Genomic DNA, 57,033 nt, shown 5'->3' on the forward strand with positions numbered 1-57,033 from the left:
GCGCGGGTGGCGCTGGTGATGGGCAATGGCGCCTATGACAGCAGCATCGGCCGGCTGAAGAACCCGGTCAACGATGCCGAGCTGATGGCCGACACCCTGCGTGCGCTCGGCTTCAAGGTGCGCCTGGTGACCGATGCCGACCAGAAGGAGATGAAGAAGGCGGTGCGCGATTTCGGTGCCGATCTGATGGCCGCCGGCAGCGACGCCATCGGCCTGTTCTATTACGCCGGCCATGGCGTGCAGGTCGACGGCGTCAACTATCTGCTGCCGGTCGGCGCCCAGATCGAGAAGGAGGGCGATGTCGAGATCGAGGCCGTCTCGGCACAGAGCATCCTGGCGCAGATGGAGCACGCCCCCAACAACATCGACCTCGTCTTCCTCGACGCCTGCCGCAACAACCCGATGACGCGCAGCTTCCGCTCGGGTTCGCGCGGCCTTGCCCGCGTCGACGCGCCGCGCGGCTCCTTCGTCGGCTATTCGACCGCACCCGGCGATGTCTCGGTCGACGGCAATGGCGACAACTCGCCCTATACCCTGGCGCTCGCCGCCGAGATGCGCCGCCCCGGCGCCTCGATCGAGGAGGTGCACCGCTCGGTCCGCATCCGCGTGCTCGCCGAAACCAACAACGCCCAGACCCCCTGGGATTCCTCCTCCCTCACCGCCAATGTCGTGCTGATGCCAGCCGCTTCCGCGCCAAGCGCCACAGCCGCGCCGGCGCCAACCGCCGCCCCGCAACCCGCACAGCAGCCGGTCCAGCTCGCCGCCCTGACGGAGCCGGCGGCGCCGTCGCAGCGCGGCACCGCCCTTCCGGTCGCGGCCGAGCTCAAGGGGTCGATCGAGCGCTATCTGGCCAATTCCAGCGGCAACAACAGCAATTACCGCTTCCTCGCCATCAATCCCGCCGGCGACCGCATCGGCGTCTCGACCGCCTGCAAGATGCGCAAGAGTGCCTATGGCGGCTGGGGCGTCAACATCTGCAGCACGGAAGCCGAGGCGCGCTGGATCGCCCTTGAGAATTGCGGAAAGGATTGCCGCCTGATTTATCGCGGCGAGGAGAAGATCGGCGAGTTCGAGATCGAATGGCGCTAGCGCAGCTTGAGTGTGAGGGCCAACCCCGCCGCTGCGGCGCAGATGCCGGCGATGACGAGGGCGGCACCCGACCAGCCGAGCGCGCCCTGGAACAACAGGGCCATCACGATCGGCCCCAGGAACACGCCGCAATTGCGCCCGGTCATCAGCACGCCATAGGCCCTTGCCCCGACCGGCACGCCGCCGCGCGCCAGATGGTGGGGCAGATGGAAGAAACAGGCCGGCGCCACGCCGGCGCCGATGCCATAGGCGATCAGCAGAGCGACACCGAACAGGCCGTCTGCATGGGGTGCCGCGAGCCAGACAAAACCCTGCAGCAGCAGGGCTGCGACGAGCGCCTTCATCAGGCCGAGGCCGCGCGCCAGCGCCCAGCCGGTCAGCACGTTGAACAGCATCACCACGACGACCGGCAGCAGATAGGCAAGGATCGCCGCCCGTGCTGCAAGACCCAGTTCGCCGGTGAGATATTTGGTGAGCCAGGTCATGAAGGCGAAGAATTGCAGCGACCAGAGCAGGAAGATGCCACCGCCGATGACGAGGGCACGATCGGGCCTTGCCTGCCGCGCAAGGGCCGACGACGAGGCGGTTGCAGCCGGCAGAGGCAACGCTGTGATGGCGCGCGGCCCCAGGTTATCGCGCAACAGAAAGCCGGCAAGGCCGAGCACGGGAATGAGCGCGAGGTTGGTCAGCCAGAGTGCCTGCCAATCGGCGCCGGCAAGCGCCAGCAGGCCGGCCACCAGCTGGCCGATCGGGATCCAGGCGGCGATGAGCCCGGTGACGAGGCCAAGATCGCGCCGGGCTGCACCGCGATTGGCAATGACCGGGCCGATGAGGGCGAAGATGGCGAAGGTCAGCCCCTCGGCGCCGCGGGCCGTCAGCATCGCCGTCGCCGAATAGGGGGCGATGAGGCCGAGCAGGATGCCAAGGGCGGCGAAGACGAGGCCGGCGCCAAGCGCCTGGATGAGGGCGCGGCGGTCGAGCAACCGCCCGAGCGGTGCCGAGGCCAGCAATCCGACCAGGGCAAAGACCGACATGAAGCCCGCTGCCACTTCGGCATCGTGGGGAAATTCGGCGAGGAAGGCCGGCAGGACCGGCGGCAGCTTGAACTGGAGGAAGGCGCCGAAGGCGCTGATGGCGACGCCCAGGATGACCACCCGCCAGCGCGTCACTTCCTCCTCAGACGTCATCGCCACTGCCCCTCCTGCGGGACCCGCCAGTTCTCGGGTCGGGTTCTCGGGCCGGGTTCTCGGGCGAGGTCAAGGAACCCGGCCGGCGGGTACACCGCGGCCCATCCCGGCTTCTACATATATGAGACACACGATCGGCACCACACTGGGCGTGCCAAGGAATGACAAAGGCTTAATCGCCTTCTTTGCATTCGCCCCAAAGAATGCCATCATCCGGCCCGGACCTCGGATGGGGGGCCGGTAGACCAGGGATGGCGGTAGTTTTGGCGGGGACGCCGCAAAGGGAACGAGTGTTTTGTCGCAATCTGGTGTTTCTTCGACCGCGTCCAGCAAGAGTCAATCTTCTTCGGGTCCGCTCTCCGTCCGCTTCTGGGGCGTGCGCGGCTCGATCGCCTGTTCGGGCCCCGAATATGTCCGCTATGGCGGCAACACCTCCTGCCTCGAAGTGCGCGCCGGTCCCCATGTCCTGGTATTCGATGCCGGCACCGGCATTCGCGGCCTCGGCCGCAAGCTGGCCGAGAATGGCGGGGCGGAGATCGACCTTTTCTTCACCCATACCCATATCGACCATGTGGTCGGCCTGCCCTTCTTCCAGCCGCTCTACCAGCCGCAAAGCCGCATCCGCGTCTGGGCGGGGCATCTGAAGCCGCATCGCACGCTGAAGGAATCGCTGGCCGGGCTGATGAGCGAACCCTTCTTCCCGGTCCCGCTCGAGATCTTCAGCGCCAAGCCCGACTACCACGATTTCATCGCCGGCGAGACATTGGAGCCGCGCCCCGGCCTCAAGGTGCGCACCTGCCCGCTCAACCATCCCAACGAGGCGACCGGCTATCGCATCGACTGGGGCGGCAAGTCGATCTGCTATGTGACCGATTGCGAACACACGCCGGGGAAGCTGGACGGCGCCATCCTGGATCTCATCCGCGGCGCCGATCTGTTCATCTATGACTGCACCTATACGGAAGAGGAATTCCCGCGCTTCGCCGGCTGGGGTCACTCCACCTGGCAGGAGGGCGCGCGCCTTGCCGATGCCGCTGGTGCCCGGCAGCTGGTGATCTTCCACCATGATCCCGCGCATGACGACGAAATCATGGACGGCATCGCCGCCGCAGCCCAGGCGCAGCGTCCGGGCACCGTGGTGGCGCGCGAAGGCCTGGTGCTGACACCGTAACGCCGATGCGCGACCTGGTTGTCAGGGCCGATGCGCCCGGGGCCACCACCGGCTGGGCCGAACTGGATGGCCGGCGCTTTCGCTGTGCGCTGGGGCACAGCGGCATCCGCGCCGACAAAACCGAGGGCGATGGTGCCACGCCGGTCGGCCGCTTTCCCTTGCGTTGCGTCTTCTATCGCGGCGAATTGCCGGCCACGCGCCTGCCGGCGACAGCAATCCGGCGCGATGACGGCTGGTGCGACGCCCCCGGCGACATCGCCTATAACCGGCTGGTGCGCCTGCCCTATCCGGCAAGTTCGGAGGAGATGTGGCGCGCCGACCATCTCTATGACCGGGTGCTGGTGATCGGCCACAATGACGATCCGGTGGTGCCGGGCCAGGGCAGCGCGGTCTTCGTGCATCTTGCCCATGACGATTGGCGCCCGACGCAAGGCTGCGTCGCCTTTGCCCGCGCCGATCTGGAGGAGATCCTCGACCGGTTGTCGCCGGAAGACCACGTCACCATCCTGGTGCCCGAGGACCGCGGGTAGAGGCCGACGGGCCTCAGCCCCAGGGACCGCGCGTGCCGCGGTCGACGGTCGGGCGGCGGCCGCTCTGCGGGATCGAGGAGGCGCGGCTCGGCCGGCCCGAAGGCGGCGCCGGGCGCCGCTGCAGCGAGCCGCCTTCGGCTGCTGCAAATCCGCCGCCGGCTTCCATCGCCAGCAGGCGGTCGATGCGGTTCTGCACGTTGGGATGCGTGGTAAAGAGGCCGTCGCTGGCCCGCGCATGCAGCGGATTGATGATGAAGAGATGGGCCGAGGCGGGATTGGCTTCCGCCACCTGGTTGTCGATGACGGCGGCACCCCGGCTGATCTTGGCAAGGGCGGAAGCGAGCGCCCGCGGCTGGCCGCAGATCGCGGCGCCGATGCGATCGGCCTCGTATTCGCGGCTGCGGCTGATCGCCATCTGCACCAGCATGGCGGCAAGCGGGGCCAGCAGCATGACGGCCAGGCTGGCAATGGGGCCCAACGGATTGCTGCGGTCGTCGCGGCCGCCGGCGAGACCCGTGAACATCAGCATATTCGCGAGCATGCCGATGGCGCCGGCAAGGACCGCGGTCATGGTCATGATGAGGGAATCGCGGTTCCTGACATGGGCGAGTTCATGGGCCATCACGCCGGCCACCTCGTCGCGATTGAGGATGCGCAGCAGGCCGGTGGTGGCGGCGACGGCGGCGTTCTCCGGATTGCGGCCGGTGGCAAAGGCGTTGGGCTGCTCCTGGTCGATGATATAGACCTTCGGCATGGGCATGCCGGCGCGCTCTGCAAGGGCGGCGACGATCCGCTCCAGCTCATGCCCGTCTGCCGGGCGCGCGCCATACATCCGCAGGACGATCTTGTCGGCGTTCCAATAGGCGAAGAGGTTCATCGCCAGCGCGATGCCAAAGGCGATGACAATGCCGCCCTGGCCGCCGACGACATAGCCGACAGCCAGAAAGAGGCCGGTCAATGCGGCCAGCAGCAAGGCGGTACGGGCGTAACCCATGGATCGGCAAACCTCCGCAAGGCAACAAAAGTCTGTGACGCAGCCATAGATTGCCCCTGGACCGGCCCGAATCAAGATGCGCCGGGCCTTGACCGGGTGGCGAGGGGGCCTATCCTGGCCGCATGACGGATGAACCTGGAAATCCCGCACAGACGCCGCCCGAATCGACGCCGCCCGAATCGACGCTGGCCGAATCGACGCCGGCCGAGTTGCCAGCCAAACTCCCCGCCGACCCGGGTGCTGCTGCTGCCGCGGCGGCAAGGAAGCAGAATCCGCGCGAACCTGAATTCGGCGGACCGAGCGGCCCGGAACCGACGCGCTACGGCGATTGGGAGCGCAACGGCCGCGTCAGCGATTTCTGAGGCGGCCCCCCCCTGCGGCTTTGGTGCCACAGGCCGGCGCCGGCAGGGGCGAGCCACGCGATTGTGAGTGGCAGCGGGTTGGCGGGGGACCTAGGTTGGGGCCATGTCGAAAGCGTTCTTCCGTGCGGCGGCCCTGATCGCCTTCCTGGCCGGTTTTGGCGCCATGGCCCAACCGGACGCCGCCCAGGCCCAGAGCCCGGACAGCCTGGTCCAGCCCTTTTCCGGGCCGCAATTGTCGCCGGGCCAATCGCTACCCAACCAGCCGGGCCAGCCCCCGGCCCTGCCCGACGGGATTGCGCCCGATCCGGCCCATCTGGTGCCGCCGGCCCCGGCTGCGATCCTGCGGCCGCTCACGCTCGCCCGGCCGGTCGTCGTGGAGTTGTTCACCGCCGAGGGCTGCGCCACCTGCCCGACGGCGGACCAGAACCTGGCGGCTCTGGCCCAGCGGCGCGATCTCCTCGCCCTCTCCTATCACGTCGATTACTGGGACTATACCGGTTGGCGCGACCGGTTCGCCCGTCCCGACCATGCCGTGCGGCACCGGGCCTATACCCAGGCCATGGGCGACAACATGGTCTATACGCCGCAGATCCTGGTGGCCGGCGCACTGCCGGTGCTGGGTTCGGATCGGGTGGCGATCGAAACCGCGCTGCGCGAGGCGCGCAATCGCAAGGTGATGGCCGAGCCCGTCCTGACGAAGGACGGCGCCGGCGATATCGCGCTGCATTTGCCGGCGATGCCGCTGAAGGTGCCGGCCACCTTGTGGCTGGTCACCTTCTCGCATCGGGTCGAAAGCGACGTCACCGCCGGCGAGAACGAGGGACGGCGCCTGGTCAGCATCAATACCGTGCGCAGCATCCGCAAGCTGGGGCAATGGCACGGGCAGCGCCTGGTGCAATCGATCCGCCTGACCGACCAGGAACGCGCGGCCGCCCCGGATGGCTGCGCCATCATCGCCAACGAGGTCGAGTTCGGCCCGGTCGTCGCGGCCGGTGCCTGGCACGTCGCCGATCTGCAGTGATGGCGGGCCGGCCAACGCGATAGAATGAAAACTGCGGCCTAGCCGTCGGATCGCCCGGCCAGTGCCGCCGAGACTCCGCCCGACACCTTGTCGTAGCAATGCTGCGCCAGCGCCTTGCGCGAGCCGAAATCGGCGATCGTCACCACCGGATGGAACTCGACCACCACGCGCACGCGCGGCAGGCGCACGAAGTTCCACAGATGTCCGCCCAGGGTCATGTCGCCATACCAGGCGAGATAGGGCCGGTGGCGATGACCCATCGGCAGTGCGCCAAGCCCCACATAGGCGACCGAAACCGGCTGCACGGTCAGCGGCTGGCCAGCCACCTCGCGCTCGGCCACGCTGAAAAGGGCCGAGCGGAACGGCAGCACGCGATTGCCGTCATTCGAGGTTCCTTCAGGAAACAGGATCAGGTCGTCGCCGAGTTCGAGCTGCCGCTGCAGGCTGTCGCGCTGGCGGTGCGTGGTGTGGCGGCGGCGGTCGACAAAGACGGTGCGCTGCATCTTCGATAGCCAGCCGAACATCGGCCAGCCCGCCACCTCGCTTTTCGCCACGAAGGCGCCGGTGATGAGCGAGCCCAGGATCGGGATGTCGAGATAGGAGCCGTGATTGGCAACGAACAGGGTCGGATGTCGCGGCGACGGCATGCCGCGCATCTCGACGTCGATGCCGAGAATGCGGCAGGTGAGGCGATGATAGAGGCGCGGCAGCAGGAAGGAAGCGCGGCGGTGAAGCGGCAGCAGGCCAAGCTGCAGTGGCGAGAGGCTGAGGGTCATGCCGCCATAGGCGAGCAGCCTTGTCGCACCCCGGAGGCTCGACCCGGGATCGAGCTCGAAGCGGCGCGAGAGATGACGATTCCTCGCCATGGCGACCGCGATCAGCCGTCGCCGCCGTAATCGGCGCGGGTATAGTGCTTCATGTACTTGTCGGTGACCTTTTCGGTCACCACGACGATGGAGACATCGACCGTGCCGAATTCATGATCGATCACGGCCCCGTCGCCGACATAACCCGACAGGCGCAGATAGCCCTTGATGAGCGGCGGCAACGAGGCCAGCGCGCGCCTCTCGTCGATCTCGCCCAGGGGCATCATGTCCATATCGACATAGCGGTCGGGCACGGCGCGCGGACGGAACTCGGCCGGCGCCAGATGCCGGTGATGCAGATAGGAAAGGGCCATGCGGTGTGCCCGCGGATCGGTGCCGGGAAAGCTGGCGCAGCCGAACATGACCTCGACCTTGTGGAAGAGGATGTAGTCGGTGATGCCCTTCCACAGCAACTGCATCGCCATCTTGTTGCGATAGGCGGGATCGACGCAGGAGCGGCCCAGTTCCAGGATCTCGCCCGGCCGGCTCACCAGCGGCGCGATATCGTATTCGGCGATGGAGTAGAAGCGTCCGGCGCGCCTGGCCGCCTCGCGCCGCAGTAGCCGGTAGGTGGCGACGATGCCCCTGACACCGGGACCGCGCGCGCGGTCCACCACGATCAGATGGTCGCAATAGGAATCGAACTGGTCGAAATCGCGGTGCAGGCGCCGCATTTCGGCGCTGGGGCGGGCACCGACCTCGTCGTAGAAGACGCGATAGCGCAATTCCTGCGCCGCCACGATCTCTGCCTCGGTCTCGGCGAGGCGCGCTTCCAGATCACCGACGACGACATCGACCGGGCGCTCGCGACGGGCCGCCGCCACGATCATTATCTGCCGCCCCTCATCACGCGCCTCCCATTACGCGCCACCGCCGACGATGCGCGGCTTGCCCTTCGGAATCTCGCTCTCGCCACTGCCGTTCTTGTCGATCGGCACGGCATAGAGTTCGAGCCGGTGACCGACCAGCTTGTAGCCGAGCTCGGCCGCGACGCGATGCTGCAGCTGCTCGATTTCGTTATTAGTGAATTCGATGACACGGCCGGACTGGATGTCGATCAAATGATCATGGTGGTCGTCGCGCGCCTCCTCGTAGCGGGCGCGGCCATCGCCGAAATCATGTCGCTCCAGGATGCTCGCTTCCTCGAACAGGCGCACGGTGCGATAGACCGTGGCCAGCGAGATGCCGGGGTCGATCTCGGCGGCGCGCTTGTGCAGCAATTCGACATCGGGATGGTCCTGGGCTTCGGACAGGACCCGGGCGATGATCCGACGCTGGTCGGTCATTTTCAGCCCTTTCTCGACGCAAAGAGTTTCAAGACGCGATGGCACGCTTTTCTCGCTGGTCATTGGTGCTTTCGACAATCCAGTAGATTTCGTCAGGTTATTAGACCGTCTGGTTAACAGTCCCCGTGACGGCAACCGGCCGGGCTCGCCCGGCAGGGGCCGCGATTCCGGTTTATCAGGCGCGACGCCGGATCACCAGAAAAACAGGTACCCAGAAAATCAGGATTGCCGGCATGACGCCAGATGGAATCGGCGCAGCGCCCGGGAGCCACCAATTCCCCGCCAGTCCAAATGGCGGGGCGCCCAATTCGTTAACGTTGACGGCGGTACAGCGCGCGAAACCGGGTGGTTACCCGGGTAAGGGATCGGGCGCCGCGGAATTGGCGATGCCGACGGGCGGTCAGGCCCGCCGTGCGGTGCGGCGCTTGCCGGCCCCAGCTTTGCCGGACCCTGTCTTTGCCTTGCCGCTCGCCCGGCCGCCGGCCTTGCCGAGGCCGAATTCGCGCGCCAGCGAGGAACGCTTCTTGGCGTAGTTCGGCGCCACCATCGGGTAGTCCGCCGGCAGGCCCCATTTCTGCCGGTACTGCTCCGGCGACATGTCATAGGCGGTCCTCAGATGCCGTTTCAGCATCTTCAGCTTCATGCCGTCCTCGAGGCAGATGATGTAATCCGGCGTGACCGATTTCTTGATGGCGACGGCGGGTTCACCGGCGGACTGGCCGGCATTGCCGTTGACCTGCGTGCTGCCGGGCCGCCCGAGCTGGGCCAGCGCCTGGCGGGTCTCGGCAATCAGACGCGGGATGTCGGCCATCGCCACGGTGTTGTGTGACAGATAGGCGACAACGATCTCGGTCACCATCGGCAACAGCGGATCGTTCTGCGGCGCATCGGTCATCGGCTCGGCTTCCTTCGGCTGGAGAGATCGCGTCCGGCCGGCAGGCGCGGGGTAAGCCACCTGCCGAACCGGCCATGGCCGCCCGGGACTGAGCGGTGCCGGCACCGGTAAAACGCGGACTGGGCGGAAATTAGCCACAGCCCTCGGGAATGGCAATGAACGCCGCGTTATTTTTCAATATCTCACACCTATAACCCAAGTAATTCCGCGCAATTGAGGAGAATTACCGGTAATTGTGCAGATGGCGCTCGAATAGCAGGGCGTCCTGGCCCGGTGCATAATAATCCCGGCGCAGCCCGCAGGGCGAAAAGCCGGCCTGGCGGTAGCAGGCGATCGCCGCCGGATTGGCGGCAGCAACCTCCAGCAGGACCCGTGCGGCGCCGGCCGCCGCCGCCATGGCGAGGAGGTCGTCGAGCAGCCGCCGGGCAATGCCGCGGCGCCGGCTGCCGGGCAATACGCCGAGCAGCAGCAACTCGACCTCGTCGCCGGTGGACAGCATCAGCCCGAATCCGGCCGGTTCCGGCAGTTCGCCCGCCCCGCCGCCGGGCAGCGCGGCGATCAGCCCGAATGCCCCGGGAAGGGCCAGGATTTCGCCAAAGGATTGCGCCGACCATGGCCGGTCCCAGGGCGCGGTGAATGCGGCGCGATGAAGGGCGGCCAGCAGGGGGGCGTCGGCCGGCGCAATCAGCCGCTGCACCGGATGCGGCGCCATCGCGGGGCGAGTCATGGTCGCGCCGCCCCGGACGGCGGCGCATCGCCCGCTGCAGGCGGCAGGGTGGCATCCGGTGCCCGCAGATAGACCGGCAGTGCGGGCTGGCAATAGCGCCCGGCGGAATCGGCAGCGAGGGCGAGAATGGCGGCGGCGTCCGCCATCGCCGGCACCGCCTGAGCAGCACCGGGCAAGTCGCCCCCCAGCAGGGCACGGGCGGACGCGATGCCGTCGCCCAGCAGGACCGGCGGCGTCGCGCGTGCCAGCAGCGCGGACAGGGCGGTGGCATCCGCCAGGAGCGGCGGCTCGCGGAAGGTGAGATCAGGCGCCAGCCAGGCGGCAAAGGGCTCGGCCCGGCGGCTGTCGAGCAGGACCACGCAGTCGGTACCACCCGGTTCACTGGCAAGTGCGGCGGCGCGGGCCGTCGCCTGGAAGCTGGATATGCCGATGACCGGCCGGTCGAGGGCGAGGCCGAGGCCGCGCGCCGTGGCGAGTGCGATGCGCAGGCCGGTGAAGCCGCCAGGGCCGATGCCCACGGCAATGGCGTCGAGATCGGCCATGGCGCAACCGGCCGCCTGCATGGCTGCGGCGATCATCGGCACCAGGGCGACGGCATGGCCGTGCTGCATGGCTCGGCTTTCCTGCGCCAGGAAATGCGGCGCGGCCGCAGTCAAACGGGCCAATGCCACGGAACAGGCGCCGCCCGCCGCATCCAGCGCCAGAACGAGGCTGCCCGGCGCCGGAACCGGCGGCTGGGCGGCCGCGCCACCCGTCATCTTCGCCGTCACCGGCATGTCACTGCCACCTCGCCGCCACCTTGCCAATTGCCATTCCGGGCCGTGCTTTGCTACCAGAGGGACTGCTCTCTGGAGGTTCAGCCGCCGGTGTTCCTTCCCTGGGGGTTTAGTGAGGCGCGCCGCGAAAGACAAGCCGGCCGGCCCGAACATGCCGATCCCGGGCTGGCACCCGGTGAGGCGCGCAATAACCGCAAGCAGGTTGGATCATGAGCCTGGTCGAAATCACCGCGCCGGAATTCGATGTCGAGATCGCGCTCGCCTATGCGACAGCGGACAATCTGACCGGGGCCCCCATTTATACCCGCCCCGTCTGCTACCTGCAGGAACAGGCGGCGGAACTGCTGCGCAAGGCCGTGCATCTTGCCGCTCCGCTTGGCCTGCGCTTCAAGATCTTCGACGCCTATCGCCCCGGCGAGGCGCAATGGCGCCTGTGGAATGCGCTGCCCGACCCGGAATTCATCGCCGATCCGCGCCGCGGCTCGCCGCACAGCCGCGGTGTCGCCATCGACCTCACCCTGATCGACGGGGCGGGACGCGAGCTTGAGATGGGGACCGGTTTCGATGCGGCGGTGCCGGCCTCGCATCACGCCTCGACCGAGATCAGCGTCGAGGCCCAGCGCAATCGCTTCATCCTGCTTGGCATCATGATGGCGGCCGGCTGGGACAACTACAAGAACGAGTGGTGGCACTACCAGATGTTCAACGCGCGGGACTTCCCGCTGATCGACAATGCCGCGCTGCCAAAACCGATGATGTAGCGTTGCCGGCGCCGGCGCGCGGCTACGGGCGGGAGCGGGAACCGTGCCGCCGCGCCCGGCCGAGCCATTGCCGCAGGGCGACCAGCAGCATCAGTGCCACACCCACCAGCGTCGACGGGAGATGCGGCGCGATCAGCAGCAGGGCGGCAATCACCAGAAGCAGGCGCTCAAAACCGTAGAGCGGGCCGAACAGCCATTTCGAGACCGCCGCCGACAGCGACCAGATGCCAAGGATGGCCCCAGTCACGGCCAGGGCGAATGCCTGCCAGGTGAAGCCGTCTGTCACCAGCAGCAGGGAGGGCGAGAAGGCGAAGACGAAGGGCACCAGCACCTTGCCCATGCCGAGGCGGAAGGCCGTATTGCCGGCCTTGAAGGCATTGGCGCCGGCGATGCCCGCGGCGGCATAGGCGGCAAGCGCCACGGGCGGCGTGATGTCGGCCAGCACGCCGTAATAGAAGACGAAGAAATGCGCCACCAACGGCTCGACGCCGAGCAGCCCCAGGATCGGCGCCGCCACCGCGACCATGATGATGTAATTGGCGGTGGTGGGAATGCCGCAGCCCATGAGGACACAGACGATGGCCGTGAGCAGCAGCGTAAAAAGCAGCGTCAGCGTCGGCACCGACATCACGTCGAAGGGCAGGAAGGCGAGCAGCGCCGATATGCTGGTGGCCCATTCGGCGGCCAGGCCCGTGACCATATAGGCGATCTTGAAGCCGACGCCAGTCAGGGTGACGACGCCGATCACGACGCCGACCAGTGCCGCCGCCGCCGTCACCGAGATGGATTGCTTGGCGCCCAGCACGAAACCCTCGAACACCCCATGCGCCGCCGCGCGCAACCCGTTGCGCCATCCGCCGGCAGACACGCTCTGCCAGATCAGTACGGCTATACAGGCGGTGATCGCCCAGAAGGCGGCAGCGAAGGGCGTGCGGCCGCTCAGCAGTACGCCGATCAGCAGCAGGAGCGGCAGCAGCGAGAGCCAGCCGGCCTTGAGGACGCGCCAGGCATTTGGAATCTCGTCCCGGCTGAGGCCGCGCAGGCCGAGGCGCTTGGCCTCGAGATGCACCTGCATCAGCACGCCGAAGAAATGCATGAAGGCCGGCACCAGGGCCGCCGTCAGGATCGTGGTGAGAGGCAGGCCGAGATACTCGATCATCAGGAAGGCGACGGCACCCATCACCGGCGGCGTGATCTGGCCGCCGGTGGAAGCAGCGGCTTCCACCGCCGCCGCGAAATGCCGCGGATAGCCGACCCGGATCATCGCCGGGATGGTGAGGGCACCGGTGGTCACCGTGTTGGCGATGGAGGAACCGGATATCGAGCCGAGCAGCGCCGAGGAAAGGACCGAGACCTTGGCCGGACCACCGGAATAGCGACCGGCCAGCGCCGAGGCCACATCGATGAAGAGCTGGCCGAGCCCGATCCTGGTCGCCATCACGCCGAACAGCACGAAATGAAACACATAGGTGGCGATGACACCGAGCGCCGTGCCGTAGATGCCCTGGCTGGTAAGATAGAGATGATTGACGATGTTGCTCCAGCTGGCGCCGGGATGCACCAGCACGCCCGGCATCGACTGGCCGAAATAGGCATAGGCGATGAACAGCAGCGCGATCACCGGCAGGGGCCAGCCCATGGAGCGCCGCGTCGCCTCGAGCAGGACCAGGATCAGGATGGTTCCCATGACGATGTCGATGGCCAGCGGATCGCCGACGCGGAAGGCAAGTTGGTCGTAGATCCAGGGCACGTAGAGCGCGGCGACGGCGCCGGCCAGGGCCAGCAGCCAGTCGATCAGCGGCAGCCCCAGCGGCGCCAGCAGGCCTGGTTTCGGCGCGCGGCGCGCGAAGGCGGAGAAACTGAGGAAGGCGAGGAACAGGGTGACGGCAAGGTGCAGGCCGCGATGCGTGGTGGCGCGCGGGATGCCGAACCCGGCGGTATAGAAGTGATAGCAGGAGAGCAGGAAGAGGATGAGGCCGGCCAGCACCGCCAGCGCCGGGCCGAGCTTGCGGAAGCGCAGCTCGGGATCGAATTTTTCCTCGATCTGCTGCAATTCGTCCGCGCTGAGGTGGCGGCTATCGTCCTGCTGCTTATCGTGCGGTAATTTTCGGGTCATGGCGAGGACAGTGCCGGAACGGGACCGCGATGCGGCCCCGTTCCTTCTGGCGCTATTTCAGCAACCCGGCTTCCTTGTAGAACCGCTCGGCACCCGGATGCAGCGGGATGCCGATTCCGTCGAGGGCGGTTTCCTTGACGATCTTCTTGCCCTTGGCGTGCCCGGAATCGAGCAGCTTGCGGGTGTTGTCGTTCCACAACGCCTTGGTGATGCCGTAGACGAGGTCTTCCGGCTGGTCGGTGCTCGTGACCCATTGCGCGCCAACCGACAGGGTGGTGACGTCGCCATCGACCCCTTCATAGGTGCCGGCCGGAACCAGATCGGCAGCGAAGAAGGGATATTTCTCGCGGATCTTGGCGGCGCTGTCGCCATCGATCGGCACCAGCGTTATCTGGTGCTGGCTGGCGAGTTCGGCGATGGCGCCGGCCGGGAATCCGCCGACGAAGAAGAACGCATCCATGGCACCGTCGCGCATGCGGTCCGCCGCCTGATCGGGCTTGAGGAATTCCGCCTGCACGTCGCTTTCGGCAAGGCCGTGGCCCTCCAGGATGATACGCGCATCGACCAGCGTGCCGGAGCCCGGCTCGTCCAGCGAAACGCGCTTGCCCTTGAGATCGGCGACGCTCTTGATGCCGGATTCGGCGCTTGCCACCAGATGGATGCTTTCGGGATAGAGATTGGCAATGGCGGCCAGTTTGCTGGCTGCCGGCTTGCCTTCCCAGATACCGGTACCGGTCTGCGCCCAGGTGGCGACATCCGACTGGGCAAAGCCTGATTCCAGCGTGCCGCCATTGATTGCGTTCACATTTGCGACCGAACCATTGGAGGCCAGCGCCGAGGCGACGAGGCCGGGCACGCCGCACGAGCCGCCCTCCTCGCAGGGCCGCGATCCCGGCGGATTCGAGATCGCATTGGCGATGAGGCCGCCGATCGGGTAGTAGGTGCCCGCCGTGCCGCCGGTGCCGATGCGGAAGAACTTCATGTCCTGTGCCTGGCCAACCCCTGCGGCGAGGCCGCCGGTGGCAAGGCCGATGGCGACCGCCACGCCCAGAATGGATTTGAATCGTCGGGTCATTGCTTGTCTCCGATGTCTTGCGGGTTTTCTGTTGGTGGGTTTTGCTTCTGCCCATGCGGCGAGAGGATGCGCGGCAGGGTCGGATCGAGGCAGGGTCAGGGCCGGCCCGTCATCCATATGGCGGAGTTTAGGCGCCGGCCGAGTCCGCTGGCAAGCGCCGATCGCCCGGCAGGGGATGCCTAGGCGATCCTGCAGGCGAAGTCGAAATCGAGGCGCGGGTTCCGCGGGTGCAGGCGGCCGGGATTGCCGTAGCCGAGATTGCACAGGAAGTTCGAGCGCCAAGCCGTGCCGGCGAAGAAGGCGGCGTCGACCTTCTCCCGGTCGAAACCCGACATCGGCCCGCAATCGAGGCCCAGCGACCGTGCCGCCAGGATGAAATAGGCGGCCTGCAGCGTGCCGTTGCGCATCGCCGCCTCGTCGATCGCCTTCGGCTTGCCGGCGAACCAGGAGCGCGCCTCCGGGTCGTGGAACTGGCTGGGCAGCTGTTCGTAGAATTCCATGTCCATGGCGAAGATCGCCGTCACCGGCGCAGCCATGGTCTTCTTGCGGTTGCCCGCGGCGAGGGCCGGCTCCAGCCTCGCCTTCGCTTCGGCGCCGCGCACGAAATGGATGCGCAGCGGCTGGCAGTTGCCGCTGGTGGGGCCGAGGCGCGCCAGGTCATAGACGGCGCGCAGGGTCTCGTCCGTCACCGGGCGGTCGAGGAAATGCGAATAGGTGCGCGCCTGGCGGAAGATGAGATCGAGGGCGATGTCGCCGGCGAGGCTCTCGGGCTTCTGGAAATCTGCCGTCATGGAATCTCCTGCGGATCGATCGGTGCCGGGCGCCCCTGCAACGGGCAGGACAGTATGTGCGGGGCAAACGGGAACGGGCGCCCGATCCATCCCGGGCGCCCGTTTCATTCTTCGCGTCGGCCAACGCCTTGGATCACCCCGGCGAGCAATGCGGGAGTCACGGCGATCCGGCCTGTCAGACCGGCCGGACTTCCAGCACTTCCGGCACGTAATGGCGCAGCATGTTCTCGATGCCCATTTTGAGGGTCGCGGTCGAGCTGGGGCAGCCCGAGCAGGAACCCTGCATGTGCAGATAAACCACACCGTCCTCGAAGGAATGGAACACGATGTCGCCGCCATCCTGCGCCACCGCCGGACGCACGCGGGTCTCGAGCAGTTCCTTGATCTGCAGGACGATCTCGTCATCCTCCTCGCCGCCGGCGGCGGGGGCTGCCATGCCGTCGCCAAGGAGGATCGGCTGATTGGTGGTGAAATGCTCCATGATGATGCCGAGCAGGGCCGGCTTCAGCAGCGACCAGTCCTTGCCCTCGGCCTTGGTGATGGTGACGAAATCGCCGCCGAGGAAGACGCGCGCGACGCCGTCCACGGCAAACAGGCGCTGCGCCAGCGGCGAGCGTTCGGCGCCCTCGGGACGGGCGAAATCCGCCGTGCCTTCGCCCATGACCGCGCGGCCGGGCAGGAATTTCAGCGTCGCCGGATTCGGCGTCTCTTCGGTCTGGATGAACATGGCGGCTCTCCGCACGCTTTCGGGTCAATAGCTGCCCCAGAAGGTAATGCGGCGGGGTAGCACTTCAACCCTTATTTTTCTGTGCCTTAGCGGCTGATGGCCGCAACCGGGCAGTTTGCCGTCGCGGTTTCGCGAATCCGCCTGGATTGCTAGAGTGATGGAAGAGAAAGGTATTTGATCCCGTGCCATGCCACCCCCATATCTCGGCGCGGGAAGAATCCTGATGGAATCGGCGGCGGCGGCTGGCCGGTGCTGCGGCGGACGAGAGATGGCGGCCAAGATCCAGATAGCCAATGACGATGATCTGAGCGACGGCCTGCTGCCGGCAGCGCGCGCGGGGGTGCAGGCCGCCGCCGCGGCGCTGCCTGCCGCCATGCCGCCCGTTCCGATGGTGGCCCGCGCCATGGCGGGCGAAGCCGCTTGTCTCGGCTGTCCCGCCGTCGAGGCCGCCTTCCAGTGGATGCTGGAGGAAGGCCGCCTGCTGCCCGATCTCGGCGAATTCGTCAGCGGCCTGGCCCTGCGCCTCAGCAAATGCGGCTTCCCGCTGCTGCGCTTCTTCGTCTCGGTGCGCACCCTGCATCCGCAGATCGCCGCCATCGGCTATGTCTGGAACAAGGGCGATACCCTGGCCAAGCGCGTCGCGCGCGACCATGCCGTGATGACCAGCCCGGAGTTCATCACCTCGCCCCTGCGCGTGCTCTACCAGGGCGAGGTGAACGAGATCCGCCGGCGCCTGACACCCGGGGCGGGGGCGGAGGCGGCCAACGATTTCCCCATCCTCGACGACATGCGCAAGCAGGGCGCGACCGATTACGCCATTTTCGCTATCCGCCTGCCCGGCGGCGTGCGCTCCTCGGTCTCGATCGCCTCGGACGCGCCGGAGGGTTTCGCCGAGGCGCAGCTTGCGGCTTTCCGCACGCTCATCCCGCTGCTTTCGCTCATCATCGAGGCACGCGAATGGGCCTATATCGCCCGCTCGCTGATGCATGTCTATCTGGGTTCCAATGCCGGCGAGGCGGTGCTCTCCGGCCAGATCCAGCGCGGCGATGCCCGCACCATTGCCGCCGCCATCTGGTATTGCGATCTGCGCGGCTTCACCCAGATGTCGAACGAACTGCCGCGCGACCTCGTCATCGCCACGCTCAATGACTATTTCGACACCGTGGCGCGGCCGGTGATCGCGCGCGGCGGCGAGATTCTGAAATTCATCGGTGACGCCATGCTGGCGATCTTCCCGATGCGCGACGACCTCGACCGCGACCGCAAGTGCCGGATCGCGCTGGACGCGGCGATGGCGGCGCTTGCCGGCCTGCGGGACCTGAACGAACTCAGGATGGCGACCGGGCAGTCGGCCCTCAAGATCGGCATTGGCCTGCATGCGGGCTCGGTCTCATACGGCAATATCGGCGCGGCGCAGGGCGAGGATGCCAGGCTCGATTTCACCGTGATCGGCCCCGCGGTCAATCTGGCCGAGCGGATCGAGACGCTCTGCCCCATACTCGACCAGCCGCTGCTCGCCTCGCGCCAATTCGCCTCGATCTGCGGCTCGACCCTCAAATATCTCGGCAGCCATCCCCTGCGCGGCTTCGCCGAACCGCAGGATGTCTTCGGCCTGCCATAGGATACCGCGCCAACCTGTCGGGCGGGCCGGCCAGCCGCTTCATTCTCGAATCAACTCGATTTAGGTTAATGTGCGGACGTAGGTCCGGCCGACTGCGGTGGCGCCGCCACGCCCCCTTCCGCGGGACCCGGTGTCCCCGGCGCCGGCCGCCTTCAGATATGGGGCGCGATATAGGTTGGCCGGATGCCGGACCGGGCGATGCAGATATCGACATCCAGCGCCTGCAGCACGCCGTGCTCGGTCACCAGCAGCGAGGCGATGCCGGCCGCGGCGGCACCCAGGATATCGGTGTGCAGCGTGTCGCCCACCATCAGCACCCGCTCGGGCGGGATGCCGGGGGGCAGGCTGCGAAGTGCCGCGCCGAAGGCATTGGCGAAGGGTTTGCCGAAGAACTCGGGGGCGAGGCCAAGCCGGTCGGCGAGGTCATGGGCATAGGCGCCCGATTCCAGCGACAGGTGCCCCTCGCGCGGCGCGACCAGATCGGGATTGCCGATCAGGAAGGGGCGCGGCCGGTCGGCGAGCGCCTGCGCCATCACCGCCTGGGCGGCGGCACTCCAGCCCTTGCTGCTGAGAAAGACGATGCCGTCCGCCCGGGCCGCCGTCGCCGCGTCGAAGGCGAGACATTTGCCGGGCAGTTCCGCGATCCCGGATTCGGGCGGCGCCGCCACCGCCCAGGTCCAGTCGCTGCCATAGGGTGCCATATGGGCCGCCAGGATGGCGCGGCTGCTGACGATCTGCCGCGGCTCGAGGCCGAAATCCATGCGCTCATACTTGGCAATCAGATCGCCATGGGCCGGCGTTGCCGCATTGGTCAGCACGACCACCTGCTTGCCGAGCGCCTTGAGGTGCGCAAGCCGCGAAGCCGCCACCGGCAGCGGCGTGTCGCCGACATTCAGCACGCCGAAGGAATCGAACAGGAAGGCGTCGAAATCCGCCTCCAGGTCGCCGAGATCGGCGACCTGGACACTGTCGGCGAGGCGTTGTTCCGGCCAGTGCGGCAGGCGCGCGCGGATTGCCTCATAGCGCCGGAACGCCCAGTCCGGCGTCGCCGCATCGGGCAGAGTGTCCGGGGCCGGTTCCGGCCTCGGCAGCGCGCCGCCGGTCACGTGATGGCCTGACGGACTTTGGCCGAGACCCACTCGGAGACCACGACCGTGCCGAGGATGACCAGGAAGATCATGGTCACCTGCGGCCAGGCCAGAACATTGAGCGAGGCCTGCAATTGCAGGCCGAGGCCGCCGGCGCCGACCAGGCCGAGAATGGCCGATTCGCGAATGTTGATGTCCCAGCGGAAGACCGTGATGCCGCAGAAGGCCGGCAGAATCTGCGGCACGATGGCGTAATCCATGATCTGGCCGCGGCTGGCGCCGGTCGCCGTCACCGCTTCGACCTGAGAGACATCGATCTCCTCGATCGCCTCATAGAGCAGCTTGCCGATGAAGCCGATCGAGCGCAGGCCGATGGCGACGATCCCCGCCAGCAGGCCGGGGCCGATGATGGCCACCAGCAGCAGGGCCCAGATGAGGGAGTTGATCGAGCGCGACGACACGATGATGAAGAGGGCAATGGGCCGCAGCAGCATGACACTGGGCGTGGTGTTGCGCGCCGCCAGGAAGGCGACCGGAACCGCCAGGATGACGCCGAGCAGCGTGCCCAGGGTCGCCATGTTGAGCGTGTCCCACAGCGGCAGCAGCAGCTTTTCGATATAGCCCCAGCGCGGCGGCAGCATGCGGCTGCCGATATCGACGGCCTGGGCCGGCGCGTCATGAACGAAGGCCCAGATCGTGGTCTCCGTCATCACCTGCCAGCAATAGACGAAGAGGGCGACGAGGCCGAGCCAGCCGGCCCAGAGGGCGAGGCGCGCCCGCGGCGTCCGATGCTGCCAGACCGGCTGGCCCGCGATTTTGCCGACCGGCATCACTGCACCCATTTGCGGATGTGGGAGGACGAATATTCCGACACCATCACGATGCCGATGATGATCAGCATGATGGCGCCGGCGGAATCGTACTCATAGCGGTCGATCGAGGTATTGAGCGTCGCGCCGATACCGCCCGCGCCGACGATGCCGATGACTGCCGATTCGCGGAAATTGATGTCGAGGCGATAGAGCGAGAGGCCGATGAGGCGCGGCATCACCTGGGGCTGGATGGCATAGTTCACCAGCTGCCACCAGCCGGCACCGGTGGCGCGGATCGCTTCGGCCTGGGTCTCGTCGATATCCTCGATATCCTCGGCCAGCAGCTTGGAGAGGAAGCCGATGGTGGCGAAGCTCAGGGTCAGGAAGCCGGCAAACGGGCCGAAGCCGAACATCGCCACCAGCAGGATGGCGATGATCACCTCCTGGAACGAGCGGGACACGGCGATGATGGCGCGGCAGACAAGATAGATCCAGGCCGGCGCCAGGTTGCGTGCAGCGCCGATGCCGATCGGTACCGAAATGAGAATGCCGACCACCGTCGAGGTCACCGTCATGGTGAGACTCTCCACCAGGCCGACGGAAATGTCGCGCCAGCGCGAGGTGAAGTCCGGCACCAGGAAGCCCTGGATGAAACGCCAGCCGCGCTCTAGCCCCTCATAGACACGCGACCAGTTGACCTCGACCGTGCCGACGGCAAGCACGAGATAGACCAGCGCCCCGCCATAGATGATCCAGCGCAGCAGCGGCGACTTGATGAGGAGTGGCGGCCGCTTCCAGTGTCGGCGCGGCAGGGATGCGGTGTTCGCGGCCGATGTCATCTGGCCTCCGCCATCATCTCGCGGCGGCGCATCTCGGCGCGCGCGTCTTCCTCGTCCTCCTGCTCGGCGCGGCGCATCTGCGCCCAATCCTCCTCGCCATAGATTTCGGTCAGCACGGAATCATCGAGCCTGGACGGGGCGCCATCGAAGACGACGCGCCCGGCACGCAGGCCGATGATGCGGTCGGTGAAGCCCTGCGCCAGCACGACGTCGTGGATGTTGATGATGGCGGCCAGGTTGCGCTCCTCGCAGATCTCCTTGATGAGGCGCATGATCTGGCGCGAGGTCTTGGGATCGAGCGAGGCAGTGGGCTCGTCGACCAGCAGCAATTCGGGATTCTGTTCCAGCGCCCGGGCGATGCCGACTCGCTGGCGCTGGCCGCCGGAAAGCGCGTCGGCGCGCTTGTCGGCATGGTCGGAGAGGCCGACGCGCTCCAGCAGCGCAAAGGCCGTGGCGACATCGGCTTCCGGAAAGCGGCGCATGAAGGAGCGCCAGAAGGGAACATAGCCGAGGCGGCCGGAGAGCACGTTCTCCATCACGGTCAGGCGTTCGACCAGGGCGTATTCCTGGAAGATCATGCCGATGCGCCGGCGCAGGACGCGCAATTCGCCGCGGGCTAGGCCCGTGATTTCGGTATCGCCGAGAAAGATCTGCCCGCCGGTCGGTTCGACCAGGCGGTTGACGCAGCGGATGAGGGTGGATTTGCCGGCGCCGGACGGGCCGATCAGGCCGACCACCTGGCCGGCCGGCACCTCGAAGCTGACCTCGCTCAGGGCGCGGTCGCCGGTCTTGTAGGTTTTGGTGAGCGAAACCAGGCGCAGCATGCTTGTTCCCTGTCGTCACGCCGGTCTTGTCGCCGGCTGGGGCTTTGGTGGTGCGATTATTGGCAGATCGAGGCGATGACGGAATCGGCCGGGCGCAACCGGCCGCTCTGGCCGATTGCGCCCGCCGCAGGATCCATCCGGACCCTAGCGCCCGCCGCCGTTACTGGCAGTCATAGGAGACGCCGGTCGCCTCGTCGATCTGCCGGATCACCGCCCAATTGTCCTTGAAGGTGATCGGGATGAACTGCGCCTCGCCCGATTTCGAGAACTCGGCCTCGAGCTTGGAGCCGGCCCATTTGAAGCCGAAGAAGGCTTCCTTGATCTTGTCCTGCAGTTCCGGCTTCAGATTGTGGGCGATGCCATAGCCCGTCGTCGGGAAGGTGTCCGATTTGTAGATCGTGACGATCTGCTCGGGCTTGACCACCTCGCGCTCCAGCATGCGCGCCATGACCGAATTGGCGATGGCGGCCGCCGGATAATCCTTGTTGGCCACACCCAGGATCGAATTGTCGTGCTTGCCGGAGAAGACCGGCTCGAAATCGGTTCCGGCCTCTAGCCCATAGACCGATTTCAGCAGGGCGGAAGGCGCCTTGAAGCCGGAATTGGAGGTTTCCGAGGTGAAGGCCAGCTGCTTGCCCTTGATGTCCTCCGGCTTTTCGATGCCGGAGCCGGGATAGGTGATGATCTCCATCTCATAGCCGAAGGAACCGTCGGCCGAGGCCATCATGGTGAAGGGGCGGAATCCGGCACAGGCCACCGCCAGCGGATTGGAGCCGGTATTGAAACCGGCGATATGCAGGCGCCCGGCGCGCATCGCCTCGATCTGGGCGGCATTCGACTGGACCGGGAAGAACTGCACCTTCTTGCCGGTGACGCCTTCCATATGCGCCAGGAATTCCGACCAGACATCGGCATAGACCGCCGGATCCTCGACCGGCGTATAGGCAAAGATCAGCGTATCCGGGTCGACCTGCTGCGCCGGATCGCTCGGGATATCGGCGATGAGGTCGCCATCGCTATCGGTAAACCGGCTGTCGAGCTTGAACTCGGCCTGGGCATTGCTGGCAAAAAGAGCGATGCCGAAGGCGGCAGCCAAAAGGGGCTTCAAGGTCACTGCGTCTCTCCCTATCGAAAATCATTCTCATTTGTGGGCACGGGGCCATCGATAGTTGAGATCGATGACGTTTTTATTACAAGCAGAAATATGGTTCATGACATCCAGCCCTGCGGGCGCGTCGGACAAATCCTCCAAATCATTCAGGAGGATGATGGAGTTAATTCGTTTTCGGTTAAGTATTCCTCCAGCGACCTAAATGGCTGGTTTCCGGTCCGGAATCCCGTTCTCTCGCGGCGTCCAGGCCCGATAGGGTCACCTTCGCCGGTGCTGGCACCGGAAAATCATGTTGCATTGCAGCAATTGTCAGACTATATACGTGGCGAGTTCTGGGAGGCTGCTGAACAATCCCATTTCAAGAGGACATGACCATGCAGCTTCTGACCCTGATCCGGACCACCTGGCGCCGCTGGGCGGTGATGAGCGAAGTGCACCGCGAATTGTCGGCCTATAGCGAGCGCGAACTGGCCGATCTCGGCATCCGCCGTTCGGAAATCGCCGGCATCGCCCGCGAAGCCGCCGCCCGCATCCAGCCCAAAATGATGAAGGCCGACCGCAAGGCCGGCACCTTCGCCAAGACCGCCGCGGCCAATTGAATAGCCTGCATGGCGCCCGATGGGCCGCGCCCTCCCTGGCGGACCAGCCTGGCGGTGCAGCCTAGCGATCCACCAGGCCAAGATGCATCGCGCCATAGCGCAACCCGGTGATACTGCCGGGCGGCAGGGCAGCATCGAGCTCTGCCAGTTCCGTTCTATCGAGGCGGATGGCGGCGGCGGCGACATTCTCGGCCAGATAGGATTGCCGCTTGGTGCCCGGAATGGGCACGATGAAATCGCCCCTGGCGAGAAGCCAGGCGAGCGCCAATTGCCCCGGCTTCACGCCCTTCCGCGCGGCAAGGTCGCGCACCACAGTTGCCGCCTGCATGTTTTTCTCGAAATTGCCGCCCTGGAACCGCGGGTCCTGGCGCCGGTAGTCATCGGCCGGCAGATCCGCAGCGCGCACGGCGCCGGTAAGGAAGCCGCGCCCCAGCGGCGAGAACGGCACCAGGCCGATGCCGAGTTCCTTGAGCAGCGGGATGACGTCGCCTTCGAGATTGCGCTCCCACAGCGAATACTCGCTCTGCACGGCCGAGACGGGCTGTACCGCATGGGCGCGGCGGATGGTGGCGACGCCAGCCTCGGAAAGGCCGAAATAGCGCACCTTGCCGGCTTGGATGAGGTCGCCCACCGTGCCAGCCACCTCCTCGATCGGCACCGCCTTGTCGACGCGGTGCTGGTAGAGAAGATCGATATGGTCTGTCTGCAGGCGCCGGAGCGAGGCATCGACCACGGCGCGGATGTGATCGGGCCTTGAATCCGTGCCGCCGATCGAACCCTCGGGCGTGATGGCAAAGCCGAACTTGCTGGCGATGACCGCGCGGTCGCGCCGGTCCTTCAGCGCCTTGCCCAGCAAGGCCTCGTTGACATAGGGCCCATAGACTTCGGCGGTGTCGAGGAAGTTGCACCCGAGATCGAGCGCGCGGTGGATGACGGCGATCGATTCAGCCTCGTCCGCCGGCCCGTAGGACTGGCTCATGCCCATGCAGCCAAGCCCGATCGCCGAAACCTCGAGCCCCTGGCTTCCCAGTTTGCGCCTTGGCAGCATGGCCGTCTCCGTCTCAAGAAATGAATGCGCCGCCGAGGCGCGATCGCGCCATCATCAAGAAGAAATGCCCCGGATCAAGTCCGGGGCATTGCCTGAAACACGCTGATGCTGGCCGATTGCTTTGGCGGCCTATTTCGGCGCAATCGTCATGATCATCTGGCGGCCTTCCAGCTTGGGATGGCTCTCCACCTTGATCAGTTCCTCGAGCTCGTTGCGCACGCGGTCGAGGACCTTGAGGCCCAGTTCCTGGTGCATCATCTCGCGGCCGCGGAAGCGCATGGTGACCTTCACCTTGTCGCCCTCGCCGAGGAAACTGCGGATCGCGCGCATCTTCACCTCGTAATCATGGGTGTCGATGCCCGGGCGCATCTTGATCTCCTTGACCTCGATCACCTTCTGCTTCTTCTTGGCCTCGTTCTTGCGCTTCTGCGCTTCGTATTTGAACTTGCCGTAATCGAGGATCTTGCAGACGGGCGGGGTCGCATTGGGCGAGATCTCCACCAGATCGAGACCCACATCGGCCGCCATGGTGAGTGCCTCGCGGGTGGGGACGACGCCATACATCTCGCCGTCCTCCTTGACCAGGCGCACTTCGCGCACATTGATCTGGTGATTGACGCGGGGGCCCTGGTCACGGGCGGGCGCGTTCTCCTGGGTGGGTATCCTAGCTATGGTCGGCTCCTGAAACTGTTGCTGTTGATGGCCTTCGCGGAAGTTCCGCCTTGAAGGCAAGGCACCCGCCACCTGGGTTCGGGCGGCGGGTGATTTGGTGGCATTATGCCAAATTTATGGGCATTTCAGCAATGCCCCGCTTAAACGGCACGATCGAGCGGCGAGCGCGCCTCCTCGGCAAGCACCCGGACCGCCTCGTCGAGGGGCAAGGTTTTCTGTCCTTCCTCACCCAGACGGCGGATGGCGACGGTCCCCGCTTCCTCGTCCCGCTTGCCGACCGCGATGATCGCGGGGATCTTGGCCAGGCTGTGCTCGCGGACCTTGTAGTTGATCTTCTCGTTGCGGCCGTCGAATTCCGTCACCAGACCGGCCCGGCGCAGCGCAGCCACCACCTTTTCCGCATAGGGGTTGCAGTCCGAGACGATCGAGCACACCACGGCTTGCGTCGGCGCCAGCCAGAGCGGGAACTTGCCGGCGTGGTGTTCGATCAGGATGCCGACAAAGCGTTCCAGTGAGCCGAAGATGGCGCGGTGCAGCATGACCGGCCGGTGCTTCTGCCCGTCCTCGCCGATATAGGAGGCATCCAGCCGCTCCGGCAGCACGAAATCGCATTGCAGCGTGCCGCATTGCCAGTCGCGGCCGATGGTGTCGCGCAGCACGAATTCGAGCTTCGGCCCATAAAAGGCGCCCTCGCCCGGATTGAGCGTGAACTGGAGGCCGGCGGCCGTCGTCGCGGTCTTGAGCGCTTCCTCGGCCTTGTCCCAGATGGCATCCGACCCGGCGCGCTTTTCCGGCCGGTCGGAGAACTTCACCCGCACGTCCTCGAAGCCGAAATCCTTGTAGACCGAGAGCAGGAAATCGCAGAACGCCCTGGTCTCGTCAACGATCTGGTCCTCGGTGCAGAAGATATGCGCGTCATCCTGGGTGAAGGCGCGCACCCGCATGATGCCGTGCAGCGCCCCGGACGGCTCGTTGCGGTGGCAGGCGCCGAATTCCGCCATGCGGATCGGCAGGTCGCGATAGCTCTTCAGCCCCTGGCGGAAGATCTGCACATGACCCGGGCAGTTCATCGGCTTCAGGGCCAGCTGCTTGGTCTTGTCCTCGTCATCCTCGATGACGAACATCGCCTCGCGGAACTTCTCCCAATGCCCCGATTTTTCCCAGAAGGAGCGGTCGAGGATCTGCGGCGTCTTCACTTCCTGATAGCCGTTCTGCTCCAGCCGCCGCCGGATATAGCTCTCGAGGCTGCGATAGAGGCGCCAGCCGCGCGGATGCCAGAAGATCGAGCCCACCGCCTCTTCCTGCTGGTGGAACAGGTCCATCTCGCGCCCCAGGCGGCGATGGTCGCGCTTCTCCGCTTCTTCCAGCTGGTGGAGATAGTCCTTGAGCTGCTTCTCGTCGGCCCAGGCCGTGCCATAGACGCGCTGCAATTGCGGGTTCCTGGCATCGCCCCGCCAATAGGCGCCGGCCACCTTCATCACTTTGAAGGCCTTGCCGAGCTTGCCGGTGGAGGGGAGATGCGGCCCCGTGCAGAGGTCGAACCACTTGCCCTGGTGATAGAGCGAGATCTCCTCATCGGCCGGGATTTCGTTCACCCATTCCGCCTTGAAGCTTTCGCCCAGCGCCTTGAACCGTTTCACGGCCTCGTCGCGCGACACCACCTCGCGCGTGATCGCCTCGTCGCGGTCGACGATCTCCTTCATGCGCTGTTCGATCGCCTGGAAATCCTCCGGCGTGAACGGCTCGGCGCGATGGAAGTCGTAATAGAAGCCCGTCTCCGTCGCCGGCCCGAAGGTGATCTGGGTGCCGGGATAGAGCTCCTGCACCGCCTCGGCCATCACATGGGCGGCGTCGTGGCGGATGAGGTCGAGCGCATCGGGATGGGTTCGGGTGACGATCTCGACCTGCGCATCCTTGGTGATGACGGTCGCAAGGTCGCGGACCTTGCCGTCGAACTTGATGGCGAGGGCGGCCTTGGCCAGGCCAGGCCCGATGGCAGCGGCGAGCTCGGCGCCGGAAACCGGCCCCGGGAACGCGCGCTTGGCGCCGTCGGGCAGCGTGATCGTCAGCATGACTTCCTTCTGCAAATGGCTGTTTTTGACCGATTCCGGGGCAAATTCGCCCGGAACCGCGGGACTTTAGGGGGATTCCGGGGCGTGTCAAGGCAAGCCGGACGAAGAATGGCCCGACTTCACGCCGCCAGCGGCAGACTGAGGGTGAATTTGGCGCCGCCGCCGGGATTGTCATCGATCTCGAGCCGCGCCTGGTGGGTCTCGGCGATGCGGTGAGCGATGGCGAGGCCCAATCCGGCGCCGCCGGCGCGGCTGTCGCGCTTCTTGTACTCGCCCTGCCAGAAGCGCTCGAACAGGCGGTGGCGCTCCTGCGGCGGAATGCCGGGCCCGCGATCGGCGACGGTGACGCTGCCGGCGGGATCGACCGCGATCTCGACCTCGGTTCCTTCCGGCGTGAAGCGCAGCGCGTTCTCGACCAGGTTGCGCAGGGCTTGGTGGATGGCATCCTTGTTGCCGCGCACGATCACCGGCTGCTCGGCGCCGCTGACGCCGACATCGCGGTGGAGGCGGATGGCCAGCGGCGCAAAGAGCGCGGCGAGGTCGACCGCGATCTCGGAAAGATCGGTCGTCTCCTTCGGGTCGACGGTCATGGATTGCAGCTGCGCCACGAGGAGAAGCTGGTTGACGAGGCGCGTCATGCGCGCGACGTCGCTTTTCAGCGTGTCGGTTGCCACCTGGCGCGGCAGGGTATCGAGATGCGCAGCGAGGATGGTGAGCGGCGTGCGGAGCTCATGGGCGGCATCGGCCAGGAAGGCGCGCTGGGCCTGGAAGCCGCGGTCGAGGCGGTCGAGGGCGCTGTTGATGGCGAGCACCGGCTGCTGCAATTCGGTCGGCAGGTCGTTGAGCGGCAGGCGCAGGCTGGTCTGGTGCGGTCCGATGCGCGCGGCGCGGCGGCGCAGGTTTTCGAGCGGTCGCAGGGCCGAGCGCAGCGAAAGGGTCAGCGCCGCCACCAGCACGATGAGCAGCGGAATGCCGACCGGCACGAACTCGCCCAGCCATTCGTCGACCAGGGCATAAAGGCCGGAATCGGTCGGCGTCAGCACCTGGATCACCTGCAGGATGGCGCGCCGGCCCTCGATCCTGACGGCGCGCGAGATCAGGTAATAGCTGTTCTTGGAGGCGGGATCGAGCCACCAGGACATGTTGGTGGCACCGGGCGGCAGGTTGGCGAGGCCGTCCGGCACCCCGCGCCGGTCGATCGCCGAGAGCATGGCGGCATCGCCGGCGCGGCGGATTTCGCTGCCATCCGGCCAGCGCAGCACGAAGGAGACGATGGCCGGCAATTGGGCCGGGTCCACCGACCAGACGCCGTCCGATTCCTCGCGCACATAGTCGCGCAGGCTTTCGAAATTGCGCAGCAGGCTTTCATCGGGAATCTCGGTGTCGTCGGCCTGGGAGATCAGGAAGGTGGCAAGGCCGGAGGCGAAGAAGGCAAAGACGAAGACCGCCAGCAGGCGCACGGCGAGGCGCGCCTGCAACGAGGCGCTGCGCGGCCGGGGGGCGGCGTGCCGGGATTGTGCCTGGGGTGCCATGGCTGGAACCTAGCCCCGGCCACCGGCTTTCGTCCACCGGCCATGCAACCATGCCCACCGGGCAACGGTTCAGTTGCGGTCCATCACCATATAGCCGACGCCGCGCACGGTATGGAGGTTGATGTCGGCACCCAGCGTGGTGAGCTTCTTGCGCAGACGCGAAACCAGCACTTCGAGGGCGTTGGAGCCGACCTCGTCGGAAAAGCGGTAGAGCCCTTCCTCGATGGCGCCGCGGCTTACCACCTTGCCGGGACGCCTGAGCAGGATTTCCATGAGCGCCAGCTCGCGCCGGGTCAGCGTCACCGGCCGCTCGTCGATGAGGAAGCTGGGGCCGACGGTATCGAGACAGATATTGCCGAGGACGAGCTGCACGCCCAGCGCCGCCCCCGGGCGCCGCAGCAGCGCCTTCACCCGCGCCACCAATTCCTCCATGGCGAAGGGCTTGGCGAGGTAGTCGTCCGCCCCGGCATTGAGGCCGCCGACCCGGTCGGAAAGACCGTCGCGGGCGGTGAGGATGAGGACCGGCGTCTGGTCGCCGAGGGCGCGCCGCTGTTTCAGGAAATCGAGCCCGTCCCCGTCAGGCAGGCCGAGATCCAGGATCACCGCGTCGAAGCCGCCGGCATCGAGCGCCGCCTGGGCGGCGGCGAGGTCGCCGACCCGGTCGATGACGAAACCGGAATCGCCCAGCCCCTTTTCCAGGAACTCGGACAGGCGGTCATTGTCTTCGATCAGCAGCAGGCGCATCGGCGACTTCCGGACGGGTTGGCGCGGCTCGGATCTCCTCCGCAATGGTCACCCTCTTACGTTTTCCGTCTGACAGGAACCTGACAATGGGCGCATCGGCCCGGCTGCGCAAGGACCTGTCTGCAGCCGGGCCGCGGCTGGACAAGAACCGGGGCGGCCCTTACACCCCGGGCATGTCCGCACCTGCCCCAGACGAACCGGCCGATCTGCCGATCACGCCCTTGCTGCCCGCCATCCGGGAGAGCCTGGCGCGGCAGCCCAATCTGGTCCTCGAAGCCCCGCCCGGGGCCGGCAAGACCACCTTGGTCCCGCTGGCCCTCCTCGCTGCAGCCCCGCCCGAGAACAGCTGGCGCGGCGACGGCCGTATCATTGTCCTCGAACCGCGGCGCCTGGCAGCACGGGGTGCGGCGCATCGACAGGCCGCCCTGCTCGGCGAAGCGGTCGGCGAACGCGTCGGCTATCGCGTGCGGCTTGACCGGAAGATTGGCCCGCGGACCCGGATCGAATGCGTCACCACTGGTCTTTTCCTGCGCCAGCTGCAGGGGGATCCCGGCCTCGAGGGCATCGCCGCCATCCTGTTCGACGAATTCCACGAGCGCAGCGTCGATGCCGACCTCGCCCTCGCCTTTGCCCTCGAGGCGCAGGCCAGCCTCAGGCCGGATCTGCGCCTTGTCGTCATGTCGGCGACCCTCGATGGCGGCGCCATCCAGCGCCTGATGCCGGGTGCCGCGCGCCTTGCCAGCGAGGGCCGCGCCTTTCCCGTCGCGACCCATCATCTGGGCGACGACAATGCGACCTGGATCGAGAAGCGCATGGCCGCCGCCATCCGCCAGGCGCTCGGCGAAACCAAGGGCGATGTGCTGGCCTTCCTGCCGGGCCTTGCCGAGATCCGCCGCACGGAACGCGAATTGGGGGCGATCGCCGGCACCGTGATCCTGCCGCTGCATGGCGACCTGCCCATGGCTGAACAGGACCGCGCTATCCGCCCCGACGGCCAGGGCCGGCGCAAGATCGTGCTCGCCACCAGCATCGCGGAAAGCTCGCTCACCATTGCCGGCATCACCTGTGTTGTCGATAGCGGCCTGCGCCGGGTGGCGCGATTCGACCCCGCCACCGGCATGACACGCCTGGTGACAACCAGGGTGTCGCTGGCGAACGCGGACCAAAGGCGCGGCCGTGCCGGGCGATTGGGGCCCGGCACCTGCTATCGGCTGTGGAGCGCCAACAGCGAACGCGCGCTGAGCGCGCAGCCGGTGCCGGAAATCCTCGAAGTGGATCTGGCGCCGCTGGCGCTGGAGCTTGCCGCCTGGGGCATCGAGGATGCGGGGTCTCTCGCCTTGCTCGATCCGCCGCCGGCGGGTGCGCTTGCCCAGGCGCGCGAATTGCTGCGCGAGCTGGGTGCCCTCGATACCGCCCATCGCATCACCGCCCATGGCCGGGCGATGGCGGAACTGGGCATGCATCCGCGCCTCGCCCATATGCTGATTGCCGCCAAGATGCGCGGCCTCGGCGCGCTCGCCTGCGACATCGCCGCTATCTTGAGCGAGCGCGATCTCATCGCCGGCCATGCGCGCAGCGCCGATCTCGGCGAGCGCCTCATGCTGCTGGAAAGCCAAGGCGGCGATCGCGCGGCGCGGGAGCGCATCAGGCAATCGGCCCGCGACTGGCGACGGCAGATAAATGTGGCGGCGGACGAAGCCCGGCCGCGTTCGGCGGCGGGCAGCGTGGTGGCGCTGGCCTATCCCGACCGCCTCGCGCAGCAGCGCGGCGGGAGCGGTCATTACCGCCTGGCTTCCGGACGCGGCGCGATCCTCAGCGAGAGCGATCCCCTGGCCCGGGAGCCCTACCTCGCCGTGGCGACCCTCGATGCCGGCGCCACCGAGGCGCGCATCTATCTCGCCGCTCCCATTGCCCTCGCCGAGATCGAAGCGGATTTCGAGGCCCTCATCGTGACGCGCGACAATGTCGCCTGGAACGGCCGCGCGGAAGCGGTGGAAGCCAGGCGCGAACGGCGCCTGCTCGCCCTCGTGCTGGAGGAAAAGCCGCTGCAGAAGCCGGACCCGGGCCTCGCCCGCGCCGCCATGCTGGCAGGCATCCGGCAGATGGGCCTGCATGTGCTGCCCTGGAACGATGGCGCGCTGAACCTCCGCGCCCGCGTCGCGTTCTTGCGGCAGGCGCTACCTGAAGAAAGCTGGCCGGACTGGTCGGATAGCGCCCTCCTCGCCACGCTCGAGGTCTGGCTGGCACCGCAGCTCGACGGCGTGATGCGCCGCGCCCATCTTGCCCGGCTCGATCTCCACGCCGCCCTTATCGATGCGCTCGGCTGGCAGCAGCGCCAGGCGCTCGACAGGCTGGCGCCCACCCATCTCGCCGTGCCCTCGGGCTCACGGGTGGCGCTCGATTACAGCGATCCGGCGCGGCCCGTTCTCGCCGTGCGCCTGCAGGAGATGTTCGGCGCCACCGAAACGCCGCGCGTGGCCGGCGGGCGCGTGCCGGTCCTCCTGCATCTGCTCTCGCCGGCGCGGCGCCCGGTGCAGGTAACGCAGGATCTGGCCAGCTTCTGGACCGGCTCCTACAAGGCGGTGAAGGCCGATTTGAAGGGCCAATATCCGAAGCATTACTGGCCCGACGACCCGCTGATCGCCGAACCGACGGCCCGGGCCAAGCCGCGGCGATGAGCACATTTTCTCAATTGTCATCCCCCGCGGAGGCGTGGGAACCACGAGTTGCTCTCTACAAGTCGCGCTGAAATTCGTGTATGGCCCGCCTGAAGCGGGCCATCACACAAAAGCAGACGAGAACTGGCGCGTGCATTGCGCCCTACCCTTGCCGCATTCCCCCGCCAATGCTACGCCCGCGGGCAAAGGAGCAATCCATGTACAGCGAATCCGATCTGCAATCGGCGGTCGATGCGGGCATCCTGCCGGCCGAAACCGCCGAGGCCTTCCGCAACCACGTCGCCAGCCAGCGCGCGACACCGCTGGTCGACGAGGAGAATTTCCGCCTCTTGACCGGCTTCAACGACATCTTCGTGGTGATCGCGCTCGCCTTGCTGCTGGCCGCGATCAGCTGGATCGGCAGTTCGGTGGCGCCGGCGCTGGGCTCCTTCCTGGTGGCGGTGGCGAGCTGGGGCTTGGCCGAATTCTTCACGCGGCGGCGTCGCATGGCGCTGCCCAGCATCGTATTGCTGCTGACTTTCGTCGGCAGCGTCGCCAGCGCCGGCCTCGATGTTCTGTCGCCGACCGAATCGGGCTGGCTGATGCTGGACTGGGTAAATTCGCTCCCGGCAACCACCGTCGCCGGCACGGGTCTGGCCGTCGCGATCGCCGCCGCGGCGCATTGGTTCCGCTTCCGCGTGCCCATTACCATCGCGGCCGGCGCGGTGGCCGTCATCCTGCTGCTGATCTCGCTGCTGCTGATCCTGGTCCCGGCTCTGCATGATCAATTGGGCTGGCTGGCCTTCGCCGGCGGCATCGCCCTCTTCGCCTTAGCCATGCGCTGGGACATGGCTGATCGCACCCGCCAGTCGCGGCGCTCCGACGTCGCCTTCTGGCTGCACCTCGCGGCAGCGCCGATGATCGCCCATCCCGTCTTCGCTTCGCTCGGCGTCTTTGTCGGAAATGTCGGTACGCTCCAGGCGGTGGCGGTTGTCCTGCTCTATGCCCTCATCGCCATTGTCTCGCTGGCGATCGATCGCCGGGCACTTCTGGTCTCGTCGCTGGCCTATGTACTCTATGCCATCAGCGTCCTCTTCGAGACCTTCGGCGGGCTTGGCCCGAGTGCGGCATTGACCGCGCTCGTCATCGGCTCAGCCCTGCTGCTGCTCTCTGCCTTCTGGCACAAGGCGCGGCGCCTCGTCATGGCGCCCTTGCCGCAGGGGTTGAAGGACAAGTTGCCGGTGCTGGACCGCACGTTGCCAGCAAAAACGGCCTGAAAGAAAAACGCCCCCGGGTTCTCCCGGGGGCGTCATCGCCTAGCAAGACGTTCGGACTTTAGCCCTTGTAATGCCCCTCGGCCCTGAGATCGGCCATGGTCGCCTCGATGCCCTGGCGCAGCAGCGAGACCAGTTCGTCCACCTCTTCCTTGCTGAGGGTCAGGGGCGGCGAGATGATGTTGAGCGCACCCAGGGGCCGCACGATCAAGCCTAAGCGCTCGCAATGGTCCGAGATGCGCTTGCCGATATTGACCTCTTCAGGGAAGTGGTCGCGCGTCGCCTTGTCCATCACGTTCTCGACGCACATCATGAAATTGTGGCCGCGCACATTGCCGACGATGGGCAGCTCCAGCAGCGTGCCCAGCTGCTGCTCGAGATAGGGGCCCATCTTGCGCACATGGCCATTGAGGTCCTCGCGCTCCATCAGGGCGATGTTGGCAAGGGCCGCCGCGCAGGCGACCGGATGGCCGGAATAGGTATAGCCGTTGGTGAACCAGCCATCGGGATCCGCGGCACTCATGGCGTCATAGATGCGTTCGGAGAAGATCACGGCGCCCAGCGGCTGGTAGCCGGAGGTGAGGCCCTTCGCCGTCACGATCATGTCGGGGACGATGCCGAAAACATCCTGGCTGGCAAAGAAATGGCCGAGGCGGCCGAAAGCCGTCACCACTTCGTCCGAGACATAGAGGATGTCGTGGCGGTGGCAGAGTTCCAGCGAGCGCTGGTGATAGCCCTTTGGCGGCACGATGACGCCGCCGGCGCCCATCACCGGCTCGGCGAAGAAGACGGCGATGTTGTCAGGTCCCACTTCCAGGATCTTCGCCTCCAGCTCGTCGATCAGATAGTCGCAGAATTGCTGCTCGCTCATGCCCTTGCCGATGCCGTTCGGCAGCACTTCATGCGCCCGGTAGAAGTTCGGCGATGAAACGTGATGCACCAATCCTTCCACGAAGTGCAGATAGGGCGAGCGGTCGGCGGGACGGCCGGTGATCGAGCCGGTCAGATAGGTCGAGCCGTGATAGGCGTCGACGCGGCTGATGATCTGCTTCTTCGACTTCTTGCCGCGCCTGGCGTGGTAGTAATGCGCGATGCGCACGGCGGTGTCGTTGGCGGTCGAGCCGCCGCAGGTGAAGAAGACCTTGTTGAGATCAGCGGGCGCCAACGAGGCGAGCTTCGCCGCCAGTTCCGCCGCCGGCACGTTGGTGGTATCGACGAAGGGGTTGAAGAAGGCCATGCGCAGGGCCTGGGCCGAGATCGCGTCGACGATTTCGCGCCGGCCATAGCCGATATTGACGCACCAGAGGCCGCCGATGCCGTCGAGATAGCGCTTGCCGGAGAGATCATAGACATAGGCGCCCTCGGCCCGCCCCATCACCAGCGAACCATCCTTCTTGAACGAGTCGAAATGGGTCCAGGGATGGACGAAATGGTCCTTGTCCTTCTGCCAGATATCCTTGGGATCGACCTGGTCCAGGCTGGCGATGGCAAGGTGGTTGGCAGGGCTGCCCATGATGTTTCTCCCGATTCCGCGCAATGGCGCTATAATTGGATAGAGAAAAATATTATAGTGGTTTCAAATTTACAGTCAATCCAGGAGATGCCGATGGCCGAAGGCGGCTTGCGTGAACGGCAAAAAGAGAAGCGAAAACAAGCAATTATGGTCGCAGCCGCGCGCCTCTTCCAGGAGCAGGGGTTCAACGCCGCCTCGATGGAGGATATCGCCGCAGCTGCCGAATTGTCGGTCGGCACGGTCTACAACTACTTCAAGTCGAAGGCCGAAATCGGGCTCGCCATCTACCAGGCCGACCGCGATCTGGTGCAGGGGGCGACCGACAAGGTGATCGCCAACCCGCCCGCGGACCCGGTCGATGCCATCTGCCGCATGATGGAGACCGATTTCGAGACCGAGGTCGGCTATCTCGACCGCGCCGTCTGGTCGGCGCTGTTCGGCGCCTCTTTCACCGACCAGTCGAGCCTATCCAATGCCTTCGTCTCGGACGAATTGATGCGGGTCGACCAGTTCCGCAAACTGCTGCAGGTCCTGGCGGCGAAGGGAAAGATCGACGCCGCGGCCGATCTTGATGCGGCCGCCGAGATGCTGGGGGCGCTCAACCTCTGGTATTTCATGCGCTGGCTGGCCGGCCTGCAATCCGGCACGGGCGATGCCGCTCACGCGATTCTGAGCGCCGAAGGCCGTGCCGCCCTGAAGCGGCACATCACCCAATTGACGCGCGGGTTGCTGGCCTGATCGCACCGACCCTGCTGTCATCCCCCGCCTGCGCGGTCCATGACAACGAGGACAAGGATGAAGTAGGACGCCCCTACGCGCTCTCTTTGAGATGCGGCTGTTCGGCGGCGAGTTTCTCGAGCGCGGTGCGGGCGAGCGGCTTCAACCCGGCGCCGCCCGCTGCGAGATGGGCGAAGATGCCGCGGCGCATGCGCGGGTCCCAGAATTTCCGGATATGGGTGGCGACACCCTCCACGCCCTCGGCCTCGGGATAGCCCTGGAAAAAATCGGCGATCTGGTTCGCCATCCGCACCAGCGTGTCGCTGCCGCCTGCGTGATCGTTGCTCACTGTCTGCTCTCCATGTCGATGCGCTCACCATGGGCGACGACGAGGAGCGAATCCTGCCGCGCCAGGGCCGCGAGGGTGAGGTTGTTGGCCTGCGCCAGGCGCCGCGCCATCAAGGTCGGCGCAGAGACCGCGACCAGCACGCGAATGCCGGCGACGATCGCCTTCTGCGCCATTTCGACCGAGCAGCGGCTGGTGATGAGGGCAAAGCCGGAAGCGGGGTCGATCCCGGCGGTGACGAGCGCGCCAATCATCTTGTCGAGGGCGTTGTGGCGGCCGACATCCTCGCGCAGCAGGCGAAGATTGCCGTCACGGTCGCAGAAGGCGGCGGCGTGGAGGGCGCGGGCCTCGGCGTTCCACACCTGTGCCGCGGGCAGGGCGGCGAGGCCCCGCTCGATCGCCGCCAGGGCGACCCGATCGCCGTCCGGCTGGCTGCCCTCCGGCAGAACCGGCAGGTCGCGCGCCACTTCCTCCAGGCTGTCGATGCCGCAGAGGCCGCAGCCGGTGCGACCCGCCAGGGTGCGGCGCCGCTCCTTCAGGCGCCAGAATCTCTCGGCGGCGAGCTCGATCTGCAGCTCGATGCCCTTTTCATGTGCGATCGCCTCGACCGCGCGGATCTCGTCGGCCTTGTCGATGATGCCTTCGCAAAGCGAGAAGCCGCGGGCGAAATCCTCGAGATCGGCCGGGCTTGCCATCATCACGGCATGACTGACGCCGTTATAGACCAGCGCCACCGGCACTTCCTCGACCAGGGGGTCGAGGCGGTCGAACTGCCTGCCGTCAAAGGTAAGCTGGCGCAGCCGCACGGGCGCCACGACCGGCGGCAAGGCGCCCGCCAAATCCCTGCCCCCGTCCTGCGGCCTGGTCTTCATCCGCTATTCGGCCGCCCGGTTGATGCGGCGCGCGGCGTCACGGAACAGGGCATAGTCGCGCTGCCATTCCGACTGCATGTTGGAGAGCCGCACCTCGACCGCCGTCACCTTGTATTCCGGGCAGTTGGTCGCCCAGTCGGAAAAATCCGTGGTGATGACGTTGGCGCCGGTGCCGACATGGTGGAAGGTGGTGTAGACGACACCTGGCTGCATGCGCTCGGAGATGACGGCCTTCAGCGTGGTCTCGCCGACGCGGCTCATGACCGAGACGTTGTCGCCCTCGCGGATGCCGCGCTGCTCGGCGTCGTGGGGATGGATCTCCAGCACGTCCTCGGGGTGCCAGGCGACATTGTGGGTGCGCCGGGTCTGCGCGCCGACATTGTATTGGCTGAGGATGCGCCCGGTGGTGAGCAGGAGCGGGAAGCGCGGGCCGACCTTTTCCTCGGTCGGCACGAATTCGGTGATCATGAAGCGGCCCTTGCCCCGCACGAATTTGCCGATATGCATGGTCGGCGTGCCCTCGGGTGCCGCGTCGTTGCAGGGCCATTGCACCGAGCCCTTCTCCTCTAGCAGCGCATAGGAGACGTTCTTGAAGGTGGGCGTCAGCGCGGCGATCTCGTCCATGATCTCGCTGGGGTGGTTGTAATGCATCGGATAGCCCAGCGCGTTGCTGAGCATCATGGTCACCTCCCAATCGGCATAGCCGGGGGCAGGCGGCACCGCGCGGCGGACGCGGTTGATGCGCCGCTCGGCATTGGTGAAGGTGCCGTCCTTTTCCAGGAAGGTGGTGCCGGGCAGGAAGACATGGGCGTAATTCGCCGTCTCGTTCAGGAAGATGTCCTGCACGACGACGCATTCCATGGCGGCAAGGCCCGCCGTCACATGCTTGATATTGGGATCGCTTTGCGCGATGTCCTCGCCCTGGATGTAGATGCCCTTGAAGCTGCCGTCGATGGCGGCATCCAGCATGTTGGGGATGCGCAAGCCCGGCTCCGGATCGAGGGTGACGCCCCAGGCCTGGTTGAACTGTTCGCGCACATCGTCGGTCGAGATGTGGCGATAGCCCGGCAGCTCGTGCGGGAAGGAACCCATGTCGCACGAACCCTGGACGTTGTTCTGCCCGCGCAGCGGATTGACGCCGGCACCGACATGCCCGACATGGCCGGTCGCCATGGCGAGGTTCGCCATGCCCATCACCATGGTCGAGCCCTGGCTGTGCTCGGTGACACCGAGGCCGTAATAGATGGCGGCGTTCTTGACGCCGGCATAGAGCCGGGCAGCGCCGCGTACATCCGCCGCCGGCACGCCAGTATATTGCTCGAGCGCCTCGGGCGAGTTGCGTTCCTCGGCGACGAAGGCACGCCAGCGGTCGAATTCCATTTTGTCGCAGCGTTCGGCGACATAGGCCTCGTCGACCAGGCCCTCGGTCACGATGACATGCGCCATCGCGTTGATGATGGCGACATTGGTGCCGGGCCTGAGCGGCAGGTGATAGTCCGCCTTGATATGCGCCGATTTGACGAGGTCGATGCGGCGGGGATCCACCACGATCAGCTTCGCCCCCTGGCGCAGCCGCTTCTTCATGTGGCTGGCGAAGACCGGATGGCCGTCGGTCGGGTTGGCGCCGATCACCATGATGACGTCGGCTTCCCGCACGGAATCGAAATTCTGCGTGCCGGCCGAGGTGCCGAAGGTCTGCGACAGGCCATAGCCGGTGGGCGAATGGCAGACGCGGGCGCAGGTATCGACGTTGTTGACGCCGAAGCCGGCGCGGATCAGCTTCTGCACCAGATAGGTCTCTTCATTGGTGCAGCGCGAGGAGGTGATGCCGCCCACCGCACCCTTGCCGTATTTCGCCTGGATGCGCTTGAATTCGTTGGCGGCGTGGCCGATCGCTTCCTCCCAGCTGACCTCGCGCCAGGGATCGGTGATCTTTTCGCGGATCATCGGCTTGGTGATGCGGTCCTTGTGGGTGGCATAGCCCCAGGCGAAGCGGCCCTTGACGCAGGAATGGCCGTGATTGGCCTCGCCATCCTTGTAGGGCGTCATGCGCACCACCTCGGTGCCGCGCATCTCGGCCTTGAACGAGCAGCCCACCCCGCAATAGGCGCAGGTGGTGACCACGGAATGCTCCGGCTGGCCCGCCTCGATCACGGTCTTTTCCATCAGCGTTGCGGTCGGGCAGGCCTGCACGCAGGCGCCGCAGGAGACGCATTCGCTGCCCAGGAAATCTTCTTTCTGCCCGGCCGAGACGGTCGAGGCAAAACCGCGGGAATCGATGGTCAGGGCGAAGGTCCCCTGTACTTCCTCGCAGGCGCGCACACAGCGCGAACAGACGATGCATTTCGAGGCATCGAAGGTGAAATAGGGATTGCTCTCGTCCTTCGCGGCATCGAGATGGTTCTCGCCCGCGAAGCCGTAGCGCACCTCGCGCAGGCCGACGACACCCGCCATGTCCTGCAGCTCGCAATCGCCATTGGCGGCACAGGTCAGGCAGTCGAGCGGGTGGTCGGAGATATAGAGCTCCATGATGTTGCGGCGGAGCTTCGAGAGCTTGCCGGTCTGGGTCCAGACCTTGAGCCCGCTCTCGACCGGCGTGGTGCAGGAGGCCGGCGTACCGCGCCGCCCCTCGATCTCGACCGCACAGAGGCGGCAGGAACCGAAGGCCTCGAGGCTGTCGGTGGCGCAGAGCTTCGGGATCTTGGTGCCGAGCTCCATCGCCGCGCGCATGATCGAGGTGCCCTCCGGCACGGTGATCTCCTGCCCGTCGATGGAGAGCGTCACCATCCTGGCGGAGAGACGGATCGGCGTGCCGTAATCGGTTTCCTTGATCAGGGTCATGGGCTTTACTCCGTCACTCCGCCGCGGCCTTGGCCGTCGGGCGGTTGAAATCTTCCGGGAAATGGCGGACCGCACTCTGCACCGGGAAGGGGGTGAGGCCACCCAATGCGCAGAGCGAGCCATCCAGCATGGTGTCGCAGAGATCGGCCAGCAGCGCCTTGTTCTTGTCCGGCTCGATGCCGTCGCGGATCCGGTCCAGCACCTCGACGCCGCGGGTCGAGCCGATGCGGCAGGGCGTGCACTTGCCGCAGGATTCGACGGCGCAGAATTCCATCGCGAAGCGCGCCTGGGCCAGCAGGTCGACGGAATCGTCGAAGACGACGATGCCGCCATGGCCCAGCATGCCCTTGGCCGCGGCCATGGCCTCGTAATCCAAGGGCGTGTCGAGCAGCGCCTCGGGGAAATAGGCGCCCAGTGGTCCACCCACCTGTACCGCGCGGAGCGGCCGGCCGCTTGCCGTGCCGCCGCCGAAATCATCGATCGCCTGGCGCAGCGTGATGCCGAAGGCCTTCTCGACCAGGCCACCATATTTGATGTTGCCGGCCAATTGCAGCGGCATGGTGCCGCGCGAGCGGCCCATGCCGAAATTCTGGTAGAAGGCCGCCCCCTTGTCGAGGATGGTCGGCACGGCGGCGAGCGAGAGCACGTTGTTGATGACGGTGGGCTTGCCGAAGAGGCCCTTGAGGGCCGGCAGCGGCGGCTTTGCCCGTACCATGCCGCGCTTGCCCTCGAGGCTTTCCAGCAGCGAGGTCTCCTCGCCGCAGACATAGGCGCCGGCGCCCAGCCGCGCCTCGAGCTGGAAGACGCGGCCGGAACCGAGGATATCGGGGCCGAGGAAGCCCGCCCGATTGGCCTCGCGGATCGCATCCTGCATGCGCTGGAAGGCGTGCGGATATTCGCTGCGGATATAGATGTAGCCCATGGTGGCACCGACGGCGATGCCGGCGATGGTCATGCCCTCGATGAGGAGATAGGGATCGCCCTCCATCACCATGCGGTCGGCGAAGGTGCCGCTGTCGCCTTCGTCGGCGTTGCAGACAATGTATTTCTGGTCCGAACCGGCGCCCAGCACGGTCTTCCACTTGATGCCGGTGGGGAAGCCGGCGCCGCCGCGGCCGCGCAGGCCGCTTTGCGTCACTTCCTCGACGATCGCCGCCGGTTCCATGCCGAGCGCGCGGCGCAGGCCCTTATAGCCGTCATGGGCCTCGTAATCGGCAAGGCTCAAGGGGTCGATGATGCCGCAGCGCGCGAAGGTCAGGCGCTCCTGGTTCTTGAGATAGGGGATTTCCTCGGGCCGGCCGAGATGCAGCTTGTGCCCGGCCTTGCCCTCGAGGCACCCGGCTTCGAGCAGCGGCTTCACATCGGCCGCGCTGACCGGGCCATAGGCGATGCGCCCCTGCGACGTCACCACTTCGACCATCGGTTCCAGCCAGAACAGGCCGCGGCTGCCGTTGCGCACGATCTCGATGTCGAGGCCGCGCGCCTTCGCCTCGACCTGGAAGGCGCGCACCACCGCGTCGGCGCCGAGCGCCAGGGCGGCGGAATCACTGGGAATGTAAAGACGGGTCGCCATCAGCTTTTCCCTCCGGTGAGGTCGGCGATGATGGCGTCGAAGCGCGCCGGCGTGACCCTGGCGTGCAATTCGCCATCCACCATCAGGGCGGGCGAGCAGGCGCAGAGGCCGAGGCAATAGACCGCCTCGAGGGTGAAATTGCGGTCGGCGCTGGTGGCGCCGAACTCGGCCTTCAGGCGTTTGGCGACATGCGTCTCGAGGGTCCGCCCGTCCATCGACTGGCACGCCTCGGCACGGCACACCTTCACCACATGCCGCCCGGCGGGTTCCTTGCGGAAATCATGGTAGAAGCTGATGACGCCATGCACCTCGGCCCGGGAGAGGTTGAGCTCGTCGGCGATGATCGGCACGGCCTCCGCATCGACATAGCCGAAATGCTCGTTGAGGGCGTGCAGGATAGGGAGCAGGGCCCCTTCCAGATTGCGGTGCTCCTGGACGATGCCGCGGGCCGCATCCCTGTCCCAGGGATTGCCAGCGGACTTGTTTGGGGACCTCGCGGCGGCTAATCCCGACATCGGCGTTTTTTCCTCCCGGCAATGCGGCGACATGGAACCAGGGAATTCCTAGCCATTTTGCGCCCAAGGCGGTGTCGCTGCAGCGACACTCAAGAGAGTAAATCCGTACAAGGCCTATGGTTCAAATTGGATCGGGTTATATCTTGATAAACAAAATTTATCAAAAATGGCGATTCCAGGGCATTTCCGGGAATCAACCTGTGGCCGATGCGGGCCCCGATACATCGATCCCGAAGCTGACCGGGTAAATTATCCTGCCTTTATGGCCATTTAATGCGCCCGGCTGCAATTCCAGGCCCATGAAGGCCTCGCCCTGGAAGGGGGCCTGGAACCCCGCCGTCAGCGCCGCCCGGAAGCCGAAGCGCGGATAATATTGCGGATGGCCGAGGACGATCACCGCCGCCCAGCCACCTTCCCGCGCCGCTGCCAGGCCGGCCTCGATAAGCGCACTGCCGATGCCGCGCTTCTGATAGGCCGGGGTAACGCCGACCGGCGCCAGTGCCAGGGCCGGGATCGCCCGCCCGTCCACCTCGACGGTCAGCGGCGAAAACAGGATATGGCCGACCGGCTCGTCGTCGAGCCGCGCCAGCAGCGAGATGGCATCGAGGCCGTCGGCGACGAGGGCGGCCACCAGTTTTCCCTCCGCCGGCCCGCCGAAGGCCGCGTCATGAATTTTTCTGATGGCGGGCAGATCCGCCGCTTCCGCCTTTCTGATCCGCATTCTTCCCATATAGGTTGGCGATCGCCCGCGCCCAAACGGAATCGGACCCTGCCCGCATGCGCCTTGCCCTCTACCAGAACGACAGCAAACCGAGCGATGTCGCCCACCAGCTGGCATCGCTGCGCCGCGTCGCCCGCGACCTCCGGGGCGAGGCCGATCTGCTGGTGACGCCCGAGCTCTTTGCCAGCGGCTATCGCCTGCCGCCGGCCGAACTGCAGCGCCTTGCCGAGCCGGCGGCGGGGCCTTTCGTTGGCGCCCTTGCCGACATCGCGCGCGAGGCCGGTCTTGCCATCCTGTGCGGCTTTCCCGAGCGCGATGGCGCGCTGGTCTTCAACAGCGCCATCGCCATCGGCCGCGACGGCGCGACCCTCGCCCTCTATCGCAAGCTGCACCTGCCGAGCGATGACGAGCGCGCCGCCTTTGCCGCGGGCGGGCGCATCGTTACCTTTGACCTGCTGGGATTCCACGTGGCGCCGCTGATCTGCTACGACATCGAATTTCCGGAAGCGGCGCGCGCCTGCGCGCGGGCCGGCGCCGAGCTCATCCTGGTGCCGACGGCGCTCCGCCGCCACTGGCACGAGATCGCCCGCCAGGTCATCCCCGTCCGCGCCCGCGAGAGCGGCGCCTTCCTCGCCTATTGCAATTTCGCCGGCAGCGAGAGCGACTGGGATTACGCCGGCCTCTCCTCGATCTGCGGGCCCGATGGCGCTGTGCTCGCGCTGGCGGGCGAGGCCGAAGGCGTCATCGTCGCCACGCTCAACCACGGCGCGGTGGCTGCGGCCCGGGCGCGCCTGCCTTATCTGAGGGATTGCCGGTTCGGCGTGAGCGGGCCGGACTGAAAACCGGCACCGCCGCTCAATTCGCCGGGTGGCGCCCGAGACTCTTCGCCATGACGAGATAGAGCTTGCCGACATCGGCGGTGATGAGGGCGGCATTCAACACCGCCTCGGGATCGGCCTTGGCGGATTGCGTCAGCAGATCTTCGAACTTCCGCAGGTAGCGGTCGACCAGATCCTTGAAGCGCTCGTCGCGGCCATAGCGCTGCTCGATCGCGGGAACGATGTACGAATCCTTCCCCTTGAACAGGCGCCGCGCGAAGATCGAGCGGTCGCCGTCGCGATAGCGCTTCCACACATCCTCCGGCACTTCGCTGTCGAGCAGGTTCTGGATGTCGATGGCGAGGCCGTTCAGCTCCTCGATCATCACCGAAGCCGCGCGCAGGAAGGCGTCGCGGGTCGAGCTGTTCTGGGTATCGCGCAGCTTGTCGATGCGCTCGAGCGCCAGCTGCGAGGTCTTGGCAAGCTCCAGGCTCTGGCCCTTGAACGCATCGCCCAGTTCCACCGCCTTGGCCTGGGCCTGGTCGAGGGCGCGGCCGAAGCCTTCCGCCTGACGCTCGAAGCTCTGCCCGATGGTGGCGACGCGGGCGGCGGCGTTCTCGGCGGCGCGGCTCATTCCCTCGATGCGCTTGTCGATATCACTGCCGAGGCCGGCCAGGTGCTGGTTCATCCTGGCCGCCGCCTGGGCCAGCGCCTCGACCTGGCGGTTCAGGATCTCGCTGGCCTGCTGCGCCTCGCCGCGCGCACCCTCGGCGCTGGCCTTGGCGGCAAGCGTCGCATCGTTGAATTCCTGCGCCTGGGCGCGCAATTGCTGGCGTACCTCCTCGGCCACGTCGCGTACCCGGCCGGAGAGGTCGGAAAGCTCGGTCACCTGCTCGGCCACCGCCGCCTTGATGCCGCCGACATCCTGCGTCGCCTTCCGCGTGACCTGCGCGAGCGCCTCGGCGGTGGCGCGGATCAGCTCGATCGATTCCTTCACCTGGCGGCTGCCCTCGCCGGTGGTGCTGCGCAGGGTCTCGGCCAGGGTCTGCGCCGAGATGTTGAGGGTGGAGAGCTGGTTCTGCCCTTCCTTGCCGATCGCCGCCACCTGTTCGATGCGCTGGCCCAGCGTCACGTTGAGCTGCTGCTGGCGCGACACCGCCTGGTCGGCGATGGTGGCGAGGATCTCGGCCTGGGCGCCCAGCGCCTTGCCCATCTGGTCGAGCTTGTCGCGCGCCATATCGGAGGCGTCCGCCAATTGTCTGGCATGGGCCTCGTAGAGGCTGGTGAGCTCGCTGGTGCGCCGCCCGCCCTCGTCCGCCGCCGCCTTGAGTAGCTGGTCCTGGCGCGTCACCTCGGCTGCTAGTCCGCCGGCCTTCTCGATGGCGCGGGCGGCCAGTTCCTCCATGGCGAGGAAGCCGGCGCGCAACTGTTCCTGCAGCTGGCCGGCAGCACCCGTCGCCTTGGCCGCCGCCCCTTCGAGACTTTCCGCCTCGCCATGCAGGATGGTGCCGATCAGCTTTGCCTCGATCTCGATCTTCTGCGTCGCCTCGGACAATTCGCCGATGCGCGCCTGCAGGCTGTCCCTTACCTCGTCGGTGGCGCCGCGTGTGCGGGCCAGGGCCGCAGCGAGCTCGTCATTCTGGCGCATGAGGTTCTCGCCCAGCGCGATCGCCGCCGCCCCCGCCTCCTCGGTCGCGGCCTTCAGGTTGGCGGCGTTGCGCTGCACGATGGATTGCAGCGCATCGGCGAGATCGCCCGCCTGGCGCTGCATCACGCGGCCGGCTTCCTGGGCGCGGTCGCTGATGTCGAGGCCGGCGCTCCTGGCGAGATCGGCCTGTTGCGCCAGCGCGTCGCGCATGGCCAGCGCCACATCGGTCGCCTGTTCCGCCGCCTTGCCGAGCGTCACCGCCTGGTCGGCGGCATTGGCATGCAGCTTCTCGCTGAGGCTCGCGAGATCGGCGAGGCGCCGCTCCAGGTCGAGCTGCTGCTCGGCGAGGCGCGTGCGCAGGGTATCGGCGCTCTTCTCGCCGGCCAGCGCCAGCGCCTGGGTCTGCTCGCCGGTCAGTTGGGCAAAGCGGGTGGTGGAATCGACGATCATGGCAGCAAGGTTCTCGGCCTGGACCCGGGCTGCCGCACCCAGACCCTCGGTCTGCTGCACGGCAGTTGCCGCCGCCGCCGCGATCTCCTGCGCCTGCAGGCGGAGCGCCCCGGCGAAATGCTCGGCGGCATCGCGCGAGGCTTCGATCAGCTCGTCGCGCTGGCGCTCGGTGACGCCTTCCAGCGCCGCCGTCCGCGTCGCCACCATTTCCGCAGCCGCCAGGAATTCGTCGGCCTGGCGGCGGAGGATATCGCGGAAACCTTCCGCCGCCGCCTGCGCGGCCTCGATCAACTGGTCGCGATGGCTGAGGATGGTGCCGTCCAGCGCCGTGGTGCGGTTGATAAAGGTCTGGGTCAGTTCCTCCATGTTCGACATCTGGCGGTCGATCTCGCCCTTGAGATTGGTGACATGCGTATCGAGTTCGGCGCGGATCTCGCCAGCCGCCTGATGACCGATCTCGGCAAGGCGCCCGCGCTGGTCGCGGATGGTGTCGTCGAGCACCCGCGTCTTCGCCACCACGGCATCCATGTTGTCGACGAGGGCGCTTTCGTTCTCGCGCAGGCGCTGCGCCAGGCGCTCGGCAGCGCGGTCGGCGGCCTGTTCCAGCACATGGCCCTGCTGGTCGATGGTCGTGCCGAGGCGACGGCTGGCATTGTCCTGGGCATCGGCCAGGGTGTCGAGGCGATCCTCCTGGCGTTTCAGCAGCTCGCCGAAATGGGCGGCATGGGCCTCGGCCGCCTCGTCGAGATGGCGGCTGGCGGCGGCCAGCGCCTGCAGGCTGGTGGTCTGGCGCACCTCGCCCAGGGCGTTCAGCTCCTCGAGCTTGAGGATCTCGGCATCGATCTCTTCGCGGAGGCGAATGGCGGCGGCATTGGCCGCTTCCGACAGGCGCCCGCGCTGGCCCTCGACGAGGGCGACCAGCCGCGCCGTCTCGGCATCGGTATGGCCGGCGGTGGTCTGGATGTCCTTGACCATCTCGCCGAATCGCTGCGCGATATGCTCGCCGAGGCGCGCGGTGGTTTCCTGGAAATTGGTCGCCTCGGTGCGGAGCGCGCTCTTCGCTGCCTGGTTCTGCTCGGTGATCTTGTCGATGAGCGCCCTGACCAGCGCGCCGCTTTCGCCGGCCATGTGGTCGAGGGCGTGGCGGAACTGGGTCGAGGCCATGAGGGCGGCATTGGTCAGGCGCTCGGCCTGGTGGCGCGCGGTCTCCTCCAGCGCCGCATTGTCCTTGCCGGCCTGCGCCGCCGCCTCGCCGATCACCTCGCCGACCCGCGCCAGCGAGGCGGTGAACTCGCCCGAGAGGACGTTGGCGGCGGCGATGGCGCGGTCGCCCTCCTCGCGCATCTGGCGCTGGATCTCGGCGGTCCGGCGCATCACCTCGCCGACCGTCGCGGTGGCCGTGGCCGAGACCAGCTCGTGATGGCGGCGCAGCGTGCCGGCGAAGCGCTCGGCGCTGGCATCGGCCTGCTCGTGCATCTCGCGGGCCTGGCGCTCGAGGGCGGTCAGCACCGCCTGCATGCGCGCCTCGCTGGCGGACGCGACCTCGTCGAGGCGCGCCTGCTCGGCCGTCGCCTGGTTTGCCAACTGTGTTGCCGCATTGGCCGTGGCGGCGGCAAAAGCGGCCTGCTGCTCGGCCAGTTTCTCGCCCAATTCGCGATAGCGCTGGGCGGCGCGTTCCTCGGCCGCCTGGATGCCGGCGACCTCGCCAGCGATTTCGCTGTGCATCACGGCGAAGGCATCGGTGGTGCGCTGGGCAAGGCGCGCCGCCTGGGCGGCCAGAGCCGCCTGCAATTCCTCGCCGGCATCGACGGCCTGGGTCTTGGCGGCATTGATGCTCTGCAGCTGGCGCGCCAGCTGCTCGGTCATCGCGGTGGCATGGCGCTGCGCCGCCTCGGCCGCCTCCTCGGTGGCGCGGCGCAGGCTCTCGGCATGGGCCGCGGCACCGCGCTCGCCGGCGGCGGTGGCGGCGGCAATGTCGGCGCCGATGCGGTCGAGCTGCGCCTCGATGGCGGCACTGGCGCGGCCGGTGATCTCGTCGATGGCGGCCAGCTGCCGGTCGCCCGCCTCGCCCAGGATGCGGGCATCGCGCCGCGCCGCTTCGCCGGCCTCGTCGATGCGGCGCATCACCTGCAGCATCTCGTTGCGCAGGCCGAGCGCCGCCTTGTCCACCGTCTCGGCCGAGATTTCGGCCTGGCGTTCGACCGCGTCGCGGAGATCGGCGGCATGGTCGACGATGCGCTCGAGGATGGCGGCGATTTCCCCGCGCTTGGCCTCGAAGGCGGCGACGACGCGGTCGGCCGATGTAGTGGCAATCCGGTCGAGCGCCTCGCTCTCGGCCGCACTCGCCTTGGCCAGCATCGCCTCCTGCTCGCCCAGCGCCTGCTGCATCGCGGCCAGCATCTGGCGCTGTGCCTTCAGCTGTTCGTCGATCGAATCCGATTGCGCGCGGGCAGCACCCGCCGCCTCCATCAGGTCGATGCGCTGGCGGCGGAAGCGTTCCTCGATCTCGGCCAGGGCGCCGGCCGCCTCTTCCGAGGCGCCGCGCAGTTCGACGGTCTGGCGGCGGATCGCCTCGGCGATGGTGGCGACGCGGGTCTCGGCCTGCGGATTGGGATAGGTGAGGAGATTGAGCTGCTGGCCGAGGAGGGCCGTCTGCCGCTCCAGATCGCGGCCGCGCGCAATATAGGCGATCACGATCCAGGCAAAGGCGGCGGGCGCCACGAAGGTGATGATGATGGCGGCCAGTTCCGCCGGCAGCAGGTCGCGCAGATTCTCGAAGCCGACCGAATCCGAGATGTGCCAGCCATAGATGCCGACCCAGCCCAAGGTGATGAGGCTGCCCAGCAGGGTCGCCCATCTGTGGTAGCGGGCGTTGAGATCCTGCTGATTGACCAGCGGACGCGCCGGTGCCTTGCCCGGCTCTCCCTTGCCGTCCCCCTTGCCCATGAAACGTTCCACCGCCTGCTGCCTGAAGCTGCCCGGCGCGACACCGGCGCCGATCCCCGTGGCGGAACACTAAGCCATTGGCGAAACACGCGCAAATCCGGAGTGGTCAGCGCTGGCGCGGCGCGGCAGGCGGTTATCTGGCGCCGCGCTCGCCGCGGCCCAGATCCGACCTGCCCTGGCCATAGGTCCAGGGCTGGACGCCGTCGCGCGTCACATACCAGGGCGGCCCTGCCTCAGGCCCGCGACGATCCTGGCCCCGATGTTGCCAGTCGTTTTTTTGCCAGCCTTGCTGCCAGCCGTGGTTCAAGCCATGCCCCCATGGCCGGTTGTCCTGCCACCAGTCGCTGTGCAGCGAACCCCGATTCCACGACCGACGGTCCCGCCAGCCGTCGTGGCGATTGAGGTATTCGGTGAGATAGGCCTGGTACTCGTTGCGGCTGAGGCGCTTCTTCGGCACGCCCTGCAGCCGGTCATAGCCATGGTCCCGGGCAAAATCCCATTCCTGGGCGCTGATCCTGCCGTCGCGGTTGCGATCGACCAGGAACCAGGTCTGGCGCTTGTTGTAGATCGCGTTGTCGTGGCCGGCCGCGGCCGGTTGGGCCAGTGCGGCGGTGCTGCCCAGCAGCATGGCAAGGGCGAGGGACAAGCGGCAAAGCCGGGTTGTGATCGGCATGATGAAGCCCCGTTCCTGAAGCGGCGGCCGGGATGGCGCGCCGACAGGAAGTCACACGGCGGCGGCGCGCCGACCCGGCGCCGCCCGCCCATCACGAACCGGTGAGGAGCCTGATCTCGGCTGGCCGATAGCCGGGCGGCCGATACCTCAAGCTGCCCGGGGCGCCGATTTGTGCAGCAGGGCGAGGATCTCGGAAGCCGCCTTCGGGATATTGGTGCCGGGACCGAAGATCGCAGCGACACCGGCCTGGCGCAGGGTAGCGTAATCCTGCGCCGGGATGACGCCGCCGCAAATGACGCGGATGTCCGGCGCGCCTTGGTCCTTGAGCGCCTGGATCAATTGCGGCACCAGGGTCTTGTGCCCGGCCGCCTGGGACGAAACGCCGATGACGTGGACGTCATTCTCGATCGCCTGCCTGGCCGCTTCCTCCGGCGTCTGGAAGAGGGGCCCCACATCAACATCGAAGCCGAGATCGGCAAAGGCGGTGGCGATGATCTTGGCGCCGCGGTCATGGCCGTCCTGGCCCAGCTTCACCACCAGCATGCGCGGGCGGCGTCCCTCGGCCTTGGCGAAATCGCGGATCTCGGCCTGGATGCGGGCGAAATCGGCGTCGTCGCGATAGGCGGCGCCATAGACGCCGGCGATCGAGCGGATCTCGGCCTTGTGGCGGGAATAGACGGCTTCGAGCGCATCCGACACCTCGCCGACACTGGCCCGCGCCCGCATCGCCTCGACCGCAAGGGCCAGCAGGTTGCCGCTGCCATCACGGGCGGCATGGGTGAGGGCGCCGAGTGCCGCCTGCACTTTCGCCCCGTCGCGCGCGGCCTTCATCGCCTGAAGCCGCGCGATCTGCGCTTCGCGCACCTTGGAATTGTCGATGTCGAGCACGTCGATCTCGGTCGTGGCATTGGACTGGTACTTGTTGACGCCGACGATGACGTCCTCGCCCCGGTCGATGCGTGCCTGGCGCTTGGCCGCCGCCTCCTCGATCCTGAGCTTCGGCATGCCGCTTTCGACCGCCCGGGTCATGCCGCCCATCGCCTCGACCTCGGCGATCAGCTTCTCGGCATGGCTCACCAGGCTCGCGGTCAGGGCCTCGACATAATAGGAGCCGCCCAGCGGGTCGATCACCTGGGGGATGCCGCTTTCCTCCTGGATCACCAGCTGCGTGTTGCGCGCGATCGCCGCGGAGAAGGGTGTGGGAAGGGCGATCGCCTCGTCGAGCGCATTGGTGTGCAGCGATTGCGTACCGCCCAGGACCGCCGCCATCGCCTCGATCGTCGTACGGATGACGTTGTTGTAGGGATCCTGCTCCTGTAGCGAGACGCCGGAAGTCTGGCAATGCGTGCGCAGCGCCAGCGATTGCGGGTCCTTGGGATCGAACTGGCGCATCAGCTTGGCCCAGAGGAAGCGCGCCGCGCGCAGCTTCGCGATCTCCATGAAGAAGTTCATGCCGATGGCAAAGAAGAAGGAAAGGCGCGGCGCGAATTCGTCGACCTTCAACCCCTTGGAGAGCGCGGCGCGGACATATTCAAGCCCGTCGGCCAGCGTGAAGGCCAATTCCTGCACCGCATTGGCGCCGGCTTCCTGCATGTGATAGCCGCTGATCGAGATGGAGTTGAATTTCGGCATCTCCTTCGCCGTGAATTCGATGATGTCGGCGACGATCCGCATCGAGGGGGCGGGCGGATAGATATAGGTGTTGCGGACCATGAACTCCTTGAGGATGTCGTTCTGGATGGTGCCGCTGAGGGCCGCGCGCGAAACCCCCTGTTCCTCGCCGGCGACGATGAAGGCGGCCAGCACCGGCAGCACCGCGCCGTTCATGGTCATGCTGACCGACATCTTGTCCAAGGGAATGCCGTCGAACAGGATCTTCATGTCCTCGACGGAATCGATCGCGACACCGGCCTTGCCGACATCGCCGACGACACGGGGATGGTCGCTGTCATAGCCACGATGGGTGGCGAGGTCGAAGGCGACGGAAAGCCCCATCTGCCCGCGCCGCAAATTCTCGCGGTAGAAGGCGTTGCTCTCCTCGGCGGTGGAGAAGCCGGCATATTGCCGAATGGTCCAGGGCCGGTTCGCATACATGGTGGCGCGGGGACCCCTGGTATAGGGGGCAAAGCCCGGCAGGGTGCCGATGGTCTCCAGCCCTTCGAGATCGGCCTCTGTATAGAGGGCCTTCAACCGGATGCCCTCGGGCGTCTCGCGATTGAGGCTGGCGGGATCGGCGCCGCGCAATTCCTTTGCCGCCAGCTTCTCCCAATCCGCCAGCTTCACCTTGGGGAAATCCGTCACGACACCTTCCTCCAGCCGCTCGATTCTTGTGATGCCGCAGTGCAGCATTTTCCACAAGCTAGCAGAGGATTTGGGGCCAAGTCCAGTCGGGTGCCCCCTTCGCAACCCGGCCTATTGCCGCGTCAGGTGCAGGATCTTGTCCGCGCCATTGTCGGTCGAGAGATAGAGCGAACCGTCGGGTGCCACGGCGATGGCACGCAGGCGGCCGAAGGAACCGTCGATCAGGATTTCGTGGCTCCTCACCTCTTCCCCCTCGATATCGACGCGGTAGAGCCGTCCCGTCTTCAGCGTGACGAAGAGGATGTCGCCCTGCCATTCCGGGAAGGCATCGCCCCGATAGAAGACGAGATCGGAAATGGCGATGGTGCCGCCCCTGGTGAATTCGGCCTTGGCCGCGCGGTAGCCGGCGATGCCCGGGCAGGCATCAACGCCCTTGCAGCGCGGCCAGCCGTAATTGCCGCCCTTCTCGATCAGGTTCAATTCGTCCTGGGTGTCGGGGCCGTGTTCGGTCGACCACAGCGCGCCGTCAGCCGGGTTGAAGGCGAGGCCCTGCGGGTTGCGGTGGCCGAGTGACCAGATCGGCGAACCGGTGAAGGGATTGTCGGCCGGCACCGTTCCATCGGTGCGCAAGCGGAATATCTTGCCGGCCATCGAGCGCGGATCCTGCGCCGCCTGGGCCTCGGTGGCATCGCCCATGCTGGCGAAGAGATGGCCGTCGGCGGCCACCGCGACGCGGCAGCCATTGTGCCACATGGCACCGGGCAGATCGTCGAGCAGGACCTGCTCGCCGCCCAGCGCATCGCCCTGGAGCGCGAAGCGCGACAGGCGATTGCCCGGCCCCAGCAGCGAGCCGGTGGAATAGCAGAGATAGAGCGCGCCACTGGCGGCAAAGTCGGGATCGAGGGCAAGGCCCATCAACCCCGCTTCGGCACGCGCCCGGACCTCGGGCAGGCCGGAGAGACGCGTCAACTCGCCGCTGCCGGGATCGATCCGGTTGAGGCGCCCGGGCCGCTCGGTGACATAGAGCGCACCATCCGGCGCCACCGCGATCGACCAGGGATGATCGAGCCCGTCGGCCAGGGTCTCGACGCGGAATTCCGGGCGCGCCCAGGCAGCGGGCGAGAGCAGCAGGCTGCAAAGCAGGGCAAGGGCGGCCGCCTGCGGCAGGTTACTTCTGGTCAAGATCGCGTCTCCTCGACTGTGTGGCGAAAGTGGTTTGGTTGACCAGATAGCTGGGGCAGCGGCGGCGGGAGATCAAGCGCCCGGCCCCGGTTTCAAGGATCATGTTCCTTGACAGCGGCATCATCCTGCCGCCGGGTGCCGAATCCCTTGCCATTTAGGGGGCCCCCGTGCAGTAAGGGCGACAGCATCAATCTGGAGCGCATCGCGTGACTCAGTACGACCTGCCGGGCCACCCGGCAGCTGACTACCCCCGGACCACGACCACCGACTTTCTCGATCGCTGCGCGCCGCTCCTGCGCAGCTTCTACGAATATTGGGACGGGAAACGCTGCGGCAGGCACATGCCATCCCGTGCCGATCTTGATCCCGCCGAGATGAAGCCCTGGCTTGCCGGTATCATCCTGGTCGACGTGGCCGAGCATCCGCGCCGGCTGACCTATCGCCTGGTCGGCACCAACTCGGTCGACCTGCGCCAGCGCGACGTCACCGGCAAGGCGATCGAGGAAGGCTATTTTGGCGAATCGCTCGCCGCGGTGCTGGAAAACTACCGCATCGTGATCGAGGAAGGATCGCTGGTCTACGACTGGTCGGCGACACCCTCCGAGAATGGCCTGCCGCACCGCTCGGAGACCCTGCTGCTGCCGCTGTCGAACGACGGCAGGACGGTCGACAAGGTCATCGTCTACATGGAGACGGAGCGGTTCTGAGGAGCCGCACCGTTCAAAGCCGCATCAGCTCGTCGATCTGCGCCTGGTCGATGACGTTGCGGTCGCCATGGATCACGGCCGAGGCCTTGCCGATGAGGTCCTGCAGATTCTGCGAGGCGCGCGTCGCCACGAAGCGCAGCTGTTCCTCGTCGCCCTTTTCCACCAGTTCGCCGAGGCGGTCGACCGAGATCGCCACCAGCCGGTTCATCTCTTTCACCAGGCGGTCGAAGGGCTTCTTGTACTGAGGCGGCGACCAGGGATAGGCGTCGATCGCCAGTTCCTTGTCGGCGATGCCGGAATTGCGGAAATGGTCCTCGTAGGAGAGCGGCTGCCAGGCGCGGCAATCCTCCAGGCATTCCGGCGCATCCGGCACCAGTTCCAGCAGCATGACGATTTCGTTGACATGGTTGAGATAGTCGGTGGCGAGCAGCGTCAGGTCGTTGACATTGGAGCCACGCGCCCGTTCCCGCAGCGCCTCGTAGCGGGCGACGCGGTCGTTGAGCGAGATCCTGTCCTTGCCGGCAACCATGGCGCCACTTCGCCGCCAAACGGGGGATTCGTCAAGTAATCCAGTGGCAAACACAGGTTTGGGCGGTCTGGCCCGGGGGTTCAGGCCACGGCAAGGCGCAGGAAATCCGTGGCCTGGTCGAAGCCCTTGAGAAGGGCGCGGTCAGCGATCAGCTTTTCCGTCGCCCGATAGGGCGCCAGCAGCGGCGCCACGGCGGGGTCCTCGGCGATCTCGCGCGAGAGCACGATCTCGCCCCCCGCACTCTGGCCCTGCAGGCGCGCCGCCAGATTGACGGTCGAGCCGAAATAGTCGAGCCGGTCGTTGAGCGTCACCACGATGCTGGGGCCCTGGTGCAGGCCGAGCTTGATGGCGATCGCCCCGCTGGCTGGTTCCCGGCTGGCGGCTTCAAGATGGGACTGGTTCCAGCTACCGATGCGCCGCTGCATGTCGAGCGCGGCGGCAAGGCCATCCTGCGGCCGGGCGAAGGCCGCCATCACCGCATCGCCGATGGTCTTGACGATGGCGCCGTCATGCGCGCGCACGATCTCAGCCATGAAGGCAAAATGTTCGCGCACCAGGTGATAGGCGGCGGCATCACCGATGCGTTCATAGAGTGCCGTCGAGGCCTGCAGGTCGGAGAACAGCAGGGTGACACGGCCGATCGCCACCTCGTCGCCGGGGCGCAGCACGTCCTCGGAAAAGAGATCGCGGAAGGCCTGCAGCGCGGTGACTCGGTCGGCGGTGAGGCAATCGGCGACCCAGTGGCGGCTTTCGATCACGGCGATGCGCGGCCTGGCTGAATCATTGACGAAGTCGAGCTGGCCGGAGGCGCCCGGTGCGCCGGCGCTTATGTCGTCGGCTGCGATCACCAGGGTTGGAAAGGCAGCGCCATCATGGTCGATGTCGCATTGCCCGCCCGGTTCCAGCGTGCGCAGGCGATAGGGCCCGGGCGGCAGGTGTCCCGGCAGGCTGCGGCGCGCACCCGGGGCGAGATGGATCTGCGCCATCACATGCGGCACCGACATCGGCCCCCACAGGCAATACTCGCCCGAGACGATTTCGCGGATCGCCGGGGCGGGTCGGAAGCTGGCCTCGACATTCTTCGCGAAATCGCGGTCATAGGCGATGTTGCAGGAGGGGCAATGCGCGCCGCTGGGCAACTGGTCGAGCCCGCCCGCCCAGGCCTTGGCAACGCGGCAGCGCGGGCAGAGCAAATCCCAGCGCAGATCCAGAAGACCCGCCTTTACCGCCTGCAGGCAAAGCTCGATGGCGTGGCGCGCAGGTACCGCCCAGTCCCGCGCCAGCGCCAGCGGCCGCACATGCCAGAGATCCACCTCCTGCGCGTTCATCAGGTGATCGGCCAGGCGCCGGGCAAGGCCGTGGCCATGGGGCGTCGCCTCGATGGCCGCCACCGCGCGGGCCGCCAGGGCCAAGGCGCCCGCGGTCGGGCTGGGGGCGTCATAGCTGAAGGGCGTCGCTCGCTCACCGCCGGCGAAGGCATCGGCTTCCTGCGCGAGGCGGGCGAAGGTCCGGCCCGAGGCGTCGAAGAACCGGGTGGCGAGAATGAGCCGCCCCAGAAAATTGCGGGGTGCCGCCGCGAGGGTATAGGTGCCGCGCGATCCGCCGCTGGCGGGATCGGGGGCTAGGTCGAAACGCGCGCTGAGCTGCGCGATCGGCCCGCTCGAGAAATCGCGCACATGCTCGAAGAACTGGCCGGTCACCCAGTTGACCGGCCGCTCCTGCCATTTCAGCCGGAAGGGTCCCATGCGGGCCGCGGCGAAATAGGCGACGGCGCCGTCGGGGCCTGGAATCTCGGTGATCTGCTGGCGCGGCAGGCCGGCCGCCTCGTTGAAGCGCGCCGTATCGGCGACCAGCGGCCAGATCGCCTCGGGCGGATGGTCGAAGCGCCATTGCCAGGTTTTGGATTTCAGGCCCTGCATCACCACATCCTACGCGATCCCGATACGCGGCGGCAGCGGGCCCGGATTTCAGGGGACCGATTTCAGGTGCCTGAATCAGGCCTGGGCCTGGGCCGGGAACTCGAACAGGGCGCGGAAAGCGGGTTCGGCGACGATGCCGCTGGGCACGATGCCGTCGGTCTTCAGCCGGTCGCAATCGACCCCGGTGAAATCGGTCTCGCCGAAGCGGCAGCCGGTGAGGCGGATGGGAAATTCGCGCGTCATGCCGTTGGGCAGATGCGCCACCTGCATCTTGAGGTCGGCGCCGGTGAAGCGGGTGCGGTGCAGGATGGTACCGGCCAGATTGGCGCCCCGGAGATCGGCCTCGCTGAAATTGGCGGCGGTGAGATCGGCGCCGGTGAAATCGGCAAGGTCCAGGATGGCGCGGCTGAAATTGCTGGCACGCAGGCGCGCATGCAGGAAGACCGCGGCGCTGAGATTGCGGCCGGAGAAATCGATGCCGGAAAGATCGCGGCCCGAGAAATCGGCGCGCGTGCCGATGGCGCCGTTGCTTTCCACCCATTGCTCGTGGGCCAGCACCAGATCGGCGATTTTCAGCGCCGCCTCGGCCGAATCGTCGACCGAGATCGCCTCCGTGAGGTCGAGATTGGTGTAGCTGGCCAGTTCCAGTTCGACACCGTGGATATTGGCATCCTTGAGGATGGCGCCATCCAGTTTCGCGCCGGCAATGGCGGCCCGGTTGAGCCTGGCGCCGGTCAGGTTGCAGCCCTTCAGATTGGCGCCGCGGAGATCGGCATCCTTCAGGGACGAGCCGGAGAAATCCGCCGCGGAGAGATCAGCATTCCTGAGGATGGCGCCGGAAAGATCAGCCTTGCGCACAACGGCGGCGTGCAGCTTGGCGCCTTCCAGATTGGCGCGCGTCATGCCGGTATGCTCGCTGCTGGTGATGACCTCGTTGCGCTCGGCGGGCCGGGCATTCCCGTCCACGCTGACCATCAGGGATCCATCGCGGAAATCGGCGCCGGAGAGCAGCGCCTCGCTGAAATCGGTGCCCTGCAGGAAGGCGCCGCGGAAATCCGAGCCACGGCAATCGGCCTTGACCAGGATGGAACCGGCCAGGCTGGCGCCGAAGAAATCGACCTCGTCCACCTTGGCGCCGGTCAGGTCGCAATTGAGGATCTGCACGCCGGTGAGTTTGGCCTTGCTGAGGACCACGCCCGGGAGGCCGAAACGCTCCAGCAGCACGAGCGACAGGTCGCCGCGCTTGCCGCCTTTCTCCTGCCTGAGCCAGCGCCGGTGCGCCAGCAGCAGCGCGCGCAGCACGTCGATCTCGATCGCTTCGGCCATCTTTCCCCACCCCCGCTGCAACATTCAGGGCAAAAGGACCCTGCGTCATTGGGTTATGGCCGAGATTTAATGTGATCTAGGGTTAAAAATTTCTAAATCACTGCAAAAGCTAATTTTTAGGTCCCTGAAATGTCACGGGATAATTATCCTAAGCCGGTTTGCGACGGCG

Annotated in this window: 50 protein-coding genes (1 of these 50 only partly in view); 13 read left to right on the plus strand and 37 right to left on the minus strand. The window is 66.7% G+C overall.

The annotated features are described in order from the left end of the window. Positions 1–1,089: caspase family protein (locus A8950_RS00985; protein ID WP_208109693.1), on the plus strand; the 1,089-nt coding region annotated here is incomplete at its 5' end. On the opposite strand, the gene A8950_RS00990 is transcribed toward A8950_RS00985, so the two are convergent. Beyond that, positions 1,086–2,276, minus strand: coding sequence for an MFS transporter (locus tag A8950_RS00990; protein ID WP_133611627.1), 1,191 nt, complete (start codon positions 2,274–2,276; stop codon positions 1,086–1,088). The genes A8950_RS00985 and A8950_RS00990 overlap by 4 nt on opposite strands. A gap of 376 nt (positions 2,277–2,652) precedes the next feature. Between A8950_RS00990 and A8950_RS00995 the strand changes: the two genes are divergently transcribed. Beyond that, positions 2,653–3,447 carry an MBL fold metallo-hydrolase gene (locus A8950_RS00995; RefSeq protein ID WP_243735487.1) on the plus strand — a complete coding sequence of 265 codons (795 nt, stop codon included), beginning with the start codon at positions 2,653–2,655 and terminating at the stop codon, positions 3,445–3,447. A 5-nt stretch (positions 3,448–3,452) separates the two neighbouring features. Continuing rightward, positions 3,453–3,977: a L,D-transpeptidase family protein gene (locus A8950_RS01000; RefSeq protein ID WP_133611629.1), complete on the plus strand. Its 525-nt coding sequence runs from the start codon at positions 3,453–3,455 to the stop codon at positions 3,975–3,977. Positions 3,978–3,990: 13 nt separating this feature from the next. Here A8950_RS01000 and htpX read toward each other — a convergent pair whose 3' ends face one another. Continuing rightward, positions 3,991–4,971, minus strand: coding sequence for a zinc metalloprotease HtpX (gene htpX / locus A8950_RS01005; protein ID WP_133611630.1), 981 nt, complete (start codon positions 4,969–4,971; stop codon positions 3,991–3,993). Between the two features lie 122 nt (positions 4,972–5,093). On the opposite strand from htpX, the gene A8950_RS01010 reads away from it, so the two are divergent. Further along, complete coding sequence (locus A8950_RS01010) at positions 5,094–5,333, plus strand: succinate dehydrogenase assembly factor 4 (protein WP_133611631.1); 240 nt, start codon at positions 5,094–5,096, stop codon at positions 5,331–5,333. A gap of 103 nt (positions 5,334–5,436) precedes the next feature. Further along, positions 5,437–6,354: a DUF1223 domain-containing protein gene (locus A8950_RS01015; RefSeq protein WP_133611632.1), complete on the plus strand. Its 918-nt coding sequence runs from the start codon at positions 5,437–5,439 to the stop codon at positions 6,352–6,354. Positions 6,355–6,392: 38 nt separating this feature from the next. Here A8950_RS01015 and A8950_RS01020 read toward each other — a convergent pair whose 3' ends face one another. From A8950_RS01020 to tsaB, 6 genes are all read right to left on the minus strand, one after another. Continuing rightward, positions 6,393–7,220 carry a lysophospholipid acyltransferase family protein gene (locus A8950_RS01020; RefSeq protein ID WP_243735488.1) on the minus strand — a complete coding sequence of 276 codons (828 nt, stop codon included), beginning with the start codon at positions 7,218–7,220 and terminating at the stop codon, positions 6,393–6,395. An 11-nt stretch (positions 7,221–7,231) separates the two neighbouring features. Continuing rightward, positions 7,232–8,044: a GNAT family N-acetyltransferase gene (locus A8950_RS01025; protein WP_243735489.1), complete on the minus strand. Its 813-nt coding sequence runs from the start codon at positions 8,042–8,044 to the stop codon at positions 7,232–7,234. 36 nt (positions 8,045–8,080) lie between these two features. After that, the gene (locus A8950_RS01030) at positions 8,081–8,551 is read right to left on the minus strand and encodes a Fur family transcriptional regulator (RefSeq protein ID WP_133611750.1); all 471 of its coding nucleotides are present in this window, start codon (positions 8,549–8,551) and stop codon (positions 8,081–8,083) included. A 355-nt stretch (positions 8,552–8,906) separates the two neighbouring features. After that, positions 8,907–9,401, minus strand: coding sequence for a MucR family transcriptional regulator (locus A8950_RS01035; RefSeq protein WP_133611634.1), 495 nt, complete (start codon positions 9,399–9,401; stop codon positions 8,907–8,909). Between the two features lie 223 nt (positions 9,402–9,624). Next, positions 9,625–10,128, minus strand: a complete 504-nt coding sequence (locus A8950_RS01040; RefSeq protein WP_243735490.1) for a GNAT family N-acetyltransferase — start codon at positions 10,126–10,128, stop codon at positions 9,625–9,627. Then, on the minus strand, positions 10,125–10,904 hold the full coding sequence (gene tsaB / locus A8950_RS01045) for a tRNA (adenosine(37)-N6)-threonylcarbamoyltransferase complex dimerization subunit type 1 TsaB (RefSeq protein ID WP_166644933.1): 780 nt from the start codon (positions 10,902–10,904) through the stop codon (positions 10,125–10,127). The genes A8950_RS01040 and tsaB overlap by 4 nt, the downstream gene beginning before the upstream one ends. A 209-nt stretch (positions 10,905–11,113) precedes the next feature. Here tsaB and ddpX point away from each other — a divergent pair, with 209 nt between their 5' ends. After that, positions 11,114–11,665: a D-alanyl-D-alanine dipeptidase gene (gene ddpX / locus A8950_RS01050; RefSeq protein ID WP_133611636.1), complete on the plus strand. Its 552-nt coding sequence runs from the start codon at positions 11,114–11,116 to the stop codon at positions 11,663–11,665. Between the two features lie 22 nt (positions 11,666–11,687). Here the strand turns inward: ddpX and A8950_RS01055 are convergent, their stop codons facing one another. From A8950_RS01055 to A8950_RS01070, 4 genes are all read right to left on the minus strand, one after another. Further along, positions 11,688–13,781 (minus strand): TRAP transporter permease, encoded by a 2,094-nt coding sequence (locus tag A8950_RS01055; protein ID WP_133611637.1) that lies wholly within the window; start codon positions 13,779–13,781, stop codon positions 11,688–11,690. 52 nt (positions 13,782–13,833) lie between these two features. Then, positions 13,834–14,856, minus strand: coding sequence for a TAXI family TRAP transporter solute-binding subunit (locus tag A8950_RS01060; RefSeq protein ID WP_133611638.1), 1,023 nt, complete (start codon positions 14,854–14,856; stop codon positions 13,834–13,836). 179 nt (positions 14,857–15,035) lie between these two features. Then, positions 15,036–15,647, minus strand: coding sequence for a malonic semialdehyde reductase (locus tag A8950_RS01065; RefSeq protein ID WP_133611639.1), 612 nt, complete (start codon positions 15,645–15,647; stop codon positions 15,036–15,038). A 175-nt stretch (positions 15,648–15,822) separates the two neighbouring features. Continuing rightward, positions 15,823–16,374 carry a NifU family protein gene (locus A8950_RS01070; protein WP_133611640.1) on the minus strand — a complete coding sequence of 184 codons (552 nt, stop codon included), beginning with the start codon at positions 16,372–16,374 and terminating at the stop codon, positions 15,823–15,825. Positions 16,375–16,642: 268 nt separating this feature from the next. Here A8950_RS01070 and A8950_RS01075 point away from each other — a divergent pair, with 268 nt between their 5' ends. Continuing rightward, positions 16,643–17,995 (plus strand): adenylate/guanylate cyclase domain-containing protein, encoded by a 1,353-nt coding sequence (locus tag A8950_RS01075; protein ID WP_133611641.1) that lies wholly within the window; start codon positions 16,643–16,645, stop codon positions 17,993–17,995. 152 nt (positions 17,996–18,147) lie between these two features. On the opposite strand, the gene A8950_RS01080 is transcribed toward A8950_RS01075, so the two are convergent. The 5 genes from A8950_RS01080 to phnD form a co-directional block, all read right to left on the minus strand. Continuing rightward, positions 18,148–19,101: an HAD-IIA family hydrolase gene (locus A8950_RS01080; RefSeq protein ID WP_133611642.1), complete on the minus strand. Its 954-nt coding sequence runs from the start codon at positions 19,099–19,101 to the stop codon at positions 18,148–18,150. Next, positions 19,098–19,913 (minus strand): phosphonate ABC transporter, permease protein PhnE, encoded by an 816-nt coding sequence (gene phnE / locus A8950_RS01085; RefSeq protein ID WP_133611643.1) that lies wholly within the window; start codon positions 19,911–19,913, stop codon positions 19,098–19,100. Before phnE (A8950_RS01085) ends, A8950_RS01080 begins: the two co-directional genes overlap by 4 nt. Beyond that, positions 19,913–20,734 carry a phosphonate ABC transporter, permease protein PhnE gene (phnE, locus tag A8950_RS01090; protein WP_133611644.1) on the minus strand — a complete coding sequence of 274 codons (822 nt, stop codon included), beginning with the start codon at positions 20,732–20,734 and terminating at the stop codon, positions 19,913–19,915. Before phnE (A8950_RS01090) ends, phnE (A8950_RS01085) begins: the two co-directional genes overlap by 1 nt. After that, a complete protein-coding gene (gene phnC, locus A8950_RS01095; protein WP_133611645.1) occupies positions 20,731–21,558 on the minus strand; it encodes a phosphonate ABC transporter ATP-binding protein in 828 nt (275 codons plus the stop codon). The genes phnE (A8950_RS01090) and phnC overlap by 4 nt, the downstream gene beginning before the upstream one ends. Positions 21,559–21,718: 160 nt before the next feature. Continuing rightward, entirely contained in the window at positions 21,719–22,672 is a 954-nt protein-coding gene (gene phnD, locus A8950_RS01100; RefSeq protein ID WP_208109694.1) for a phosphate/phosphite/phosphonate ABC transporter substrate-binding protein, read from the minus strand. A gap of 371 nt (positions 22,673–23,043) precedes the next feature. Here phnD and A8950_RS01105 point away from each other — a divergent pair, with 371 nt between their 5' ends. Continuing rightward, a complete protein-coding gene (locus A8950_RS01105) occupies positions 23,044–23,268 on the plus strand; it encodes a DUF1127 domain-containing protein (protein WP_133611646.1) in 225 nt (74 codons plus the stop codon). Between the two features lie 61 nt (positions 23,269–23,329). Here A8950_RS01105 and A8950_RS01110 read toward each other — a convergent pair whose 3' ends face one another. From A8950_RS01110 to A8950_RS01130, 5 genes are all read right to left on the minus strand, one after another. Further along, a complete protein-coding gene (locus tag A8950_RS01110) occupies positions 23,330–24,316 on the minus strand; it encodes an aldo/keto reductase (protein WP_133611647.1) in 987 nt (328 codons plus the stop codon). A 129-nt stretch (positions 24,317–24,445) separates the two neighbouring features. After that, positions 24,446–24,979, minus strand: coding sequence for a translation initiation factor IF-3 (infC, locus tag A8950_RS01115; protein ID WP_133611755.1), 534 nt, complete (start codon positions 24,977–24,979; stop codon positions 24,446–24,448). 149 nt (positions 24,980–25,128) lie between these two features. Beyond that, positions 25,129–27,060, minus strand: a complete 1,932-nt coding sequence (gene thrS, locus A8950_RS01120; RefSeq protein ID WP_133611648.1) for a threonine--tRNA ligase — start codon at positions 27,058–27,060, stop codon at positions 25,129–25,131. Positions 27,061–27,179: 119 nt separating this feature from the next. Further along, positions 27,180–28,592: a sensor histidine kinase gene (locus tag A8950_RS01125; RefSeq protein WP_133611649.1), complete on the minus strand. Its 1,413-nt coding sequence runs from the start codon at positions 28,590–28,592 to the stop codon at positions 27,180–27,182. A 69-nt stretch (positions 28,593–28,661) separates the two neighbouring features. After that, positions 28,662–29,336: a response regulator gene (locus tag A8950_RS01130; protein WP_133611650.1), complete on the minus strand. Its 675-nt coding sequence runs from the start codon at positions 29,334–29,336 to the stop codon at positions 28,662–28,664. 173 nt (positions 29,337–29,509) lie between these two features. Between A8950_RS01130 and hrpB the strand changes: the two genes are divergently transcribed. Then, a complete protein-coding gene (gene hrpB / locus A8950_RS01135; protein WP_133611757.1) occupies positions 29,510–32,014 on the plus strand; it encodes an ATP-dependent helicase HrpB in 2,505 nt (834 codons plus the stop codon). Between the two features lie 197 nt (positions 32,015–32,211). Continuing rightward, positions 32,212–33,270: a hypothetical protein gene (locus A8950_RS01140; RefSeq protein WP_133611651.1), complete on the plus strand. Its 1,059-nt coding sequence runs from the start codon at positions 32,212–32,214 to the stop codon at positions 33,268–33,270. Positions 33,271–33,328: 58 nt separating this feature from the next. On the opposite strand, the gene A8950_RS01145 is transcribed toward A8950_RS01140, so the two are convergent. Then, positions 33,329–34,780 carry an aminotransferase gene (locus tag A8950_RS01145; RefSeq protein ID WP_133611652.1) on the minus strand — a complete coding sequence of 484 codons (1,452 nt, stop codon included), beginning with the start codon at positions 34,778–34,780 and terminating at the stop codon, positions 33,329–33,331. 147 nt (positions 34,781–34,927) lie between these two features. Here A8950_RS01145 and A8950_RS01150 point away from each other — a divergent pair, with 147 nt between their 5' ends. Then, positions 34,928–35,518 carry a TetR/AcrR family transcriptional regulator gene (locus tag A8950_RS01150; RefSeq protein ID WP_166644934.1) on the plus strand — a complete coding sequence of 197 codons (591 nt, stop codon included), beginning with the start codon at positions 34,928–34,930 and terminating at the stop codon, positions 35,516–35,518. A 73-nt stretch (positions 35,519–35,591) separates the two neighbouring features. Here the strand turns inward: A8950_RS01150 and A8950_RS01155 are convergent, their stop codons facing one another. From A8950_RS01155 to A8950_RS01180, 6 genes are all read right to left on the minus strand, one after another. After that, entirely contained in the window at positions 35,592–35,846 is a 255-nt protein-coding gene (locus A8950_RS01155; protein ID WP_322090918.1) for a formate dehydrogenase subunit delta, read from the minus strand. Next, the gene (fdhD, locus tag A8950_RS01160; RefSeq protein ID WP_133611654.1) at positions 35,843–36,715 is read right to left on the minus strand and encodes a formate dehydrogenase accessory sulfurtransferase FdhD; all 873 of its coding nucleotides are present in this window, start codon (positions 36,713–36,715) and stop codon (positions 35,843–35,845) included. The genes A8950_RS01155 and fdhD overlap by 4 nt, the downstream gene beginning before the upstream one ends. A 3-nt stretch (positions 36,716–36,718) precedes the next feature. Further along, complete coding sequence (gene fdhF, locus A8950_RS01165) at positions 36,719–39,556, minus strand: formate dehydrogenase subunit alpha (RefSeq protein ID WP_133611655.1); 2,838 nt, start codon at positions 39,554–39,556, stop codon at positions 36,719–36,721. Between the two features lie 13 nt (positions 39,557–39,569). Next, a complete protein-coding gene (locus tag A8950_RS01170; RefSeq protein ID WP_133611656.1) occupies positions 39,570–41,129 on the minus strand; it encodes a formate dehydrogenase beta subunit in 1,560 nt (519 codons plus the stop codon). Further along, positions 41,129–41,644: a formate dehydrogenase subunit gamma gene (locus A8950_RS01175; RefSeq protein ID WP_133611657.1), complete on the minus strand. Its 516-nt coding sequence runs from the start codon at positions 41,642–41,644 to the stop codon at positions 41,129–41,131. The genes A8950_RS01170 and A8950_RS01175 overlap by 1 nt, the downstream gene beginning before the upstream one ends. A 193-nt stretch (positions 41,645–41,837) precedes the next feature. After that, a complete protein-coding gene (locus A8950_RS01180) occupies positions 41,838–42,365 on the minus strand; it encodes a GNAT family N-acetyltransferase (RefSeq protein WP_133611658.1) in 528 nt (175 codons plus the stop codon). 56 nt (positions 42,366–42,421) lie between these two features. Here A8950_RS01180 and A8950_RS01185 point away from each other — a divergent pair, with 56 nt between their 5' ends. Beyond that, positions 42,422–43,204 carry a carbon-nitrogen hydrolase family protein gene (locus A8950_RS01185; protein WP_133611659.1) on the plus strand — a complete coding sequence of 261 codons (783 nt, stop codon included), beginning with the start codon at positions 42,422–42,424 and terminating at the stop codon, positions 43,202–43,204. 16 nt (positions 43,205–43,220) lie between these two features. Here the strand turns inward: A8950_RS01185 and A8950_RS01190 are convergent, their stop codons facing one another. The 4 genes from A8950_RS01190 to A8950_RS01205 form a co-directional block, all read right to left on the minus strand. After that, a complete protein-coding gene (locus A8950_RS01190; RefSeq protein ID WP_133611660.1) occupies positions 43,221–48,227 on the minus strand; it encodes a coiled-coil domain-containing protein in 5,007 nt (1,668 codons plus the stop codon). Positions 48,228–48,360: 133 nt separating this feature from the next. After that, positions 48,361–48,900, minus strand: a complete 540-nt coding sequence (locus tag A8950_RS01195; protein WP_133611661.1) for a hypothetical protein — start codon at positions 48,898–48,900, stop codon at positions 48,361–48,363. 147 nt (positions 48,901–49,047) lie between these two features. Then, a complete protein-coding gene (scpA, locus tag A8950_RS01200; RefSeq protein WP_133611662.1) occupies positions 49,048–51,249 on the minus strand; it encodes a methylmalonyl-CoA mutase in 2,202 nt (733 codons plus the stop codon). A gap of 63 nt (positions 51,250–51,312) precedes the next feature. After that, positions 51,313–52,383: a PQQ-dependent sugar dehydrogenase gene (locus A8950_RS01205; RefSeq protein WP_166644935.1), complete on the minus strand. Its 1,071-nt coding sequence runs from the start codon at positions 52,381–52,383 to the stop codon at positions 51,313–51,315. Between the two features lie 206 nt (positions 52,384–52,589). Here A8950_RS01205 and A8950_RS01210 point away from each other — a divergent pair, with 206 nt between their 5' ends. Next, a complete protein-coding gene (locus tag A8950_RS01210; RefSeq protein ID WP_133611664.1) occupies positions 52,590–53,090 on the plus strand; it encodes a PAS domain-containing protein in 501 nt (166 codons plus the stop codon). Between the two features lie 13 nt (positions 53,091–53,103). On the opposite strand, the gene A8950_RS01215 is transcribed toward A8950_RS01210, so the two are convergent. The 4 genes from A8950_RS01215 to A8950_RS01230 all read right to left on the minus strand — a co-directional run. After that, positions 53,104–53,619 carry a hypothetical protein gene (locus A8950_RS01215; protein ID WP_133611665.1) on the minus strand — a complete coding sequence of 172 codons (516 nt, stop codon included), beginning with the start codon at positions 53,617–53,619 and terminating at the stop codon, positions 53,104–53,106. A gap of 80 nt (positions 53,620–53,699) precedes the next feature. Continuing rightward, on the minus strand, positions 53,700–55,538 hold the full coding sequence (locus tag A8950_RS01220; RefSeq protein ID WP_133611666.1) for an adenylate/guanylate cyclase domain-containing protein: 1,839 nt from the start codon (positions 55,536–55,538) through the stop codon (positions 53,700–53,702). 75 nt (positions 55,539–55,613) lie between these two features. Beyond that, positions 55,614–56,864, minus strand: coding sequence for a pentapeptide repeat-containing protein (locus A8950_RS01225; RefSeq protein ID WP_166644936.1), 1,251 nt, complete (start codon positions 56,862–56,864; stop codon positions 55,614–55,616). Positions 56,865–57,012: 148 nt separating this feature from the next. Continuing rightward, positions 57,013–57,033, minus strand: partial view of a PPK2 family polyphosphate kinase gene (locus tag A8950_RS01230; RefSeq protein ID WP_133611668.1) — the final stretch only. It continues 915 nt past the right edge of the window; 21 of the gene's 936 nt are visible here — the last part of the coding sequence; its start codon lies beyond the right edge, outside the window; the stop codon is at positions 57,013–57,015.

This window comes from Dongia mobilis (genome assembly GCF_004363235.1).
Classification (GTDB): domain Bacteria; phylum Pseudomonadota; class Alphaproteobacteria; order Dongiales; family Dongiaceae; genus Dongia; species Dongia mobilis.

What these genes read in the sequence shown, in the direction of transcription:
- A8950_RS00990 (WP_133611627.1), bottom strand. Translation starts at nt 2,276, where the DNA reads ATGACGTCTGAGGAGGAAGTGACGCGCTGGCGGGTGGTCATCCTGGGC.
- A8950_RS01000 (WP_133611629.1), top strand. Translation starts at nt 3,453, where the DNA reads ATGCGCGACCTGGTTGTCAGGGCCGATGCGCCCGGGGCCACCACCGGC.
- htpX (WP_133611630.1), bottom strand. Translation starts at nt 4,971, where the DNA reads ATGGGTTACGCCCGTACCGCCTTGCTGCTGGCCGCATTGACCGGCCTC.
- A8950_RS01010 (WP_133611631.1), top strand. Translation starts at nt 5,094, where the DNA reads ATGACGGATGAACCTGGAAATCCCGCACAGACGCCGCCCGAATCGACG.
- A8950_RS01015 (WP_133611632.1), top strand. Translation starts at nt 5,437, where the DNA reads ATGTCGAAAGCGTTCTTCCGTGCGGCGGCCCTGATCGCCTTCCTGGCC.
- A8950_RS01020 (WP_243735488.1), bottom strand. Translation starts at nt 7,220, where the DNA reads ATGGCGAGGAATCGTCATCTCTCGCGCCGCTTCGAGCTCGATCCCGGG.
- A8950_RS01035 (WP_133611634.1), bottom strand. Translation starts at nt 9,401, where the DNA reads ATGACCGATGCGCCGCAGAACGATCCGCTGTTGCCGATGGTGACCGAG.
- A8950_RS01040 (WP_243735490.1), bottom strand. Translation starts at nt 10,128, where the DNA reads ATGACTCGCCCCGCGATGGCGCCGCATCCGGTGCAGCGGCTGATTGCG.
- tsaB (WP_166644933.1), bottom strand. Translation starts at nt 10,904, where the DNA reads ATGCCGGTGACGGCGAAGATGACGGGTGGCGCGGCCGCCCAGCCGCCG.
- ddpX (WP_133611636.1), top strand. Translation starts at nt 11,114, where the DNA reads ATGAGCCTGGTCGAAATCACCGCGCCGGAATTCGATGTCGAGATCGCG.
- A8950_RS01055 (WP_133611637.1), bottom strand. Translation starts at nt 13,781, where the DNA reads ATGACCCGAAAATTACCGCACGATAAGCAGCAGGACGATAGCCGCCAC.
- A8950_RS01060 (WP_133611638.1), bottom strand. Translation starts at nt 14,856, where the DNA reads ATGACCCGACGATTCAAATCCATTCTGGGCGTGGCGGTCGCCATCGGC.
- A8950_RS01065 (WP_133611639.1), bottom strand. Translation starts at nt 15,647, where the DNA reads ATGACGGCAGATTTCCAGAAGCCCGAGAGCCTCGCCGGCGACATCGCC.
- A8950_RS01070 (WP_133611640.1), bottom strand. Translation starts at nt 16,374, where the DNA reads ATGTTCATCCAGACCGAAGAGACGCCGAATCCGGCGACGCTGAAATTC.
- A8950_RS01075 (WP_133611641.1), top strand. Translation starts at nt 16,643, where the DNA reads ATGGCGGCCAAGATCCAGATAGCCAATGACGATGATCTGAGCGACGGC.
- phnE (WP_133611643.1), bottom strand. Translation starts at nt 19,913, where the DNA reads ATGCCGGTCGGCAAAATCGCGGGCCAGCCGGTCTGGCAGCATCGGACG.
- phnE (WP_133611644.1), bottom strand. Translation starts at nt 20,734, where the DNA reads ATGACATCGGCCGCGAACACCGCATCCCTGCCGCGCCGACACTGGAAG.
- phnC (WP_133611645.1), bottom strand. Translation starts at nt 21,558, where the DNA reads ATGCTGCGCCTGGTTTCGCTCACCAAAACCTACAAGACCGGCGACCGC.
- A8950_RS01105 (WP_133611646.1), top strand. Translation starts at nt 23,044, where the DNA reads ATGCAGCTTCTGACCCTGATCCGGACCACCTGGCGCCGCTGGGCGGTG.
- A8950_RS01110 (WP_133611647.1), bottom strand. Translation starts at nt 24,316, where the DNA reads ATGCTGCCAAGGCGCAAACTGGGAAGCCAGGGGCTCGAGGTTTCGGCG.
- thrS (WP_133611648.1), bottom strand. Translation starts at nt 27,060, where the DNA reads ATGCTGACGATCACGCTGCCCGACGGCGCCAAGCGCGCGTTCCCGGGG.
- A8950_RS01125 (WP_133611649.1), bottom strand. Translation starts at nt 28,592, where the DNA reads ATGGCACCCCAGGCACAATCCCGGCACGCCGCCCCCCGGCCGCGCAGC.
- A8950_RS01130 (WP_133611650.1), bottom strand. Translation starts at nt 29,336, where the DNA reads ATGCGCCTGCTGCTGATCGAAGACAATGACCGCCTGTCCGAGTTCCTG.
- hrpB (WP_133611757.1), top strand. Translation starts at nt 29,510, where the DNA reads ATGTCCGCACCTGCCCCAGACGAACCGGCCGATCTGCCGATCACGCCC.
- A8950_RS01140 (WP_133611651.1), top strand. Translation starts at nt 32,212, where the DNA reads ATGTACAGCGAATCCGATCTGCAATCGGCGGTCGATGCGGGCATCCTG.
- A8950_RS01145 (WP_133611652.1), bottom strand. Translation starts at nt 34,780, where the DNA reads ATGGGCAGCCCTGCCAACCACCTTGCCATCGCCAGCCTGGACCAGGTC.
- A8950_RS01150 (WP_166644934.1), top strand. Translation starts at nt 34,928, where the DNA reads ATGGTCGCAGCCGCGCGCCTCTTCCAGGAGCAGGGGTTCAACGCCGCC.
- fdhD (WP_133611654.1), bottom strand. Translation starts at nt 36,715, where the DNA reads ATGAAGACCAGGCCGCAGGACGGGGGCAGGGATTTGGCGGGCGCCTTG.
- fdhF (WP_133611655.1), bottom strand. Translation starts at nt 39,556, where the DNA reads ATGACCCTGATCAAGGAAACCGATTACGGCACGCCGATCCGTCTCTCC.
- A8950_RS01170 (WP_133611656.1), bottom strand. Translation starts at nt 41,129, where the DNA reads ATGGCGACCCGTCTTTACATTCCCAGTGATTCCGCCGCCCTGGCGCTC.
- A8950_RS01175 (WP_133611657.1), bottom strand. Translation starts at nt 41,644, where the DNA reads ATGTCGGGATTAGCCGCCGCGAGGTCCCCAAACAAGTCCGCTGGCAAT.
- A8950_RS01180 (WP_133611658.1), bottom strand. Translation starts at nt 42,365, where the DNA reads ATGCGGATCAGAAAGGCGGAAGCGGCGGATCTGCCCGCCATCAGAAAA.
- A8950_RS01185 (WP_133611659.1), top strand. Translation starts at nt 42,422, where the DNA reads ATGCGCCTTGCCCTCTACCAGAACGACAGCAAACCGAGCGATGTCGCC.
- A8950_RS01190 (WP_133611660.1), bottom strand. Translation starts at nt 48,227, where the DNA reads ATGGGCAAGGGGGACGGCAAGGGAGAGCCGGGCAAGGCACCGGCGCGT.
- A8950_RS01195 (WP_133611661.1), bottom strand. Translation starts at nt 48,900, where the DNA reads ATGCCGATCACAACCCGGCTTTGCCGCTTGTCCCTCGCCCTTGCCATG.
- scpA (WP_133611662.1), bottom strand. Translation starts at nt 51,249, where the DNA reads ATGCTGCACTGCGGCATCACAAGAATCGAGCGGCTGGAGGAAGGTGTC.
- A8950_RS01215 (WP_133611665.1), bottom strand. Translation starts at nt 53,619, where the DNA reads ATGGTTGCCGGCAAGGACAGGATCTCGCTCAACGACCGCGTCGCCCGC.
- A8950_RS01220 (WP_133611666.1), bottom strand. Translation starts at nt 55,538, where the DNA reads ATGCAGGGCCTGAAATCCAAAACCTGGCAATGGCGCTTCGACCATCCG.
- A8950_RS01225 (WP_166644936.1), bottom strand. Translation starts at nt 56,864, where the DNA reads ATGGCCGAAGCGATCGAGATCGACGTGCTGCGCGCGCTGCTGCTGGCG.